Genomic DNA, 57,671 nt, shown 5'->3' with positions numbered 1-57,671 from the left:
CTTTTCGCAGCTTCATGCGTTAAGGGTTGCTGAAATTGCATGGCAGCAAATTTTAGGCTGTCAACAATCTGACCGACTGAATCAAATAAAGTGCCATCCCAATCGAAAATGACAAGTTCTACCGCTTTTTTCATGAATTAATCCAATATTTGATTCAATGCAAAACCTAGCATTTATCTTTAAATCTCTCGGCCTACCTCTTTACCCACGAAAGAGGAATAAAATTTTCAGAGAAAATTCAAAACAAATATCTGCTATGCAATGGCGGCATTCATGTCGCCATTGCATATCGTTTTCACATCATAAATTTTTTAATTGCTCTTGGGTAACGGGACTATTCATCGAATACTCCCGCTGCTTGAGAGAAGAAAATTCAGTCTTGGTCACGATCCGTTAAAACCGGTTCTTTATCTTTCTTCTGTGCACGTAACTGTGCCACCAGACTCTGCATGTCTTCAGGCAATGGCGCTTCAATGGTTTCATAACCCGGAATTTCCAGGCGCAGTGCATGCAAACATAAACGACGTGCTTTCGGACCTTTGTATGCAGTTTCATGACCATATTTTTCATCGCCAATTAAAGGATGGCCAATACTTAAACCATGTACACGAATCTGATGAGTACGACCTGAAAGCGGCGATGCATAGACAAGCGTTGCATGCATAAAGCGCTCAGCCACATTCCACTGCGTTTTAGACTCTTTACCTTCTTTAGAGACGCATACACGACGCTCGCCATTGGCAAGCTCATAACGGTGTAAAGGTGCATCAATCAGTTGACGATCGATCACGACATTGCCTTTCACAATCGCCGCATAGGTTTTTTTAATTTTGTGTTCACGCAGTAAATCTTGCAGGGTTTTTAAAGTGCTGCGTTTTTTACTGATCATCACCAGACCGGAAGTATCACGGTCAATACGATGGATCAGTTCCAGATATTTCTTGCCGGTTGCTGCGCGTAAGCCTTCAATCAGACCATAGGCCACGCCACTACCACCGTGCACGGCAATACCAGAAGGTTTATTCACCACCATCAGGCCTTCATCTTCATAAACCACACGGCTGAGCAGGCTTTGAGCCACTTTGTCCGATACCGGTACCGGTGTTTCATCTTTAGGCTCATAACGAATTGGCGCAACGCGAATTTGGTCGCCAATAGCCAGTTTCGTTTCCGCTTTGATACGCTTTTTATTGACTCGAACTTGTCCTTCACGCATCAAACGATAAATACGACTTTTAGGCACACCTTTAAGCCGGGAAAATAAAAAATTATCGATGCGTTGGCCTGATTGATGCTCGTCCACTTCAAACCAAGTGACACTTTGCCATTCTTGCGTAGAATTCATACAGTTACTATGACCCAAAAAAATACTAAAATTGATTAAAAACTGATCACTTAGGCTATGCTTTACACAAGAAACATAAGCTTAACCCATAGGCAGATGATGCAAGGTTTGATATAGTCAGCGCACGGATACCACCGTTAGTGTGAAAAAATTTAATCACTTCAATATTTTTGGAGCTAAATATTAAATTTCACCATTCACATTAAATACGGAAAGGTCCCTAAAGAATATGCCGACGCCGAAGGCTTATTATATCGGCAAAAAAGCAAACTGTTGCGTTTAATTGTACTTATGTACATAAATCAGTTTGCCCTAAAAAATATGTCGCCAACCTCAAGTTGGTTTTTAAACGTAAACTGATACACATCAGATTAGTCGCACCCTGAAATCGCATTCAGGCTACAACGTTGATGCATTGGATCTGCACATAAAGCAAAGATACGATGATAATTCCGTATCAAGACGCTCTATCTTAATGGAAGGGATGATCTTCAAGCTGCGTGACAGTGAAAGTTACTCACATCTAATGCACCGTTTGTCCGCCAGTGAAGCGTTCAGGTGACTTTAATCGTTTAAAGATTGAAGCCGTATTGCCATCATCAATATGTGAATCAAAAACCGAAGCCCCAAAAAAAGGCCGGTAAAAAAGCTCAGACCACAAGAGTTTATTTGAGATCTGGGTATTGATCCGTAATGTGTGATGTTCGCTACGTGAATAGCGATGTTTTGTTGTGTATCACTATTAGGTGTTACACCCATGAAACGTATGTTGATTAATGCAACACATGCCGAAGAGATTCGCGTTGCACTTGTCACTGGTCAGCGTCTTTACGATTTTGATTTAGAGAATCGTACCCGTGAACAAAAGAAATCCAATATCTATAAAGGTCACGTGACTCGCGTTGAACCTTCTTTAGAAGCTGTTTTTGTTGAGTATGGTGCAGGTCGTCAAGGCTTCCTCTCTATGCGTGAAATCGCAAACTCCTACTACAAGGCAGACCCTCGTCAAACTTCAAATATCCGCGAATTGATCACTGAAGGCACAGAACTTCTGGTTCAGGTGGAAAAAGAAGAACGTGGCAATAAAGGCGCTGCCCTTTCTACCTTTATCTCGCTTGCCGGTCGTTATTTGGTACTTATGCCAAACAACCCTAAAGGTGGCGGTATCAGTCGTCAAATTTCAGGTTCAGTTCGTGAAGAATTGAAAGAAATGTTGGCATCACTGAATATTCCTCGTGGCATGAGCGTAATTGTTCGTACTGCAGGTATTGGCCGTTCACAGGAAGAATTGCAACTTGACTTGCAACACCTTATGGACCTTTGGGCACAAATCCAAACCACAGCAAGTTCTGGTCCGTCACCAATGTTGGTGCATCAGGAAGCTGGCGTAGTCACACGTGCTATTCGTGACTATTTACGTGACGATGTTGCAGAAATTTTAATTGACTCTGAACAAGCGTATACCGAAGCCTATAACTTCGTAAAAGCCGTGATGCCGCGTCAGTTAGAAAAACTCAAAACCTATACTTTAAATGAGCCGTTATTTGCGCATTTTGCGATTGAAAGCCAAATTCAAACTGCCTATGAACGTGAAGTAAAACTTCCTTCTGGCGGTTCAATCGTGATCGACCAAACTGAAGCTTTGGTGTCTATCGACATTAACTCGGCGAAATCAACACGTGGTAGCGACGTTGAAGACACCGCGTTGAATACCAACCTGGAAGCGGCTGAAGAAATTGCACGTCAACTGCGTTTACGTGATATCGGTGGTTTGGTGGTGATCGATTTCATCGACATGACCAAAGACCGCAATCAACGTATGGTTGAAGCAAAACTTCGTGAAGCAACCCAAAGCGATCGTGCACGTATCCAGTTCGGTCAATTGTCTCGTTTTGGCTTAATGGAAATGAGCCGTCAACGCTTACGTCCATCGCTTGAAGAAGCAACCGGTTATGTATGCCCACGCTGTCATGGTACTGGCATGGTGCGTGACTTACGCTCTCTTTCGCTGTCGATCATGCGTAAAGTGGAAGAAATTGCACTGCGTGAACGTCATGGTGAAGTTCAGGTTGAAGTTCCAGTTGAAATTGCAGCATTCTTATTGAATGAAAAGCGTCACACGCTGGTTTATTTAGAACAAACTTCAAATGTACGTGTAACCGTGTTGCCACATCCGCACTTGGAAACACCGCATTACGAAATCACTTATAATGCTGAAGGTTTTGCACCAACCAGTTATGAACGTACCGAAGCAACCCGTTCAAGCGAAAAAGAGTTGGGTTATGAATCTTCTGAATGGCATTTGGAAGGCGAGCAACAAGCTCAAGCTGCCGCGCAAGCGCCTGCTCAGCAACAGGCTAAAAACCAAAACAACAAGCCACAACATCGTCCACAACAAGTGGCTCAAGAAGTACAGCAACAACAGCCAGCTCAAGTTGCGCCTGCTGCTCAAGCTTCAGCAAGCCCATGTGCATGGTTAGAAAACCTGTTTGTGCAAAAGCAAGCGAAAACAGTTGATCAAGCACGTACTGCAAACAATGCTGCTGCTGCCATTGAACAAATGGTAAATCAGGGTGCTGTGAGCCGTGGCCAATTCGGTCAGGTTGCCACATCTGCACCGGCTCCAAGCGCACCGGTTGCAACTGCAAGCAACAATGTCTACTTAACGCCAAATGCAGCTGTAGCTCCAAAACAGGAACAGCGTGAAGTTGCGGATAAGTATTCTGATAGAGAAGAAAAAGCGCAACGTCACAATAAAAAGCGTAACAAGCCTAAAGAGCAACGTGAACAAGTTCAGCACGACAATCAACAAAATCAAGTGCATGAAGAAATTGTTCAGGTTCCTCGTCACGAGCAGCGCCAAGAAGCACGTCAAGATCAGCGCTCAGAACCACGTCAAGATCAGCGCCAAGATCAACGTGACAACAAGCGCCCGACTCGACGTCAACACGTTGAACAACAAGCGTCTGAAACCCAAACAGAGCAAAATGCTGTTCCACGTCGTGACCGCAATAGCACGCAACGTCCAAACCGCCCAAATCGTCACCGCGATCAAAGCGTATTGAACGAACAGACTGCTCCACAGCAAGCCATTGCTGCTCCTGTAGTCAATGAACAACAACCTAAAGTCGAAGTAATTGATACGCCTCGTCAGGATGTTATTCCAACTGCATTGGTGCTGAATGTCGATCAGGCGAAAAGTGAAATTGTCGCGTTAAATGCAACAGCAGCTATTGTTGAAGCACCAATCGCTCAAACTGCAGCTGTCGCTGTTGCAGAAATCAAAGCGCCTGTCGTTGAGAAACCGGTCGTAGCGAAGGAAGAAAAACCAGCTGCAACGACTGAAACTCGCGAGCCACAGCAATCACGTCCTGCTGACAAACGTGCAAGCAACGATCCGCGTATGCGCCGTCGTCAAAAACGTGAAGCTCATGCAAAACAGGCTCAAGCTCCAAAATTGAACCCATCTCAGGTTCCAACTTTGGGTCAATATACAGTGGGCAGCTTAATTCGCCATGTTTATGGTGAAGATTGTTCGGTGCTGATTGAACAATTTGGTTTAATCCCAACCTTCAACCGTGCATTGGTGAAATTCACTGAGCAATATGCGGCGACTATGCTGTCTCAGGCAACTGAAGCGGAAGCACCAGCACAGCCGGTTACACGCGATGTTGCTGTAGTAACCAAAGCTGCACCTGAGGCTGAACCAGCGCCTGTGTTGGACTTAACCCCACCTCGTGCTGTTTCGGACAACCGTGTTGCCAACGATCCACGTGAACGTCGTCGTTTGGCAAAACTTGCTGCGGAACAAGCTTTAGAGCAAGCCAAGCAAGCACATAGCGAACCTGAAGCTGCAAAGAAAGTTGCTGAAACAACTACTGCTGCTGAAGTTGCTCCGGTTACAGAACCAGAAGCTGTGATCGAAGAAGCACCGGTGACGGAAACTCCTGAAGTTGCAGTCGAAGAAGCACCAGTAACGGAAGCTCCTGAAGTTGTAATCGCTCCAGAAGTGGTTGCTGAGCCGATCGAGGAAGCAGTTCAAGCAGCTCCTGTTGAAAAGGCAGTAAAGCCAAAACCGGTTCAATCTGAACTGCCGGTAGAGGTTGCTCAAGACGTACAAGCACTGGCTGAGCCAAAAGCTGATACGGATACCCCTGATGTTGACGATGACGCTGACAAACCTGTCCGCCCCCGTCGTCCTCGCGGTCGTCCACCGAAGAAAGTAACTCCTGCAAATGAGTCATAATTAGCTCTAATGCAGCGACTAAAAAAAACCTAGTCATTTCGGTGACTAGGTTTTTTTTGATACTTTTGTCAAATTAGGTTGATTGCACTAGGATTAAACGATTAAAAAGACAACTGTACAGATGACCGCAAACAAATAGATATATTGGATTATGAAAAATAAATAGGATTCTTATGAACCACAGCACACAGAGCGATCTTATTGGTATTGCTGATGTCGCAGCAAAATTACCCAAATTTATGAGCAAAGTCCCTCATCTATTGAGTGGTCTGAAGCAAGCCTATTTACGCACATCTAACACACCGGCAGGCTTAGGCATCGCCTTTGAAAAAGCCGTAAAACGCAATCCTCACGGTACAGCGTTATTATTCGAAGATCAAAAATTTAGTTATCAAGAACTGAATGAATGGGCCAACCAAATCGGACACTTTTATCTGTCCCTTGGCGCCTGTAAAGGCGATGTCATTGCCGTGATGGTGGAAAACCGCCCTGAACTGGTCGCGACCGTCGTTGCTTTAGCGAAAATTGGCGTGACTGCCGCTTTGGTCAATACCTCGCAAACCGGTAAGGCACTGACGCATAGCATTAACCTGGTGAAACCCATTGCAGTCATTGTTGGTGAAGAATGCCGTCATGCTGTGGAAGAAGTCCGTCAAGACTTAGCACTTGCAGCAGACCGTTTTCACTGGTTTGCAGATCAAGCCACTCGAATTGATGCAGGTACAGCACCAAAAGACTGGGTAAATCTTGCGGATAAAATTGATCATTTTCCCCAATTTAATACCCCGACCACGCATACCATTCAAGGTAAAGATGGTTTATTTTACATCTACACTTCGGGTACCACCGGTTTACCCAAAGCGGTTATTTTCACGCATAGCCGCTGGACTTTGGCCTATGGCACCTATGGGCATGTGTTAAACCTGAATAAAGATGACGTCATGTACGTGACTTTACCGCTCTACCATGCGACGGGGATCGTGGTTTGCTGGTGTGGTGTCATTGCAGGCAGTGCCACACTGGCATTAAGACGAAAATATTCAACCTCTGCTTTCTGGAAAGATGTGCAAAAATTTGATGTCTCAGCAATTGGCTATGTCGGTGAATTGTGCCGCTATCTGATGGATGCGCCTGTATCTGAACTTGAACACGGTCATCGTGTGAAAAAAATGATCGGTAATGGCATGCGCCCGAATATCTGGGACAAATTCAAGGCACGTTTTGGTATTGAAGAAATTCTTGAACTCTATGCTTCAAGCGAAGGTAATGTCGGTTTCAGTAACGTATTTAACTTTGACAACACCGTCGGCTTCTCCCCTACACCTTATGCCATTGTTGAGTTTGATAAAGAAAGCAATGCTCCGGTGAAAGATGCCAAAGGCTGGTGCAAGAAGGTCAAAAAAGGTGAAGTCGGTTTATTGATTGGCAAGATTACCCGTCGCTCACCCTTTGATGGCTATACTGACCCTGAAAAAAATAAATCCGTCATCATGAAAGATGTGTTTAAACATGGCGATGCATACTTCAATACGGGCGATCTGGTACGGGATATTGGCTTCCGTCATGCTCAATTTGTGGACCGTTTAGGCGACACATTCCGCTGGAAAGGTGAAAATGTATCTACCACTGAAGTGGAAAATGTAGTCAGCGAATATGAAAAAATTGCTGAAGCTGTCGTGTATGGGGTGGAAATCCCCAACACCAACGGTCGGGCTGGCATGGCGGCAATTACGCTGGCAGAGGGTACAGAATTAACCGCAGAAGATTTAAAGCAAATGGCAACCGAGTTTAAAAAATGCTTGCCTGCTTATGCTGTTCCGGTGTTCTTACGCGTTCAAACACAGGTGGAAACCACCGGTACTTTTAAATACCAAAAGAACAAGTTAAAAGAACAGGCTTTTGATCCCCATAAAACCGATGAACGCCTGTTGGTTTTACTGCCGAATGTTCCGGAATATTGTGATTTAACGGCAGAAATATTCAACAACATTCAAGCCTATCAATACCGTTTCTAATTCAAAACGTATGTTTTTTGACTAGATAAAGCAAATTTGTTGCATTTATAATCAAACATCAACAAGTTTGCTAATTTTTACTTGCGCTCGTTTAATAACTTGCTACAATACGCCCATCAAAACGAAGTGGTGTTTAGAAAATACTATATTTTCTTGCACTGTGCATCCAAGCAATGCTTGAATGTTGGTTTCGGGCCGTTAGCTCAGTTGGTAGAGCAGTGGACTTTTAATCCATTGGTCCCGCGTTCGAGTCGCGGACGGCCCACCACTTATTTTGATTATCTTGGGCCGTTAGCTCAGTTGGTAGAGCAGTGGACTTTTAATCCATTGGTCCCGCGTTCGAGTCGCGGACGGCCCACCAAGATTCTAAAGAGCTTCTCTATAGGGAAGCTTTTTTACTTCTCAGATATTTTCTCTGAAAATATGGGCCGTTAGCTCAGTTGGTAGAGCAGTGGACTTTTAATCCATTGGTCCCGCGTTCGAGTCGCGGACGGCCCACCATATCTTTCTTAAGGCTTCTTTCTGTACTCAAATAGAAACGAAACCTGCAAATATTCCGACCAAGACAAACCATACCCCTTCGGTAGATTCGCCACTCTCGAAATTTTGCTATATCGATGTTGCAAAATAAAGTGCTTTAATGCACCTTTAAAAATCATAGATTTTTTCTTGCACTCGGGTGAAACGTTGTTTCACTAATCCTCGTTCAGGGTTGTTAGCTCAGTTGGTAGAGCAGTAGACTCTTAATCTATTGGTCGAGGGTTCGAGCCCCTCACAACCCACCAAATTTAATCCTCATTATTCCAATAAATTTTAATTTTATGCAAAAAAAAAAATACTCCATATTGGGAGTATTTTTTTTGCTTAAATTTTAGGATTCACTGCTTTTCACTGGCGTACTTTCTTTGACTAAACGATATGCCTGTTGGGGAAATGGATGACCTTCAGCAAAATATTGTTTATTTTGTTCTGAAGCATTGGCAATTTTATCTAAATCCATTTGCAAGCTCTGATCTTGATTCACATTATAGAAAAACTTGACCCCATTTGATCGATGCAAAATCACTTGATGATGCTCTTCATCATAAGACCAAGAATCTTTATGATAATAAGAGTCCGAATCAAATGTAATTTGGCCTAAATGGATAATGCTGCTATGTGCGGTACCATCTGCTAATAAATTGATAATCAAATCTCCACTCCCCTCTTTGCATTTCATCAAAGGATCAGCACAGCTAATCGAACTCTGATAACGCCCCACATAGGGTTCAGCATTTTCTGGAATTTTTTTCTGGATAGCGGTTGTAGTATCTACAGGCATGGTGGCCTTTCCGGCTACCTCAGTCAGTTTTTTGCCTTGGGTATTGGCAGCAGCGGAATTAACCAGCTGATTTTCGGATTCAATTTTTTCAGCGATAGAATCTTCTAGTGGCTTATTACAGCCCACAAGACCCAATAAGACACTCACCAGGATACATCTACGATAATCTGCTTTTAGAAACATTTACTTACCCCGAAATCATAAATTTTCTTTAGCTGCGTATGGGTACATTCAATTATTTATTGGATAAGTGATCTTGATATTCATGCCATTGCATCATAATACAATTTATATATTTAGTTGATTTTTATTGATATAAATCAACTTTTTCAAGATAAACATATTTTACGTCGCAGTACAGAGATCAGACATAGCCAGTTACATAACTTAACTATTTTCTATGCTGTATCACTTTAAAAAGTTTTTTTGATCACCATTTTCTAATTATGAATGAGTTGTTTTAACTTCATATATTTTCTAATTTTAAGGAGACATAGATGGCCAATGTTGGTTTATATCGCTCTAACCGACAGAATATGATTGCAGGTGTGATGGGTGGTATTGCTGAACGATTTGGTTGGAATGCAAATTTACTCCGCATTATATTTGTACTTGTTTCTGTTATGAGCGCAGCATTTCCAGGAATTTTAGTCTATTTGGTTTTATGGCTCATCATGCCTAAAAAACAGTTTCAAATAGATGCTGGATCAGGCTATCAGAATCCGGTTCGGACGGTAAATCAGAACTCTAATCCTTACCGTTAATAGTTTACCGTTTTATGCTACGGCTCCTACCCCAATGAGTCGTAGCTTTTTTTTGCCTATTTTTTTAGATGTTAGCCGCCAAATTCAACTGTTGATTCAATGCTGCAATCATATCGGCACGGCTAATGATCCCGACCATTTTTTGGTTTTCTACCACCGCAATATAATTAAATGAACTTTCCACAAAATACGCTACCAAATCCTGAATCGGTTGCTCCGGTTTTACCGTAACCACTTGACGTACCATAATATCCTTAACCTGACGTTGCCATGTGGTTCTTAAGTCTGTTGCCCGTTTAAACCACTCTACCACTTCATATAAAGCCAGCGTGCCTACCAATTGCTGCTGGGCATCAACCACAGGCAAGCTCATTAAATTCATGTGCTTGAATTTATCAAGAGCCGAATGAATATCATCGTTTTCATCCAAGCTAATGACATCTTTGGTCATGATATCCTGACACTTGAACTGGCTCACTGCTCTCGCATTGGCTTTTTCCTGCGCCGCTAAAATAATTTTTTGTAAGTCATATTCACTGATATCCAACAGCTCAGTTTGTTGATCCAACGTTTCCTGAATATCATGTGGCTGAATCGTGACTTTTTGGGTGGGCGTTGGGTCTTTAGAACGCTGGTTGATTTGTGCGACTTGCGGATATTGCTTGCCTAGCATGCGATTAAATACAATCGCAATCATCATTAATAAAAGTGAATTCAATAAAACTGGATAAAAGATAAAGTTGTATCCAAGCTGGTGTACCGCTTCCCCACCCAATACCGCTGTAATCGCCACTGCACCACTAGGTGGATGCAAGGAATCTGTGGTCATCATCAGAAAAATGGACAATGCCACCGCCACACTAAAGGCTTCGGTCAAGTTGGGAATATACATCGCACAGGTCACACCAATTATGCCTGCAATGCTATTTCCGACCACCATATTCCACGGTTGAGCCAATGGACTGGCAGGTACGGCAAACAGCAACACGGAAGATGCCCCCATGGGCGCAATATACCAGGCGTTGATATCGCCTAACACCCACCAACTGATCAGCGATGAAAGTGCAAGTCCGATCAATGCGCCTATGCCACACAGTAGGCGGTCTTTTAGCGGAAGGACTTTGAAATTGGGTTTTAAGGTATTGAGCCATTCAAGTTGTGGATGAAACACAGCACGCCTTTTGTGGTTTTTAAGTTGAATATGCGGATTATAGAATGATGCTGCATAAAGGTGTATTTATTTTATATCTTTCCATTATCAATTTATTGATAGATTTTTAAACTAAAAAATATCCATCTTGTTGGTAGCGACCATGAGGATTTTGCAAAATTTATCATTCATGATCTACAGCGATTTAAACAAGATAACGATACACAGCGAACGCTCTACATTGCTTTAAAATATGTACTTAGCAGCACTTTTAGTCCTTTAAATGGCGGCTAGTTATCTGACTTCTGCGTAATAATCGGCTCAATTTTTATTAGCTCGATCTCGCCATAGAAGGTCGAAAATGCCACATCTCCAGCATCGACTCCAGTGCCAATTCGAATTAAATTTTCTACAGGTGCCAATCGGGTTGGATCAAACAACACCCATCCACCCTCCAAATACGCTTCAAAAATAGCATGAAAATCCGGTAGAAATTTTTCAATTTCCACATAACCGACCACCATGCGTGCCGGAACTCCCAAGGCACGGCACAGCGCAATGCCTAAATGGGCAAAATCACGACACACCCCAGCCCGATGGATGAGTACGTCTGTCGCTGTTGTAAATTGGTCAGAGCTGCCAGAAACATAAAAAATGTTGTTATAAATCCACTGCTCAATGGCTTTAACTCGGCTATAGCCCGGTATCATCCATCCAAAGGATCGGTTCGCCATTTCTACGAATAAATCTGAATTACAATAACGACTAGCCAGCAAATAAGGCAACACCTCATCGGGTAAATCTGGAATTGCCACTTCACTGAGTTTTTGCAGAAGATCTGCATTCTTTACAGGATGACGTTCAACTATCGCACTGTAGTTCACTTCAAAATTATCACAAGCTTCGGCATGCAACCTGATATAACGGTTTTGCTGGCTCGGATCGTGAAATTCACGCCATGCGACAGGCGAATTAAACGTCAGTTGTTCTTCAATAATGGTTTGATCAGGATGATGTGCAACATGCATCAGAAAAATGAATTCTGTGGCTTGGACAACCTTGTATTTTAAGTGGCACTGAATTTTACAAGTTGTCATGAACGTCCTTATTTTTTAAGCATTATTTTATTCTATGCAGATTAAACCAATTTCATCTAAATAAGCGGATGAGATTCGTTTATCTTTATCACCATTTCATTTAAATAATGCTATACATCTGATTTATTCTTGGTTTTTAGCTCAGCGTAAATCGGTCATCAAACACAAAATGACAGGATGCAAATAGATAACCGTTATCTTTCGAGGGCATTTTGATTTTTTTCAAAAAAGTGTCGGCGCATTAACCCTTTGCCACTCCTCTGGAAAATCCTTATAATTGAACACAATTTTTTTCTAATTTTAAGTGGATGACCATGAGTCGCGCCATATCGCATATTGATACCTTCCAAGGCTTAATTCTTGCCTTACAAACTTACTGGGCTGAACAAGGTTGTGTCATTTTACAACCTTACGATATGGAAATGGGCGCAGGCACATTCCACACTGCAACCTTCCTTCGTGCTTTAGGGCCTGAAACCTGGAATGCCGCTTACGTTCAGCCTTCACGCCGTCCGAAAGATGGCCGTTATGGCGAAAACCCGAACCGTTTGCAACACTACTACCAGTTCCAAGTCGTGCTTAAGCCAAACCCAGACAACATCCAGCAGCTCTACCTCGACTCGTTAAAAGCGATCGGGATTGACCCGCTGGTACACGACATTCGTTTCGTGGAAGACAACTGGGAATCTCCAACACTAGGCGCTTGGGGCTTAGGTTGGGAAGTTTGGCTTAACGGTATGGAAGTGACTCAGTTCACTTACTTCCAGCAAGTCGGTGGTGTTGAATGTTACCCGGTGACAGGCGAAATCACTTACGGTCTTGAACGTCTGGCAATGTACTTGCAAGGTGTAGACTCAGTTTACGATTTGGTTTGGACTAAAGGTCAGTTTGGTACAGTAACTTATGGCGATGTGTTCCATCAAAATGAAGTGGAACAATCGACCTATAACTTCGAATATGCAAACGTTGAAAAAATGTTTGAATTGTTCGACTTCTACGAAGCTGAAGCGACGCGTTTAATTGAAGCAGAACTTCCACTGCCTGCCTATGAACAAGTCATCAAAGCTTCTCATAGCTTTAACTTGCTTGATGCACGCGGCGCGATTTCTGTGACTGAACGTCAGCGTTATATTTTACGTGTCCGTACTTTGGCGCGTTCAATTGCAACAAGTTATGTGGCTGCACGTGCGAAACTTGGTTTCCCAATGGCAGAACCAGAACTTCGTGATGAAGTCTTGGCGCAGTTAAAAGCACAAGTTGAAGCAGAAGCAAAAGTTGAATCTAAGGAGAGCAAATAATGTCTAAACATACAGTATTGTTCGAATTAGGCTGTGAAGAACTTCCACCAAAAAGCTTAAAAAAATTACGCGATGCACTATCTGCTGAAACTGAAAAAGGCTTAAAAGGTGCCGGTCTTGCTTTTGATGCAATCGAAGCGTATGCAGCACCACGTCGTCTAGCACTTAAAATCGTGAATGTTGATGCTGCTCAAGCAGATACACAAAAACGTTTCGACGGCCCTGCAAAACAAGCAGCATTTGATGCTGATGGCAACCCAACGAAAGCCCTTGAAGGCTTTATGCGTGGTCAAGGCATCACCGTTGATCAAGTATCGACTTTCCAAGCAGGTAAAGTTGAAAAAATTTGCTACTTAAAAGACGTCAAAGGTCAAAGCCTTGATGTACTTTTACCGCAAATTTTACAAGCTGCGCTAGACAATCTTCCAATCGCAAAACGCATGCGTTCTGCAGCAAGCCGTACTGAATTCGTACGTCCGGTAAAATGGGTGGTGTTGTTAAAAGACAACGATGTGGTTGATGCAACCATTCAAGATCACAAAGCAGGTAACGTGACTTATGGTCACCGTTTCCACGCGCCTGAAGCGATCACACTTGCAAATGCAGATGCATACCTAGATGCACTTCGTAATGCTCACGTTGTGGCTTCTTTTGAAGAGCGTCAAGCGATCATCGACCAACAAGTGAAAGCTCTTGCTGATGAAGTAAATGCGATTGCGATTGTGCCAAGCGATTTACGTGACGAAGTAACTGCATTGGTTGAATGGCCTGTTGCGCTTCGTGCGAGCTTTGAAGAACGCTTCCTTGCTGTTCCTCAAGAAGCACTCATCACGACAATGCAAGACAACCAAAAGTACTTCTGTTTGGTAAATAGCGACAATAAACTGCAACCGTACTTCATTACTGTGTCAAACATCGAGTCGAAAGACCCGACACAAATCATTGAAGGTAACGAGAAAGTTGTTCGTCCACGTTTGTCTGATGCTGAATTCTTCTTCTTGCAAGATCAAAAGCAACCGCTTGCATCGCGTAAAGAGAAACTTGCGAACATGGTGTTCCAAGCAGAATTAGGTACGCTTTGGAACAAGTCTGAACGCATTGCGAAATTGGCTGTTGCGCTTGCGCCAATTACAGGTGCTAACGCTGCTGATGCTGAAAAAGCTGCCCTTCTTGCAAAATGCGACTTAACCTCTGAGCTTGTGGGTGAATTCCCTGAACTTCAAGGGATCGCGGGTACTTACTACGCACGTCTTGAAGGCGAAAATGCTGAAGTGGCAGAGTCTTTAGGTGAGCAATATCTTCCTAAGTTCGCTGGTGATGTTTTACCTAAGACTAAGACAGGTACAACTATTGCCCTTGCCGACCGTTTAGACACATTGACGGGTATTTTCGGGATCGGTCAAGCGCCTACAGGTTCTAAAGACCCATTTGCACTTCGTCGTTCTGCCATTGGTATTCTTCGTCTTGTGACTGAAAACGAGCTTAATGTGTCAATTGAAGACCTGATCAAACTAGCACTTGCTGCGTATGGCGATGTATTGAAAGATCACGAGAAGACTTTAAATGATGCTGTTGCATTCTTAGAAGGTCGTTACCGTGCGAAATACGAAGACCAAGGCGTTGCAGTTGATGTAATTCAAGCCGTTCAAGCGCTCTCACCAAAATCTCCGCTTGATTTTGACAAGCGTGTAAATGCGGTCAATCACTTCCGCGCATTGCCTGAAGCTGCTGCACTTGCTGCTGCGAACAAGCGTGTTGCGAACATTCTTGCGAAAGAAGCTACACCTGAAGGCGCTGTGGTTGAAGCGAACTTGGTTGAAGATGCTGAAAAAGCGTTATTCGCTGAACTTGCGAAAATCACACCTGTGGTTGAACCACTATTTGCTGCGAAAGACTACACTGCTGCGTTGTCTGCTTTAGCTGCACTTCGTGCACCTGTAGATGCGTTCTTTGACGGTGTCATGGTCATGGCAGATGATGCTGACTTAAAAGCAAACCGTTTACGTATGCTTGCGCAGCTTCGTGACTTGTTTACAGCTGTTGCTGATATTTCAGTGTTACAGCATTAAGCTTTAATTGGTTGTAAACTAAGAAGAACCCCGCTATAAATGAGTGGGGTTCTTCTTTGTATAAGACTATGAAATTATCACAACCACAAAAAGTCGCAGAATTTTTAAAAACTCATCCAAATCAAAAATTTAATTCTCGCGAAATAGCTGAAGCTATTATTCAAATTTACCCTGAAGATTATGAATCAAAAAGATTAAATAACCGATTTGAATCTGAAGCAGATTTTATCCAACAAATTGTTCGTGAAATTAGCAGTACGGCTAAAACAAATATTCAGAAAATTTCCCCTTATATTCACATTCGTGATCTACCAAGACCTAGAGTTTTTTAGTTCAATCCCCTAGAAATCTTTGAATCAGAATTCCACCTTAACAATTCACTCATTTCAGATGCAATAGAACCTAATGATGAATTATTAGTTAAAACTGATCGATTATCGGAACATGATCTCTACCCTATTTTAATAGAATTTTTAAATTCTGAACTTGGTCTGTATTGTCTTAGAATAGATGAAAAACGTTCAAGGAATTCACGAGGACAAAATGGCAATCAATGGCTACATCCTGACATTGTGGCAATGCAAGCATTAGACAATCGTTGGCACGATCTAATCAAAACTTGCGTAAAAAATAGTTCTGGTCAAAATGTAAAATTATGGTCATTTGAAGTTAAGAGAGAATTAAACAGTTCCAATATTCGAAGTAGTTTTTTCCAAGCTGTCAGTAATTCTAGTTGGGCTAATGAAGGCTATCTAGTCGCAACGTCAATTTCAACAAATGAAGTTGAAGAGGAACTCCGTATGCTTTCTGCACTTCATGGTATTGGTGTAATAATTTTAATCCCTGAGAACCCAACTGAAAGTGAAATCTTACTTCCTGCTCGTCGTAAACCTGAAGTCGATTGGCAATCAATTAATAGAATCGTGAATGAAAATTCAGATTTTAAAAATTTCATCGAACTAGTCTCTATTTATTATCAAACTGGACGTATTCGTTCTCAGGATTGGAATAGATAGTTTAGAGCTATAGGCATTTTTTCTCCAATTCCCTATACTCAAGCTAACAATACTCAACAAGAAAGAATCATATGAAATTTAAAACGCTTATTCTCTCTGGCTTCGCGTGCTTATCTCTTACTGCTTGTACTTCTGCTCCTAAAATCCCACAACTTGAAACTGGTGTATTACAAGAAGTTCAAAACCTGAAGGTCTATCCAGATACGGTCGATAACAAAGCCAAACTCACTAAATTTATTGATAAATGCGTGATTGAATTTACCGGCAACCTTGAAGCAGGAAAATCGATAGAGCACTGGTCATTTAAGGGCTTAACCCTTATTTCAGGTGGTTCTACAACATTCGCTCAAGACGGCTCAAGCACGGCAACAAATTTCGACCTGCATGCTCCAGACGTACAACACAATTTCCTTGCCTTACGCCACAACTTTCATAAAGACGCTTTAGCTCAATGTAACTAAGTGACCGAATACCTTACCCGATTCATTTAATCAATCCCCCATCTTTCACCTATAAAAGATGGGGGATTTTTTTTGTTTCTCATTTTTCTAAAATACACAGCAAATGTATATAGATGTTGTAACGCTGTATTAATTTCGCCACATTTCCACTTACTTAAAAAATTTACCATTACAATAAAAATAATGATGTAGAACCGAAACTACAGGCAAAAACAGGAATAAAACGCACAATGAAAAAGATGAAAACTGCATTAATTATGGGCGCAATTTTAGCTTCAACTCCGCTTTTTGCTCAAACCACAACAGCAACCGAAACGGTGACTCAAACACAAAGTCAAGCTGCGCCTTATGGTGACAACCCGAATATTTTTAAAGTGATTACCCACAAGGCTCAAGCCACGGTGCAAAACACCGCTGAAAAAGTCGATCATGCAGCGCAAAAAGGGATCGCGAAAGTAAAACCTAAAGTGCAAAATGCCTGGGAAGAAACCAAAGAGTTTGCCAGTGAAAAATCAGTGATTGCGATAGAAAAAACTCAAAACGCTGCAGTAAAAGTGAATAAAAAACTGAATGAAACCAAAGAGGGCCTGATTGGCAGTCCGAATGATCAGCCTGCACCTATTATTTCGCACCCTTTGAGTCAGTCATCCACAGGGATTGAGTCTGTACCCGCTCAACAAGCACCATCTACTCAAATACAGCCGCTACAAAATAATAGAACCACAAACTTATAATCAATCTGCCTTTCCCTTTTAACAGAGGGCTAAAGTGAGAGTGGTTTAATTCACCTGTCGAATCGGCTGTCCGGCTTTAAACGCTTCAACATTGTCTAGCATCTGCTGCACAATGCGTTGTCGTGCATCGACACTGCCCCACGCGCTATGTGGGGTAATGATTAAATTTGGAATATCATCTGCCAACAGCACATTGCCCTCATTCGGTGGTTCAACCGTAAGAACATCTGTTGCAGCCCCTGCAATTTTGCCTTGGCGCAAAGCATCTGCAAGTGCTTGTTCATTAACAATGCCACCACGGGCACAATTAATTAAAAATGCCGTCGGCTTCATCGCATCAAAAGCTTGCGCATCAAGCAAGTCTCGGGTAGGTTCGGTTAAAGGACAATGTAGGCTCAGAAAATCCACTTGCGGCAATAAATCCTCAAAAGCAACCCGACTGCTATCCGATGATGGGCGATTTGCTAAAGCTCCCACCAGTACGTTCATTCCAAACGCTTGCGCCAGTTTCGTAACTGCGTGTCCCAATTCCCCGTAACCGATAATCCCTAAGGTTTTGCCTTCCAGTTCAACAATTGGAAAATCCAACAGGCAGAATTGTGAGGCTTTATTCCATTGCCCTTGCTTTACTGCGCTGTCATATTTGAGTAATGAGGTCGCTAAAGCCAACATTAGGCTTAAAGTATGCTGTGCTACAGCAGCAGTGCCATAACCCTGACAATTACACACCACAATACCCTGTGCACGTGCTTGAATCAGGTCAATATTGTTGGTTCCCGTTGCGGAAATTAAAATCAGTTTCAAATTTGGACAGTGTTGAATCGTTGCTGCATCAACCAGCACTTTATTACTGATGATGACATCTACATGTTGTACACGTTCTAAAACCTGAGCTGGACTCGTGCTTGGAAAAAGGGTTAATTCATCAAAAGCCGCTTTGAGCGCACTAAAGTCCAAATCATTTTGATCGAGCGATTCATAATCTAAAAATACGGCTTTCATCAGGCGCTCCTTGACTGGTTCAGATGGGGATCTGAAAAATGACTGACCTTATATTAAAAGCCAAATTTGCGCGCTTTTTCAATTAAATTCAGGTAGCAGATATGAAAAAACCCACTATTTAGTGGGTTTTTTCATATCTGCTACCTGAATCGATTTGCGAATTTCAAAAAAGACATAGATTGCCAGGGCAAACACCAGCAACAATCCCCCGCCCATAATCATATAAGTCGGATCTGGACTCTCGGCAAATGCGTAAGAAGGTAGGGATATAGAAATTAGGGTTAAAAGCACAGCCGGTATAAAATTAACTTTCATCCTTAAGCACCTGATCTGTTTACGTGTTTATTTATTTTTCAATCTTCAGCAAATATTTAACTTGCCTTATATTTTCTATCTTAGACCGATTAAAATATAAAGCAAGTGGTCAAAAATCAGACCAAAGCCGAATTTCTATTAAACAGTAACAGCATTCTCGGTTGGGCTTAAGGAAGCTAAGGCTGGGGCACGAATTGGGCGGTTTCAGGACTATCTTCAATAAAATCATGACCTCCAAATTCATTATTGCTTAAATTTAAATGCTTATAACTGAGCAAATAAAAATCGCTATATTTTTTGATCACAATCGGATGCATTCCCACAGTTAAAGGCTCCTGCTCTTTAAACAGCTTCATGACCTGCCGATCATTCATTGCCACAATATAGCGTTGGTCATTTAAATTGATTTGCACCAAACCACTGCCTTTGGCAAAAATAGGAATCAGAAATTTATGATTTAAGGCAATTGCACCGGCGGCATAACTTTCAATTTTCTGGCTGATCACATTAAATACCAAGCCATGACCAAAACAGTCCATCAACAGGCTGCTGTTTTCTTGCGGCAGATTGACCTGTATACCCAGTTTCAGTAAGTCTTGCTGACTGACTTGCTTGTTGCTGAGCAATTCTCGCAACAAATTCTGTTTTAACTTGGAATCAAAAAACTGGTTATCCAACTGCAGGTCATTATTGATTAAAATCGAACCCAGAGCATTGCGGTGTCGCGGCAATAAGTTTTCAATGACTTTACGATAATAGAACTTGCTGCTCTTTTTGACCTGACGTATTTTTTTATAAAAATAGGGTTCATCAAATTCATGCAATAAAAAGTCATGCAGTAATTCTGAACTGGCCAGAACAGCAATCGCATCGTGCCCGGTAAAGGGCAATTTCAAAGTCTGAATTTTAGGCAAGACTTGTTCAAGTTTTAAATATTGTGCACGATCTTCGACACAGTACGGATCATAAACCACAATGTATTCACGCTCGGCGGAAACATCTTCAGGCTGCACCTGCATATTGGCATTTAATTCCGCATGGAAAAACATGTTATAGCGAGGGTCTTCCACATCTTCAGGATTAATTGAATACTGCGGCACCAATGCAACCACACGTTTTAAATCGAGCAAATTGGAATATTTGATTGCAGCATAACCGCCCATTGAGCCACCATAGCCAATGCGGGTTTTAAACGGCGCAATCAGTTCCTGAATTTCGGCAAACATCTGTCGCATTGAGCTTTCAGGAAACCACGATTTCTGCTTGGGCATAATGCCAATCACATTAAAATCATGTTTATGCAAGGATTTTTCGGCATTAATCGACAGCCCTTTGGCGCGGGTAATTAAATCGCCAAAAGAGAAAATCAGCTCATCCGATGAACCTTTTAGGAATATTGCACGAATTTGTTCGTCTTCAAAAATAATGTGTTTTTCCATTTCCACACCGAAGCAAATCGGCCCTTGTTTTTTACAGTCAATAAAACAAATAGACACCTTGCCTATTTACGAAAAGCGACTATGTTATTTTATAGATGCCAAGAATATTAGAAAGCGCAAAATATGACACAATCACTTCATCCTGCCGCTCAAAAAGGCTTCAGTTCTGCTGCAGAACTTTATCAGCAGGTGCGTCCGGGTTATCCTGCAGAGATCGTGAGTTGGCTGCAACATCAGCTGCAACTGGGCGCAAATTCACAGGTCATTGATCTGGGTTCTGGCACGGGCAAATTCTTACCCTACTTACAACAGATTACTTCGCATATTATCGCGATTGAACCGGTTCAGGAAATGCTGGCACAGTTGCAACATGCATTTCCCGATATTCAAACCCTACAAGCCTCCAGTGAACAGTTACCTGTGGCTGCACATAGTGTTGATACCGTGATCTGTGCTCAATCCTTCCACTGGTTTGCCAATCTTGAGACTTTACAGCAAATTCACCAAGTCTTGAAACCCTCCGGACATTTGGCACTGATCTGGAATCAACGGGATATAAACGTTGACTGGGTTAAGGCACTGGCCGATCTGATTGAACCTTTGGAGGGTAACACACCGCGTTATCATAGTGGAAAGTGGAAAAATGTATTTGAGCAGCAATCATTATTTCAGTTAGAAAATGTCCAGACTTTTCAGCAGCAGCATGTCGGTACAGTAGAAAATGTGGTGTCTAAACGTCTGCTTTCCACCAGTTTTATTGCCGCGCTGCCTGAGCAAGAACAACAGCAATTAAAAGCTTTATTTGAACAGATGGTCTTCAGCTACACTGGTAAATATCCACAAGATGAAATTACCTTCCCTTATATAACCTATGCCTATGATTTTAAAAAAATTGATTAGAAATAAGGAATCATCATGAAAAAACTTCAACTGAAACAACTTGGTTTGCCTGTTTTATTATGTTCAAGCGTATTCCTGACGGCCTGTGATAACAGCAAAAATACAGCCACTCAAAACGATAAAATTCAACCTGAAGATAAAGTCATGCAGGAGTTGATTACCGAACCAGTCAAGGCGTTTGAGAAAACGCCAGATGATCAACATGATATTGCCTTACTCACCGACTTCGATACGCGCTTCACCCAAATGAGTGATGACATGGAAGATGAGCTAACCAAAATGCACGAGGAGGGATCCTTAACCGATGAATTTGTGCATAATCGCAAACGTGACAATGTTCAGTCGGCATTGAACATGTTGAAAGAACTGGATTTAAAAACCCAGCAAGGCCGCTATATTCAAGGTTTAATTGCAGAATACTGGCAAACTCAAGCCAAATTGTATGATCAGCATAAAGATAAAAAAGTGGATGAAATGAAAAATTCAGGCGATCGAGTCAAAGGTTTAGGTAGTTTTTTACATGCCCAAGATCAGCTTGAACATTGGCAGTCACAATATCCGAAAATGGACTAAGCTGAAACAAAAAAAGCTGAAGCAGCTAAATCCGAGACAACTCAATCTAGCTACTAAAATCAGGTGCATAAAAAAGGGATCATTTGACTCCTTCATCTTTATTATAATGGCTTAGGGTTGCTTATCTATTGTGGCAGGCCATTACAAATGGTCTCTCATTCGACTTTGGAAGCAATGTTGTCAATCATTTCACCCTGAATTTCATAGCACAAACCGCCGCACAAACGACTTTCTGTAGATGGTGTGGCTTCTGATATAGGTATGCATTTTTATGATGACCGAGTGTGAAAATTAGCATGCTTAAAATTGCAGTCCAAAATCATCCCTGCTATATATTTTCAAGATAGTCATGTACACCTTCACCCGCAGCACGACCTGTGGCAAAACATGCAGTTAATAAATAACCGCCTGTCGGTGCATCCCAATCCAGCATTTCTCCGCAACAGAACACATGCGGATTTGACTTTAATTGCAGCTGTTCAGACAACACATCTCGTTTGATGCCACCGGCACAGCTAATGGCTTCTTCTATAGGACGAAAACCCTGTAAAGGAATAGGCAAATGTTTAATCTGCTGTGCCAAAGCTCGTGGATCATTCCACACATCTTTAGCCACCAATTCACGAACCAGATTGGCTTTGGCAGGATCTAAACCGGCTTTGCGCCAGACATTACTTAAAGACTGCTTTTTGCTCGGTTGTAATTTTTGCGCGAGTTGCTCAACCGTCTGCTCTGGAATTAAATCCAAATAGAGTTGCATGGCATGACCATTTTTAAGCTGCTGACGTAGCGCGCGACCCTGTTTATAGATCAGACCGCTCTCTAAACCATAATGGCTAATCACAATATCGCCCATAGTTTTGGCTTCACCTTCGACCCATGCTTCAACCCGCTTTAAAGGCTGACCAAACACCGGTTGCATAAACTTGGACCATGCTCGTTCCACCCCGGCATTACTGGCCTGAAAGGCTTCAATTTCATCCTCAGATAACCATTTCTGCCATGCCCCGTCGCTGCCGAGTCGTGACCATGACACTGCACCACATGCCATCACAATGGCATCAAACTGCTGTTCAGTAATCTGTTGGTTCAGCAAATTTTTAACTTTAAGTATTGAACCTTCTAAACCCAGACATTGATGACGATAATGAAAAATTACACCTTGTTCGACCAATCGTTTTAACCAGGCACGCAGCAATGGCGCAGCTTTCATTTCAACGGGAAATACCCGACCGGATGAACCGATATAGGATTCAATCCCTAAGCCCTTCATCCATTGCTGAATCCATTGGGCATCCCACTGTTTTACCCAAGGTGCAAGCCAGTCCACTTGATCATAGCGCTCTATAAATTGAGCTACAGGCTCGGCATGGGAAATATTTAAGCCGGTTTTTCCTGCCATTAAAAACTTACGTGCTGCCGAGGGTTTCTGTTCATAAACATGCACATCGTAACCGTACTGACTCAAGACTTCCACAGCCATGAGTCCAGCAGGACCTGCCCCAATAATTGCAACACGTTTTTTCATAGCCAACTTATTCAGCATCTTTTACATCAGCTTCTGATGCAGTTTCGATAACCGTATTTTGACCTTGCAGCGGCATAAAATCATCAAAACGGGTGGTATAGCCTTCTGGCTTGGTGATGATCAATTGCTGACACAATTCACCGCGTTCCAAATATTTAATTTCAAAATGGGTACGTGCTGATGTACCTGGAATCACTTCTTTAACAAAAGGTAATTTCCACACCTCAATCAACTGTTGCTGCGCTTCTTCTATATATTCAGGAATATTACTGGCCAAAGTCACTGTGCCACCGACCTGTAAACGTGACAGTAAAAATTCAAAAAATGGCATATTCAACCAACGCTGCGCTGGGTTATGCGGTTCAGGATTTGGATATAGAATAAAAAATTGCTGCACTTGCCCAGGATTCAAGGCATGAACGATCCATGGCATGGCATCGGCATGAATGACTTGTAAATTGGCTTGCCCTTCTAAAGCATGCTGTTTTTGCATCGCCACATATTTTTCAGGGGTGCGTTCAATGGCAATCAGTTTATTTTCGGGATGCTGACTCGAAAAAAGCAAGGCATGTTTACCTTTACCTGCACCAATTTCCACACAAATTGGCTCTGGGCTAATCATTTGAAAATCACGAGGCGCATGCATACGCTGTGCTTGAAATTGACGAATTGGCATAATCAGATCAAACTAACAAAAATCCGCTCAAGTCTAGCAAGAGCGACTGAGTTTGACTAATCGAATCATCATTTTTATCCGGAGAATAAGATGCCTCGCACTTTTCCTTGCCCGCGTTGTGGTAAACCTTCGACTTGGGAAGGCAACGAGTTCCGTCCTTTTTGTTCAGAACGCTGTAAAATGATTGATCTAGGCGCTTGGGCAAATGATGAATATAAACTGCCTACTCAAGATGCACCGCAAGCGGATGGCAGTCGTGAAGATGATGAATTTTAATTATTTCAAAAAATTGCACATATAAAAAAAGTCTGCAGATGCAGACTTTTTACTACCAAATTCCAAGTATCAACCCGCTTTGCCCGCAACAAAGGGATTATGCTGTTTTTCAAAACCAATGGTACTGATCGGGCCATGACCTGAAATAAATTGAGTTTCATCTGGCAGACTAAAACATTCACGCTGAATCGAATCGAGTAGTTGTTGATGATTTCCACGTGGAAAGTCGGTACGGCCGATCGAACCTTTAAACAGCACATCACCCGTCCATAATAGAGCATAATTTTTGTTATAGAACATCACGTGACCCGGAGTATGACCCGGGGCAAAACGGACTTCAAATTCTTCATCGCCCAGCTTTAACACTTCTCCGCCTTCAAGCCATTGGGTAACGTCCACTTTTTCTGGAATAGGAAAGCCATAACGCGCTGAAGCCTCCTGAATCATGTCCAGCCAAAAAGCATCTTCTTTATGCGGACCAATCACAGGAACATTCCACACTTTGGTTAATGCTCCCACTGCCCCCGCATGATCAAGATGGCCATGAGTCAACCATAAAGCTTTCACGGTCAAACCGAGTGCTTCAACTTCAGCTGCTAATTTTTCAGGCTCACCACCCGCATCAATCAAAACTGCTTCTTTAGTTTCTGAATCCCAAACAATTGAACAATTTTGCTGAAATGCCGTGACAGGAACAATTTTGACTTGCAACATAATGGCGAAACCTCGGTGAAATTAGTGGGAAAATGTCTGCGTTAATGCATCAAGATTAGCTTGAAGCAAAGTTGTGAGCAATGCTATATGATCTGCACGGGTATTTAATGCAGAAATATAAGCATATTGCTCCCCTCCCCCTGACTTAAAGGTTTCAGCATTTTGCAAAGCCAGTTCCTCTAGAGTCTCGAGACAATCCGCCGAAAATGCCGGACTTAGTACTTGTACTGATTTCACCCCTTGTTCTGCCCATTCTTTTAACAGCTGATCAGTATACGGTTTAATCCACTCTTGCTTACCAAAACGGGATTGGAAACTGACTGCCCACTGATCGTCCTGTAAACCCAAAGCCTGCGCCACAAGTTGCCCGGTAATACGACAACGGTCTGCATACGGATCACCCTTATCCGCATACGGCTGTGGTATACCATGGAATGACATCAACAGTTTTTCTGCAGCACCATGTTCAGCCTGATAATCCCGCACACTTTGCGCCAAAGCCTGAATATATAAAGGGTGCTGATAATAATCACGAATAATCGACAAGCCGGGTAAATTGCGCTGGGTCAGTATCCACTTGGCAACCGCATCATAGAGTGGAGCGGTAGAGGTTGCCGAATATTGAGGAAACAGGGGAAGTAAAATAATGTGATCTTGTGGATTTAAACTTAATTTTTGCAGCAATTCTTGAATACCCGGATTGCCATAACTCATGGCAGGGACAATATTTAATTCAAATTGCGGATAGTGCTCAATTAATTGCTGTTGAACCGCTTTAACTTGTTCCAAGACAATTTCACGCATCGGTGAATCTTGCCCCCAGACCATTGCATAAGCATGAGCCACACGCTTGGGACGAAACGGTAAAATAAACAGTCTTAAAATGATTTGCCAAACGGGTTTTGGAATTTCAATGACCCGCTGATCAGATAAAAACTGCTTCAGAAAACGACGGACTGCAGGAACAGTGGGTTCGTCTGGCGTACCCAAATTGGCTAAAATAATGGTGACTTTCGCTTTAGGTGCAGAAAACATCAAACCCTTTCCAATATATATGAACTGGTTTACTTTAACAGTTTTCTGCACTTTCTCTATATAGATTAATAGTTAGACTTAAATTGAAAAACACGATGATTATCCAGTAAATTACTTTCTAAAAGCTTTTGCCCTTTGGGCGTGATTTGCCATAACATACGCTGACGGTCATCACGTCCAGATTGGACAATCCAGTCATTTTGACGCATTTGCATTTTAATACTGTGCAAAGCACGAATATTAATTTGCGCACGTGCCACTGCATGGGCACGCGGCATCTCCGCACGTGCATCTTCCAGACCGGTGTCATTTAAATAGTCATTCATACATTTAGAAAAATATTCTTCTGGCGTCGGATTGACAAACATGCGGCCTAAAATATTCAGTAACTGTGCCCAAGTCAGTTTCTTTTGAATTTTCAGCTCTTTGAAATTGCCATCTTGATAGGCATGCATTCGATATTCAAAAGAAAATAATTCATGCATTGAAACTTTGGGTAAAGACAGGAAAGGATCGACTTCACGCTTGCCCACTTCAGTTTCAAGTTGCTCAATTTTAGCTTTGAGTTGATCAATTTCATCATGCAAGGATTGTGTATGCTGCGGTCGAACCCAACCTGAAACAGGATGGCGTTCAAGCATTTGCGGCATATTAAAGCGCACCGCCATTTCCAAATCACGAAGGCTACGGTAAGTAAAAATTTGATCCGCTTCTTGTTGTAATAATTTACGGAATTCTAGGAATTTTTCGCGAAGTTCCGGCTTTTGATCCTGTAAAGCCGAGTCCCGGGATGCCGGATCTTCATGCATAAAGACAATAATCGGCTTCTGTTTGGTGACAGCATAAATATATTCGAGGTGCATATACCCGACACCTGACACAGATTGCTCGCCATATTGACTACCCAAAAGAATCACCACATAGTCGCAGTCGTCAATTTGACGACGTGCAAAAGCCGTACTCAGGGGTGTCCGTTGTTCCAATCCCCAGGAAAAGAACCCCATTCCCACGAGAGTTTGAGCTAAAACGATACGTTCTGGTTGCATTTCACTGCCAGACGTAGATATAAAAACCTGATAACGCTTATCGAGCATTGGTTATCCTCTTCCAATTGCCTATTACATCCCCAACTGTAGCCATGCTGATCAGTTGAGCTGTAATCGACCACCCCAATCTAAAATTTATTTTTTTCTATATTTCAAAAGACTAGCTGCGTTTCTTTGCTTATTCAACACTAATGTTGCGAATATCCCAAGTTAAATTCTCTTGAATCAGGTACTGCAACACAGTTTTTAAATTTTCTGCGTTATTGCCACTGACATGACATTCAATTCGTAAGCCGTCTTTTTGATCTTGCTCAAATAATAACTCATTTTTAATCAAAATTCGGGCTGTTTGTCGCGCAACAGGTACACCAGAGTCAATTAATGTCAGTTTCTGACCAAAAATCGATTCAATCGCAGGTTTCAGGAAGGGATAATGAGTACATCCCAAGACCAAATAATCTGCGCCTTGATCCACCACAGGTTGTAATATTTCTTTTAAAGTCGCTAAACATTCCGCACTCATTTGTGAACCACTTTCCACAAAGGGCACTAAATCCAGACAGGTCACAGGAATGACATTCACATTGGCAGGCAATGCAAAACGTTGCATCACATCTTGAATCAGTTTGCCCCGAAAAGTTGCTGGCGTTGCAAGAACCGCGACTGTTTTTGATTTAGTTTGTAATACAGCAGGTTTTAATGCCGGCACTAAACCGATAATCGGAAAATCTTCACCATAATAATCACGCAAATAATCCAGACTAAAAGCAGAAGCGGTATTGCATGCCACCACTGCCACTTTACAGCCTTGACGATATAGCCATTCAATTGCATTGGCGGTTAGCTCACGAATATTTTGATCTTCACGCGGCCCATAAGGCACATTTGCAGTGTCTGCATAATAAAGGATGCGTTCTTTAGGTAAATAATTCGCAATTTCCTGCGCGATAGACAAACCACCTATTCCAGAGTCAAAAATCCCAATAGGTGCATCAGCTTGCGCCTTAGGCATTGGATTTATTAAAGGATCAATAGGATGAATGGCTGTCATAACTTCACTTTCAGCAGTTCAAAAGACGGGAGAACAAAGCTTAAACCTCAGGTGCCCAATTGCAAGTAAAAATCGCCACTTTGTAAGCTTAAGATGGTATCACCTTGAGCATTTTCAAGGAGCTGTCCCATTTCAATTAAGTGAAAAAAAGCAGAACGTTGAATTAAGGCATTGATGCCAAAACGAACATGCACATAAGGACGCAATTCACCTGAATATTCACGCATAAAAACAGAATGTGCCTGATCCACAATCACCACATCCTGCGTGGTGGTGGTGAGTTGAATATAGGTTTTACCCTCAATTTCGACCCGATCCACCTGATTGACAAATAGAGGTTCATCTTCAACTTCTATTTCAATTTGTTCTACGGGAGTCTTTAAGTAGAACTTACCGTCTTCTTTCCAGAGTACGGTCGAGAACAGCTCAATCAAGGCCTGTCGTTTGATCAATTGACCTTCGTGCCACCATTCTCCATTGGCTTTTACCTTTAAATCCATTGCGCCACAATGCTTTGGGTTAAATTGGTCCAATGGGGGGATTGACCTTTTGTGACCGGTCTGTGCATCTTTTAAGTATTGTGTAATACCCATTAAATTTTTATCATCAGGAATAGCGACATTTTTCGTCTGATTTGGTGAATTATTTTGATTAACCATACGGAATACCCCTGCTGACGGAAAAATAATATGATTCAGCCAATTGGCTAGATCAAGGTTTAAAACTATACTAGCCCACAATATAAAAGACACGATAATAAAATTGTGTCTGGGCATTAAGAACACTCATGGCAGCACCGAGTGAAATCATTACGGTTACCACCTTCAAATCATATGAGGAGTCCTACATGGAACACATCGAACGTGAATCGATGGAGTTTGACGTCGTTATCGTAGGCGCAGGCCCTGCGGGTCTTTCTGCGGCGATTAAAATTCGTCAACTTGCAATTGAAAACAACCTGAACGATCTGTCCGTTTGTGTGGTGGAAAAGGGCTCCGAAGTTGGTGCACACATTTTATCTGGTGCGGTGCTTGAACCGCGTGCCATAAATGAACTGTTCCCGAACTGGAAGGAAGAAGGTGCGCCTTTAAATGTTCCGGTGACAGAAGACAAAACCTATTTCTTATTGTCTGATGAAAAATCACAAGAAGCGCCACACTGGATGGTGCCAAAAACCATGCACAATGATGGCAACTATGTCATTTCGCTCGGCAACGTGGTTCGCTGGTTAGGTACAAAAGCGGAAGAACTGGAAGTTTCCATTTTCCCGGGCTTTGCGGCATCAGAAATTCTTTACCATGCAGATGGCACAGTCAAAGGCATTCAAACCGGTGACATGGGTATCGGCAAGGATGGCGAACCGACACATAACTTTACTCCGGGTTATGAACTGCATGCCAAATACACCATTTTTGCAGAAGGTTGCCGTGGTCACTTGGGTAAACGTCTGATTGCAAAATATAACTTAGACAAAGATGCTGATCCACAGCACTACGGTATTGGTATTAAAGAACTTTGGGAAATCGATCCGGCAAAACACAAACCTGGTTTGGTGATGCATGGTGCGGGTTGGCCTTTAAACGAAACTGGTTCTTCAGGCGGCTGGTGGCTGTACCACGCGGAAAACAATCAGGTGACTTTGGGCATGATCGTGGATCTATCCTACACCAACCCGCACATGTATCCGTTCATGGAAATGCAGCGCTGGAAAACTCATCCATTGATCAAACAGTATCTGGAAGGCGGCAAGCGTATTTCTTATGGCGCGCGTGCCGTGACCAAAGGCGGTTTTAACTCGCTACCGAAGTTCACCTTCCCGGGTGGCTCTTTAATTGGTGATGATGCAGGCTTCCTGAACTTTGCCAAAATCAAGGGCTCACATACTGCGATGAAATCCGGCATGCTCTGCGGTGAAGCAGTGTTTGAAGCGATTGCTGCCGGCGTGGAAAAAGGCGGTGATCTTGCGGTTGCTCGTGTTTTAGAAGGCGAAGACTTCTTTGTTAAAGAACTGACTTCTTACACCGACAAGTTCAACAACAGCTGGCTGAAAGAAGAGCTTTACAATTCACGTAACTTTGGTCCAGCGATGCACAAATTTGGTCAATGGATTGGTGGTGCGTTTAACTTTATTGATCAAAACGTGTTTAAAGTGCCTTTCACTTTGCATGATCTAGTCCTTGACTATACCGCACTGAAAACTCAGGCTGCCGAAACCTTCAAGCCAAACTATCCAAAACCGGATGGCAAGCTGACTTTTGACCGTTTGTCTTCGGTCTTTGTATCAAACACCGTGCATGAAGAAAATCAGCCGGCGCATTTAAAACTGACTGACGCTTCGATTCCAGTGAATGTGAATTTACCAAAATGGGATGAACCTGCGCAGCGTTATTGCCCTGCCGGTGTGTACGAAATTATGGAAGAAAATGACGGCTCGAAACGCTTCCAGATTAATGCAGCCAACTGTGTACACTGCAAGACCTGTGACATCAAGGATCCATCTCAGAACATCACTTGGGTAACACCTGAGGGTGGCGGTGGTCCAAATTACCCTAACATGTAATTTTTTAATAAAAAAAATCCCCTTTCGAGGGGATTTTTTATCTCTTCTTAAAATAAAGAAAAAATATTCTGAATTAACCTTTCTTGACTAAATAATGAAATTCTTTATTGCCCGCTTCATCCAGCACTTCTTCTTGTAATAATAATTCATGACCTAAATGCATACAGAATTTCGGAATGTCCCATGAAGTCGAATTATCTGTGGCAAACACTTCAACCACATCACCCGATTTTGATTTACGAATCGCTTGATGCAACATCATTACAGGTTCAGGACAACGTAGTCCTCGTGTATTCAGCTGAATAGTGGGATTAACAAGCGGTTCAGACATTCTTAAACTCGGTATTAAAAAATCATCGCCATTTTAACATAAACTTAAATGCTGTCTTTCGCTTTCAAAACAAGGATCCAAATGATAGAAAATGATGACTCATGCTTTCATGGATTACAGCGATTTTATAGATAGACATCTATATTTTCTCGAGTATGATAAAATTTGTTTTTTTTAGATATTAAGAGTCTTTAGGAAAGATCATGCACGAGGAATCAGGCCCGTCGTGGGGCATGCGCGGCTTACGTAAATGGTTAAGCACTGCACCCGAAACTCGCGACGAACTGCTAAAATTAGTACAAGATTCACGTCGTTTTTTAGAACCCGATACTGTTGCAATGCTTGAAGGCGTACTTGACCTTCCTGCAACAAAAGTCCGTGAGGTCATGACCCCACGGACATCGATGATTAGCCTACAAGAAGATGATCAGCTGTTAGACATCTTACACACCCTTGTAGAGTCTGCACATTCACGCTTCCCGGTCTTTTCATCCGATCAACCAGACAATGTGGTCGGCATTTTATTGGCCAAGGATTTACTGCCATTTTTGACAGAACCGAACAATAAGGTCGATATTCGTGCGCTTATGCGCCAGCCGATCTTTGTTCCGGAAAGTGCCCGATCTGACCAAGTGCTGCGTATGTTAAAAAATACGCAAACCCATATCGCTGTGGTGATTGATGAATATGGCACAACATCGGGATTGGTGACTTTAGAAGACATTTTAGAAGAAATTGTCGGTGAAATTGAAGACGAACACGATAAGGTCGATGAAGAGGCCCAATACATTATTCCGGATAATGATCCTCAAACGGCGAATACCTGGCTCGTTCAAGCACTTACACCAATTGAACACTTTAATAATGTTTTAGATGCTGATTTTTCAGATGATGAAGTAGAAACTGTCGGCGGTTTATTGCTTCAAGAAATTGGTTTAGTGAGCGATTTACAAGGTCAAGTGATTGAACTTGAAAATTGGGAATTCACCATTGTAGAAGCAGATGCACGTACTATTCATCTGATTCGAGCTGTCCGTAAATGAGAACATACTTTAATAAGCTGTTAAATCCATCTCAAGAAAAAAATCAGCTCCCCTTTATTTACCCTTTCTTAATTTCATTATTTTCAGGTGCCATGTTCAGTTTTGCGCTGGCACCTTATTATTACTGGTGGCTTGCACTGCTGTCCCCGGCCTTGCTCTATGCTTCACTGCGTAAACGTTCAGCACGCCAAGCCTTTGGCATTGGCTGGGCTTACGGCTTTGGCTTATGGTTTGTCGGAGCATTTTGGCTGTATACCTCAATCCATGTCTATGGGGATACCAGTGCCTTTTTAAGTGTACTGATGATTGCCTTTATGGCCTTGGTGATGGGACTATTTACAGCCCTGCAAACCTGGATCTATCGTCGATTCTTCCCGGAAACGCCACTGACTTTTGCACCGCTTTGGGTATTTTTTGAGTGGGCAAAAACCTGGGTATTCACTGGTTTTCCGTGGCTATTTGTCGGCTATGCCTTCACTGAACGCTTCTTGGATGGCTATGCGCCATTATTCGGGATCTTCGGTGTATCGTTTGTGGTGATTATACTGGCATGTGCGCTAGTTGAAATCTTGAATAAACGTGTGTTCTGGATTATCCCTTCCGCGATCTTATTGCTCGGTGCTTGGGGAGCTTCATATCTCAACTTTGTGGAACCAAAAGATGAGAAACCGCTTTCTGTTTCGCTGATTCAAGGCAATATTCCTCAAGACCTTAAATGGCTGACAGAGTATCAAGTGAAAACCTTGATGATCTATGCCAATTTAAGTCGTACGGAATGGGGACGTGACCTGATCGTGTGGCCAGAATCTTCCATTCCCATGTTCCAGACCGATATCGAACCCTTTTTGGATGCCATGAAAGTTCAGGCAGAAAAATCTGGAACGGCATGGGTCACCGGTCTTCCCTATTGGGATTTGAAAGAATCAAAAATCGAACAGCACCCGATGTACTACAACAGTATCATGGCTACGGGTGATGACACTGAAGGCTTATATAAAAAGCAACGTTTAGTCCCGTTTGGTGAATATATTCCTTTATCTGGCTGGCTGAGCTGGGTATTGCCCGCATTGCAGAATGACCCCTCGATGAGTGGTTTCTCTCGTGGTGCAGATGACCAAAAACCATTGAATGTGAAAAATCATGCGTTGGGTGCGGCTATTTGTTATGAAGTGGCTTATCCAAACCTGACCCGTCGTAATGCCAGTCAAAGCGATTACCTGGTTACCGTATCCAATGATGCCTGGTTTACCGGAACTGCAGGGCCTTGGCAACATTTACAAATGGTGCAAATGCGTGCCAAAGAAAATGGACGCTGGTTTATTCGTGCCACCAATACTGGTGTAACTGCCTTTATTGATCACAACGGACATATTGTGAAACAGGCACCGACAGATCAAACAGCCATCCTTCGTGGTGACGTTCCAGCAATGCAGGGTGAAACCTTGTATATGCGCCTCAGTGATTGGCCAATTCTGGGTTTCTCATTGTTGTTGTTGATTCTAGGCTGGATTTATCGTCCACGTAAGGTCGATGTTTCGTTTAAATCACGACGTTAAGCTTTAAGTGTTCCCTCTCCTCAATCCTCACCCTTTTTTAAAGGTGAGCAGTACACTGCGCAAGGAGAGGGATTAAATAATACATATGCTTAATAAAATAAAAAACCGAGCTCAATGCCTCGGTTTTTTTATTCAATTGATTTTAAAACTGGGTCACTAAATAAGACATCATTGCGGTTAAAAACAGCATCGGGATATAACGATAAACTTTCACCACACTTTGTTCTAAACTTGAAATCTGTTCTTGTTGTAATCTTAATACAGTCGCTTTTAATGCAGACCAAAAGCATAAGACGAATAATGCACTGAATAAACTGATGGCAAAAAAGCCCACCATAATCTGGCTACTTCCTTCCGTCGCATTCCATAAGGTTAAAATGCCCTGACTCATTGGAAGTAAGCTTAAAATTAAAAGAACAGACTTGAGCATTGCCCCATGAAATTGGTTAATTTCATCCGATATGATTAATGCTTTCACTCCACCCTCCTTGGCTAAAAAAGTGCCATCAAGGATATTATGCGCAGTTTTAATTAAATAAAAAGACTATATTTCTTAATATCTTACGATTATTGTAACCATCACATATGCTAATCATTATTATTATAAGTCTCAAACAGAGATTATTATCTAATTTCAATAAATCCAATGATTTAACATATATTTTATAATTAAGAGGTATTATCACTTCACTTAGTATTGCAGCACACCACTCAGTGAAGTGATCTGTTTTATACCCTTAAAATAGTTAAGGGTTTTTAATTAAGGCTGATAATAAATATCGGCATCTGTACCTTCGCCGCCTTCTTTACCATCGGCGCCAAAAGAATATAAGTCGAATGCACGACCTTCGGCACCGGGGATCACATATTGAATATCATTTTCCCAACTGTCTTTCGGATAGCCACCTTTCACATAACCACCCTGCATCCAGTTTTTTGCAGAAGCGGGCTGATTAACGAGTGCATCTAAACCACCGTCTTGCATGGATGGATATTTACCATTATCGAGTTTGTACTGATCTAAAGCACCCGCCACACCTTTTAGAGTAATTGCAGAGGTATCTACTTTGGCTTTTTCACCACGCCCCATTACATTAGGAACAATCAGTGCTGCCAATACACCCAAAATTACAATCACCACCATGACTTCAATCAGGGTAAAGCCAGTCTGCTTGGCTTGATATATTTTTCCGTGCATATCAATCTCTCATAAAATCATTATCTTTATAAAAATGGGTTAAATCATATTATTCATATTTACAATCGGCAGCATCACCGCAATCACAATCACCAAAACAATACTTGCCATCAATACCAACATTAGCGGCTCAAGCAGGGCAAGCAGAGTTGAAATCAGGGTGGTGACTTCCCGATCCTGCATGGTTGAGGCACGCTCCAGCATACGATCCAGCTCACCTGATGCTTCACCACTTTTGATCATTTGTACCATCATCGGTGGGAAATAACCACTGCGCTCCAGTTGCGTTGCAAGGTTACCGCCTTCAGTGACTTTCTCGGCTGCCAAATTGACTGAATCCCGAATCACCCAGTTATTACTCACCGCAGCACCAATTTTAAGTGCATCTACCAAAGGTACGCCAGACTGGGTCAAAATCGATAAAGTACTGGCAAAACGTGCCGCATTTATACCACGCGATAATTTACCAAATAATGGCAATTTGAGCGTTAAACGGTCAAAAGCATAATGCCCTGCAGCGGTTCTTAAAAAACGTGCCAAAGCAATAAAACCGACCACACTTGCCACCAGCAAAAATGGCCACGCCACCCGAATAAAATCGCTGGTTTTCATCAAGGCGACGGTAATCCAGGGCAATGCATCTTTATTTTGATCAAAAGTTTTTACAATGTCGGGAACCACATAGGTCATTAGTCCCATTACAATCGCAAACGACATCAGCATCAAAATAATCGGGTAAATCATGGCGCCCTGCACTTTTTTCTGCATGGCAAAGCGATTTTCAGTGTAATCTGCCAACTGATCCAGAATTAAATCTAGATGTCCCGAGCGTTCACCTGCGGCAATGGTGGCAATATATAAATCCGGTAAACGTCCGGCTTGCTGCAAGGCATGGGCCAGTGAATGTCCTTCCATGACTTTTGAGCGCACCGACATCAATAAGTTTTGTACATGGGCTTTTTCACTTTGCTTGCCCACAGCACGTAGCGCTTCTTCTAAAGGAATCCCTGCTGCAACCAAAACTGAAAGTTGACGGGTAAACAATGCCAAATCATAAGCGGTGATTTTTTTCTGAAACCAGCGTTCTGAGTTATGCTTATCTTTTTGCTCAACAGGATCAACGGTCACAGGAATGAGCTCTTTGTCTCTTAACTGTTGACGAATTTGACGTGCTGAATCCCCTTCTAACACGCCTTTTTGCTGCTTCCCTGAAGCATCAATGGCAGTAAATTGATATGCAGGCATTGTGATGCTCTAATTTTCCAAAATTTGCTTCAGCGCTGTTGCGTCTGACCACCAAAATCATTCATATTCTGAGATATAAATGATTTGCTCACTCTAACATAACTCGATCTTGAGCACGACGAAATTTGATCAGGACGCTTTGCCCCTTATTTATGCCAAATACATCCTCGATACCCGCCAACCTTTATCGCATTCGTGTTGCCGTACCGGTCTATATTTATGACTGTTTTGATTACACCTTAACGGCTGAACAATATCAGCAGGCAGAAGTAGGTGCGCGGGTTGCCGTATCATTCGGACGGCAAAATCTGGTCGGCATTATTGTTGAAAAATTAACAGCAGATACCCCGATTGATCCACGTTTTAAACTGAAAGCCATTACAGAACTGCTGGATGATCAGCCGATTTTAGACAGTAAGATTTTAAGTTTATTGACCTGGTCAGCTCAATATTATCAATTTCCGATTGGTGAAGTTTTCCAAAGTGCCTTACCGACCTTCTTGCGTCAGGGTAAACCGTATAATTTATTGGCCCGGATGTGGAAAGTTCTGGATTTAGCTGCTGAAGCAAAAGTAAAACGGTCTGAAAAACAGCAACAAGCTTATAAAGTCCTGAAATTGCATCCTCAGGGAACCACAGAAAATATTTTAAATTTGGCCGGCATTGAAACAGCAACACTGAAGGCTTTAGAAAAAAAAGACATTGTGGAGTGTGTGCTGGAAAATCAGGATTTTAGTCCGCAGCCGGTTACGTTGGCGCAAATGCCGCTCACGGCGAATGAAGATCAAAAGCATGCCATTCAACAGGCACTTAAAGCACAAAAAAAATATCAGGCTTTTTTACTGGATGGTTTAACCGGAAGCGGTAAAACCGAAGTCTATTTGCAAATCATGCAAGAGGTACTGAAACAAGGCAAACAGGTCTTGGTTTTAGTGCCTGAAATTGGGCTGACTCCGCAAACCATCAGCCGTTTCCAGTCACGTTTTCATGGCAATATTGTGCTGCTGCATTCTGGGCTGAATGACTCAAAACGTCTACAAGCCTGGCAAGCGGCGCAAACCGGTAAAGCTTCGATTATTCTTGGGACACGTTCTGCCATTTACACCCCACTGCCCAATCTGGGCTTGATCATTTTAGATGAAGAACACGACCTCTCTTTTAAACAACAGGAAGGCTTTCGCTATCATGCCCGTGATGTCGCGATGTATCGGGCTCATTTACAAAGCTGTCCCATTATTTTAGGTTCGGCTACACCGAGCATTGAAAGTTATGCACTGGCTGACTCAGGAAAAATGACCCGTTTAGAGCTGAATCAGCGTGCGGGTATTGCGCTGATGCCAAAGATTCATCTGATTGATCTGAAAATTGCGCAAAAGCAAAATGGCATTAGCCAAAGCCTGATTGAGGAAATTCAAAAGCGGCTAGATAAAAAAGAACAAGTGTTAGTGTTTTTGAACCGCCGTGGTTATGCACCGGTACTAATTTGTGAAAGCTGTGCCTGGCAGGCAAAATGTCCACATTGCGATGCCAACTTTACCGTGCACCGCCAACCTTATCAGCATTTGCATTGTCACCACTGTGGCAGTATTCACCGCATGCCCGAGCATTGTCCGCAGTGCAAACATACGGAACTGAAATCGATTGGCATGGGCACAGCCAAAGTGGAAGAACACCTGCAACAGCTTTTCCCCAATTTCGATGTGATTCGTGTCGATCGCGACACTACCAGTCGGGTCGGTAGCTGGCAAAAAATTTATGACAAAATCCAGAAAAGCGAACCGATTATTTTACTTGGCACGCAAATGCTGGCCAAAGGACACCATTTCCCCTATGTCACTTTAGTGGCTATTTTGGACATTGATTCAGGCTTACTCAGTGTCGATTTTCGTGCCACCGAACGCACGGCGCAATTGATTATCCAAGTTGCGGGTCGTGCCGGACGGGGTGAACGCAAAGGTGAAGTCTATTTACAAACCCTGAGACCGGATCATCCCCTGCTCAATACCTTAATTGAAAAAGATTATCGGCATTTTGCCAAGCAAACCTTAACAGAACGTCAAGCAGCACTGTTACCGCCTTTTCGTTATGCAGCATTGATTCGCTGTGAATCGAAAAGTCAGGAACAGAACCAGGAGTTTTTACAGCAGCATGCCCAGGCACTCAGACAAGTTTCTGAAAACCTGATTGATATCTGGGGACCGATTCCTGCCCCAATGGAACGTAAAGCTGGGCGTTATCAGGCGCATATGGTGCTGTTGTCGCAAGATCGTGCCCGATTACACTTTTATATTCGTGCCTGGTGGCAAAACATGTTGCATCAAAAACCCTCCAGCATGAAACTGACACTCGATATAGATCCTCAAGAATTAAGCTAAGTTAAATTTCATGTTTTACTTAATTTTTTTGAAATTAGAATAAATACCAGGACGAACTGATGTCGCTACTGTTACAAATTACGATTTTCCTTGGTGCTTCGCTACTCTTGGTGCCACTGGCCAAGCGCTTTGGAATCGCCACCGTACTCGGCTATTTGTTTACAGGAATTTTACTCGGTCCCAGTGCATTAAATCTGGCCAGTGACCCTGAATCAATTCAAGAACTGGCTGAATTTGGTGTTATTTTGTTGATGTTCATTATTGGTCTGGAGCTACGTCCACAACGCTTGTGGGAGATGCGCAAATCGATCTTTTTAATGGGCAGCTTACAGGTCGGCATTACCGGCATTATTCTGGCCATCCTTGTCTTTTTTGCCTTAAACCAAAGCCTTTCTGCCAGTTTTGTGATTGGAACTGCCTTGGCCTTATCCTCTACGGCCTTTGTCCTGCAACTGCTTGCTGAAAAACAACAACTCAACACTACCTTTGGGCAGCAATCTTTTTCGATCTTATTGTTTCAGGATATTGCCGCTATTCCGCTATTAGCGATTATTCCGCTACTCGCTGGTACTGAATCGACCCATCATGGCGTGGCCTATTTTGCCGCGATTATTGCGACCTTTAGCGGTTTGTTCCTGTTTAGCCGCTATATGATGCGTCCATTTTTCCGCTTTGTGGCAAAAAGTGGCGCACATGAACTGATTACTGCAGTCGGTTTATTTATTGTCTTGGGCGTGGTTGCGCTCATGGATGTGCTCGGGATCAGTACAACTTTGGGGGCATTCTTAACTGGCGTTCTACTGGCAGATTCTGAATTCCGTCATGAACTTGAAGCCAGTATTGCGCCCTTTAAAGGACTGTTACTGGGTCTATTCTTTATGACGGTCGGCATGACCACACAGTTATCCCTGCTGGTCAATATGCCTTGGCTGATTATTGGCGGTGCACTCATTTTAATGCTGGTCAAAAGCCTGACTCTCACGGCAATTGCCCGCTATTTAAAATATTCATGGCGCAACAGCTTGCTGCTTGCCACCTGCTTGGCTCAAGGCGGTGAATTTGCCTTTGTGGTGTTGAAAGTCGCGAGTAGTGAAAAAGTATTAACCCAGGCGATTCTTGAGCCTTTAACATTGATTGTTACACTTTCAATGGTACTGACCCCGATGCTGTACTGGCTGATTAACAGCTGGATTATTCCATTGATTGATAAAGAAAAAGCTCCTGTTTATGATGAAATTCCAGATACGCTTAACCCGATGATCATTGCAGGCTTTGGGCGTTTCGGACAGATCATTGCCCGTATCGCCCATTTACAGCATCAATCCTTTACCGCAATTGACAGCAATTTAGAAAAAGTCGATTTCGTACGAAAGTATGGCGGTACGGTATACTATGGTGATGCTACACAACCGGATATCTTACGTTCTGCAGGTGTTGAACACGCCAAAGTTTTTGTGCTGGCGATTGATGATATTGAAGACTCGATGAATGTCGCCCGTCATATTCGCTTAAACTATCCGAATCTGAAACTTTTGGTTCGTGCACGAGATCGCCATCATGTGCATTTACTGCGGGATTTAGGGGTAGAACATATCTGGCGTGAAACCTATTTGTCATCACTGGGTATGGCCTATCGTGCCTTGCGTGAATTGGATATCAGTGAAGAGGATGCTTATAAAAGCATTGAATTGTTTCGTGATTACGATGAAAAATTATTGATTCAGCAACAGCGGGTCTATACCGATGAACAAAAGATTTATGAAACTCATCGTAATGCATTGGCAGAGCTGGAACACTTATTTGAAAGTGATGCTCAAATTCGTCAAGAACCGACTGGCGTCAATTTACAACGCGGCTTAGCACATCAGCGTATTGATGTCACAAGAGATGATAGTAACTAGCTTGTGTTTTACAATGTAGACACCATTAACACGGGCTATTGGAGAAATTTATGTCTGAATTACGTCAACGCTTTTATATTGAAAATTGCCCGATTCGTGGTGAAGTGGTGCATCTTGAAAGTGTTTTGCAAACCATTCTTGCCCAACGTGACTATCCGCAAGCCATTCAGGTACTTTTAGGTGAAATGCTCAGTGCCACTGCCCTACTTGCAAGCACCCTTAAAATTAAAGGACGTATTAGCCTGCAAATTCAGGCAGCAGGTACCTTCAAATGGGCCATGGCGGAATGTAACCATTTAGGTGAATTACGTGCTTCAGCAGATTACGAAGAAGACCCGCGCTTCTTTCAAGCAGAAGACAGCAGCACGGTTTTCAGAGCGCTTGTCAGTCCGGTACTGTTTATTAATATTGAACCTGAATTTGGTGAACGCTATCAGGGCATCGTTCCAATTGAACATGACACCTTAGCCGGTTGTTTGATGCAGTATTATGATTTATCTGCACAAATTCCAACTAAAATCCGCTTGGCCAGTACTGCAGAACGTTCTGGCGGTTTACTGATTCAACTGTTACCGCGTATTAATGAAGAAGAGCAGCAACTTGTCGATGACGATCTCTGGCCACGCCTGACCATGTTGACTGACACCTTAAAGCCAGAAGAGTTAACTGAGCTTGAAGCCACAGAAATTCTCTATCGTTTGTACAATGAAGAAGATGTTCGCTTGCCAGAAGTCGAGCAATTAAGCTTTGGTTGTACCTGTTCTAAAGACCGTTGTGCCAATGCATTGATTCAAATTGGTGTTGAAGCGGTACGTGAAACCTTGGAGTTTCAAAATCCGATTACCATGGATTGCCAGTTCTGCAGTACCCGATACAGCTTTACAGCCGAAGAAGCCTTTGGATTATTTGGCAAACATCTGAGTTAATTCAACTCAAGTCGGTAAAAAAAGCAGCCATATGGTTGCTTTTTTTAATGCTAAATTTAACTTTCCTCCTGTCTATTTCCTGATTGAGATGCAAGTTTGTGACTTGTAATCTGGTTGTTTTTCAGTAAAATCCCATACCGAAATAAAGCAAAGAATGCCAATAAAGCTTTTATTTCTACTACATAAAAATAAATTAATGAGTGGAATATTTACATGAACACAAAAATAATTTTGAGTGGATTAGTACTTATTGCCAGTAGCATGATTCACGCAGAAACACCTGACTTAGCCGGCATATGGAAAACCATTGACGACAAAACAGGATATGCTCGTGCAGACGTTTTAATCACCAAACAAAAAAATGGAATTTACCTTGGAAAAATTATCAAAGTTCATGCCATTCCAAACCGCCCTGCTATTGATCATTGTGAAAAATGTAAAGGCGTATTAAAAAATGCACCCCTAATCGGTCTTCCTATCTTTTCCGGCTTTAAGCAGAACCCTAAAAATAAAGACGAATTTATTGAGGGTCATGTTCTAGACCCGCTTTCAGGTCATGTCTACCAGGGCAAAGGACGCCTTAATGTACGCGGAAATGTGCTTACACTACGCGGATTTATTGGCACAAGCCTGTTAGGTCGAACAGTGTCATGGATTAGGACTGAATAAAAATCATCTTCAGTCATCATAGGTTTTCATATCAAAACCTATGATTTTATTCAGCCCATTTCTTCATTCATTTTTATAACCTTATTCACATAATAACGTTGTTAATTTTTACTTATTTAACTGGTAATAACCGCTTAAATTCGTTATAAATAAAACCATAATTTTTTTATGCCTTTATTGTGTTAGGTATTTTTCTCTCATTTTACTTGGGGTTAAACGGTTTATGAACTCAAAATTACATACTTCTCTTTTTATGCTGTTGACTGGAACAATCAGCTTTTCTAGCTTTGCTTCTACCGATCCTTTAATTGGCAAATGGAAAACCATTGATGACCGAACGGGCTACTCATTATCGGATGTGATTATTCAAAAAGATAAGAATAATCATTATTCCGCTACAATTATTGATGTTCGCGCTGTACCCGGTGCTTATCAAAATACAGTTTGCGAAAAATGTATCGGTGCCAATAAAAATAAACCCCTTATTGGTATGACCATGCTTTCAGGTTTAACCCTGCATCCTGATAAGAATAATGAATTTATTGACGGTACTTTTTTAGATCCTGTTACAGGACAGCAATACCCTGCTCGTGCACGACTGGGCAATCATGGAAAACATTTGATTATTCGCGGATCTAAAGATGGTTCCGCTGTCGGTCGAAATATTACCTGGGTCAAAAATTAATCCTCTAAAAGCCCCGTTTGGGGCTTTTTTTAATATCAATTAATCTAAAAAAAATAAAGCAACAAACATAATTCATTGTTTATGTGAGACATTTGGCTTTTATTTGTTTGATTTTTCAAGTAATTATCGCTATAAATTAGGTGTTTTACTCTAAAACTAAAAACATTTCATTTTAAGGGGAGATTAATGAAGAAGTTATATAAAGGTATTTTCGCAGGGATAATTTTGGCAACACTTTCTTCATTAAGTTTTGCTGAAAGCGGAAATGATCCTTTAGTCGGCAAATGGAAAACAATTGATGACCGTACCGGTTATTCGCGTGCCGATGTTGAAATTAGCAAAAAACCCGATGGTACTTATGAAGGCATTATTGTCGCGACCCGCAACGTTCCGGGATCAGAAAAAATGGGGATCTGTTCCAATTGCCCGGGCAACTTAAAAAACAAACCCTTTCTCGGTTTACCTTTTATCTGGGGTTTTAAACAAAATCCGGATAACCCACGTGAATTTAATCATGGTCGAGTACTGGATCCTATTGGCGGCAAAGTCTACAAAGGTAAGGCACGTCTAAGTGCAAGTGGCAGGCATTTAAATCTTCGTGGTTATGTCGGAGTTTCAGTAATTGGACGTAGTGTAACCTGGATTAAATATTGATCTTATTCAAGATTTCTAAAGGCTCCTAAGAAGGAGCCTTTTTTTGTCATAACTTGAAACAATAAGGTACATATCTCTACACTATTTCAGTTTTATGAAAGGCACAATAATGATTAAAACATAACCAACTCTAGCTTAAGATTTTATGTCTAAAAGTCATTATGAAGTTCTTGGCATTCAGCGTAATGCCACACCCGATCAAATAAAGAAAGCCTATCGAAAATTGGCTCGAAAATATCATCCGGACGTAAGCAAGGAAGCGGATGCAGAAGAAAAAATGCAAGCGATCAACGTTGCTTATGACACTTTAAGCAATGAAGAGAAAAAAGCTGAATATGATTTTCAGCTTGATCATCCTGAAGCTTTTTATCAATCTGGGGCACAGACAGGTACAGGCGGTTTTGATAATAGCCGCTTCTACCGCCAAGGATTTGAGCAACAGGGTCATTCAGACTTTAGTGGCTTTGAAGATCTTTTCGGACGTTTCGGTTCTGGCTTTGGTGGAGGGAATTATCAATATCAAAAGCAACAAAGACAACAGCAGCGCAGTTATCAAGGTGAAGACCAACACGCCAGTATCGAAGTCGAGGTGGCGATTGCATATCACGGATCAACCCAACAGATCACCTTGCAAATTCCGACGTTAAATGCTTTTGGCGAAGCTGAAGTTCAGCGCAAAACATTACAGGTAAAAATCCCGAAAGGGATGAAAGAAGGTCAACACATCCGCCTTGCGGGACAAGGTCAAACAGGAGTCAATGGCGGAAAAAATGGCGATCTTTATATTGAAATTCACTATAAAGACACCGAGAAAATTCGAGTTGAAGGCGCAGACATTTACTACACCATCAATGTCGCACCATGGGAAGCAGCATTAGGGCAAAGTATTGAAACTTCAACGCCTGAAGGGACGAAAGTTCAGGTGAATCTGCCTAAAAATGCCAAGACAGGTCAACAACTTCGGCTAAAAGGCAAAGGGATACCCAGCAAAACACCAGGTCATTTATTCCTGGTCTTAAATATCGTGTATCCAGCTGCGCAAACTGAACATGAACAGCAGGCTTATCAAGCTTTTGCGAAAGCTTTTTCAGCATTTAAGCCTCGCAATGCTTAAGGAGAGAATCATGACCACTATTCATTATCGTGAAATTATATGTGATGGGTTTAATCATGCGGAAGTCATTGATGAGCATCATAGTTTTGATTTAAAGCATTTTGCTGATGCCTGTGGGCAAAGTCCGGAATGGGTTTTACAACTTCTTGAATACGATATTTTAGACACCCGCCCAGAAGAACGTATTCACCAGTTCTTTGGTGATGACGTTTCTCGTGCGCGTCGGGCTTACCGTTTACAACGCGACTTTGATGCCAGTCTTTCCGCGGTGGCGATGATGTTGGATTTAATCGACGAAGTACAACAATTACGCAAGCAAGTTAAACACATGAATGTAAAAGACTCTTGATTGAGCCTTTAAAACTGAATCGTACTGCTCTATAGGGACAAGTATGTAGGTGTTATTTTTATCCTAAAAACCCATTTTGTGAGAATAATTTAGGCTTATGAAAACCAAAGAATGCAATAAAAAAGTGAAAAAGATGTTTCCTGAACATCAGGAACTGATCCATAAACTACGTCATGATGACCCTCATTTTGCCAAGATATTTGAGAGTCATCAGGAGCTGGATAAAGAAATCGCTCAACTTGAACTCAATCCTGTCAATCTGATCAATGATGATATTGAGTCAATGAAGCGCAAAAAACTAAAAATAAAAGATGAGATTTATAAAATACTGACGCGAACTGCTCAAGTGGTTAATCTTTCTTAACTTTTAACCTTAATAAGAAAAGACAGATCATTCCACTTATCTGAGTTTAAGTTTAGGGCAACCTATCTGGTTGCGCTTAAAAACAGGATTGCTTTTTATAAAAGCGATTTATAAAAAGCAAACCCCTATTTTAACTTGGTCAGTTTTTCGACTTCTTTCATGGTTTCTTTAACCGATTGCTTAATCGGCTCATAATCCAGGAACCAGAATAGATTCACACGCTGATCTTTATGTTGTTGGGCGAGTAAATCAATCACGCTCTTTTCCCCTCGCCCAACCAAATGTCTGCGATAAAAATAATAGACTAGCAATACAGTGGTGATGAGCATGACGATCAACATGCTCCAAAATCCGGTGGGTGATTTCAAGCCTGGAATAAACTCAAAGTTCATCCCATACACGCCGGTCAATAAAGTGAGCGGTGCAAAAATGGCGGTAATAATCGCCAGGATACGCATATTTTCATTGGTTTGATTGGCGATGGCTGAAAAATGCAAGTCGATTGCAGCTTGAATAGAAGCGCGCAGACGAATGGTATGTTTTTGAATTCTTTCCACATGGCTGACTAAATCATTCATACGGACCAGCATGATATCCTGTCGTTCAAACTTCTTCTTGCCTTTTAAATGCGGGTAATTATCGACAATTTCATCACGCAGTTCTTGTAAAGCATCAATTTGTTCTTCACAGAGATTTTCTACTTGCTGAAAAGACATGCTTTCTTGCAACAACTGATTCCACTTGGTAAACCGGCGATGACCTTGTAACAATTCCTGCTGCCAAAACTCAACCCGTCGGGTCAGCGGCACACGTAAATCCAGATAGCCATCGACCATACTGTTCAGCAAGCGCAAAGATAAATCGAGTGGCGTAAGAGGAAGTTTTCGTGACTTATTTTGTTCTTGAGTGGAACGGATAAAATTGGTTTCAATACGGGAAATATAATTTTCTATCGCTTTATTACCTTGCTCACGCACCGTAATCAGCACTTGATGCGTCATGATAAAACTAATTGGTGTGGTGGCTAAACCAAACATGTTTTCATGTAGTTCAAGCGCCTGCTCACCCGTTTCTATTTCATCATCTGGGGTAATGAGTTTACGAAAAATAAGTAAATCATAGTCATCCATAGTATCAAATGCGCAGGGATGCTCTAAATTCAGAATATCTCTGACATGAAATTCGTTTAAGCACACAGGTGTATGCTGATATATTTCTTTTTGCCATGCCTCCGCACGAGTGACCACATCTCCCCGAGTGCAATCGATCCAGATAAATTCAGGTTCGGCTTCAGCATTTAGCTCTTTTTGTACAAAAATATGATGCTCTGTCGGATGTTGGTAGAAATAATAAACCTGCATTAAAACAATTCTCTATTCACAATTTTGCTTTTTTGTTGTTACTCGACAGAAACCTGAGCAATCCAATCTATCGGTCTTAAAATTATGAGCTGCGCTGAAAACTTAAGCAATCAAATAACACCTTATTTCCAAATCTCAATCTAAGTTAAATCCCAAAAAAAAGCCCTGAGCAAGCCAAAGTGATGACTTTGACGAAGCTCAAGGCTTTTCATAGATTTTCATTCACATGAGTTAACTCATGTGAATATTCAAGACATTAAACTTGTTCGATGTCTTTCATCGTCAATTTAATACGACCACGGTTATCAACGTCAGCAACTTGTACTCTAATTTCCTGACCTTCTGTCAATACGTCTGCAACATTGGCAATACGTTCGTTAGAAATTTGAGAAATATGAAGTAGGCCGTCAGTACCTGGCATGATGTTTACAAACGCACCAAATTCAACGATACGAATCACTTTACCCACGTAAATTGTACCTGGTTCGATTTCAGCAGTAAGCGCCTGGATTTTAGCAACCGCAGCAGCAGCAGCCGCTTTAGTTTCACCAAATACGCGAACTGTACCGTTATCTTCGATATCAATTGCAGCTTTAGTTTCTTCAGTAATCGCACGAATCGTCGCGCCGCCTTTACCGATTACATCACGGATTTTGTCCGGGTTGATGTTGATCACTTGGAATGTAGGCGCATGCATAGAAATTTCAGGACGAGCGCGTGAAATCACTTGGTTCATTGCGTTCAGGATGTGCATACGACCCGCATAAGCCTGGTTCAATGCAGCTTCCATGATTTCTTCAGTGATACCTTCGATCTTGATATCCATTTGAAGCGCAGTAATACCGTTTGCAGAACCGGCTACTTTAAAGTCCATGTCGCCTAAGTGATCTTCATCACCCAAGATGTCAGAAAGAACTGCGAAACGCTCGCCTTCTTTCACTAGACCCATTGCGATACCTGCAACTGGCGCTTTCAATGGAACACCTGCATCCATAAGTGATAATGAAGCACCACATACAGAAGCCATTGAAGATGAACCGTTAGATTCAGTGATGTCAGATACGATACGGATGACGTACGGGAAGCGGTCAGCTGGTGGAAGCACGGCTTGAACACCACGACGCGCCAAACGGCCATGACCGATTTCACGACGTTTAGGACCAGATTCACGACCCGTTTCACCTACAGAGTATGCAGGGAAGTTGTAGTGCAACATGAAGTTGTCAGTTTTAGTACCTGACAACGTGTCAACCATCAATGCATCACGTGTGTTACCCAAAGTTGTAGTAACTAATGCTTGAGTTTCACCACGTGTGAATAATGCTGAACCGTGTGCACGGTCAAGAACGCCCACTTGTACGTCTAAGCCACGAACAGTTTTCGTGTCACGGCCATCAATACGCGGTTTACCAGACAAGATATTGTCACGAACGGTACGGTATTTTAAGTCTTCGAATAATTCGTTCACTTCATCAGCAATACCCGTTTCGTCATTTTCTGGAACGAATTGAGCAATGGCTTCAGCATAAAGTGCATCAAGCGCCGCATAACGGTCTTGTTTTACTGCAATAGTGTACGCTTCAGAGATTTTCGCTTCGAATGCTTCTTTCAATTGAGCAAGAAGTGCTTCATTTTTAACTGGAGCAGTCCAAGTAGATTCAACCGCACCTGCAGCAGCAGCAAATTCTTTAATCGCTTGAATCGCGATTTGCATTTCGTCATGACCGAAAAGTACAGCACCCAACATTTGATCTTCTGAAAGCTCTTTCGCTTCAGATTCAACCATAAGCACTGCAGATTCAGTACCCGCAACAACAAGATCAAGATCAGATTCTTTCAATTGTTCGTAGTTCGGGTTAAGAATGTATTCGCCGTTAATTAAACCAACACGCGCACCCGCGATTGGACCACGGAAAGGCGTACCTGCAATTGACATTGCAGCTGAAGTACCGAGCATTGCAGCAATGTCAGCATCCATCGTTTTATCAGAAGAAATAACAGTTGCTGTTACCTGGATTTCGTTGAAGTAACCTTCTGGGAACAACGGACGAATTGGACGGTCGATTAAGCGTGAAATTAAAGTTTCAGCTTCAGACGCACGGCCTTCACGTTTACCATAACCACCTGGAATACGACCGGCAGCATATTGTTTTTCTTGATAGTTAACAGTAAGTGGGAAGAAGTCCTGACCTGCTTTTGCTTTTGGTTGAGCAACAACAGCAACAAGTACAGTTACACCGCCCATAGTGATTACAACTGTGTTTGCTTGACGTGCAACACGACCAGTTTCTAGTACAACCTGGTGTTGACCGAACTGGAATTCTTTACGAATAATATTAAACATCGACATGTATTTTTGTTTCCTGATTTTATTCTAGTGGAGACCCCTAAGGTTTGGCATTCACATTACTCAGCTGTAAGTATAAATGACAAAGCTTAGAAGCCGACCTCACCAGATTGTCAAAACACTAATTTAAGACACAAAGAAGGAGCGAAACAATCGCCCCTTCCCAATACCTGGCCGAAGCCAGGTAGACTTTCTTTTTCAGTCTGACAGCATTCAAAATGCAATAGTCCGAAAAATAAGTTTAATCGAATTAACGACGTAAACCTAAAGCAGTGATCAAAGCGCCGTAACGAGTAGTGTCTTTACCTTTAAGGTAGTCAAGAAGCTTACGACGTTGGTTAACCATACGGATAAGACCGCGACGGCTATGGTGGTCGTGTTTGTGTTCTTTAAAGTGACCTTGCAAATCATTGATTTGTGCAGTCAACAAAGCTACTTGTACTTCAGGTGAACCAGTGTCGTTTTCAGCGCGAGCATATTTAGCAACGATCTCTGCGCGATCTGCGTTTGTTAAAGCCATTCGATTTCTCCGAGATGCTTAAAAAATTACATATGATAGGAATCAATTGATCACTCAATTGACTGCCGTGCATCACTACAGCAAGTGCGCTATTTTAAGGGAAAAGTCAGGTGATTGCAAAAATAGAAACATGTTTTCATCTTTTTATTTCAATTCGCTGATCAGCTACAGTTTTTATTTTTCTATCTTTAAATTTAGCTTAGCAATCCAGCAATGAAATCACGTCCTCCAGATCGGTTTTTCATTCTTTTTTATATGTTGGGAAGCGTCATCCTAAGCATTCGCATCCATTGCATACATCATCCCCATACAGGATAAAAAAAAGCCCAAGCTAGGCTTGGGCTTTTTTTGCGCTGTAGTTTCTTATGTTTTAATAATTATTATTTTATTTATAGTAATAATGTTCGCTGTTTCGCGGTTATTATTATAAACAATCCCTGTGTAACTAGTACTTCCCTGTGTGATCGATTTTGCCATAAAGCTTTATGTAAAGAAGTCGCCTTTTGCGTATCTATTTGTAAGCTTTTACGTACATTAATTATTTTTTTATTACCCAATTAATGTGACCCACCTAACAATAGTATTTAAATACAATAACTAATCGTTAATTTAATATCTATCGAATACAAACCCTGACATTTGAACCCACTTTAAAAATAAACCCACTGATATTTTTAGTGTCCATGACAGATTAAGCAAATCATTTTGTGAAAAGTGATATTTTTTACATATAAAAAAGCCCTGTAGTCTCTCCCAAAACTACAAGGCTTAGCGGCTGTAAGTTTCCTCTTTTACTTACTTCACTGTAAGTTCGCTGTCTCTCGACATTATTATTATATTTTATGGCGATTTTACCCAACTTTCCGTGTTGAGCTTTTTATGTGCAGCCATCATCTCAAAAACATTCATAAAGCTCTATGCGGCAATTTCTCGAATCGCTGTAAGCAATTTCGTACAAAAGCAAAGTTTATTTATTTATAGTTAACAATTTAGTCAATAACTTAGAAATTATTAATCTTCTCTAATAACCCGCTTTTTCTCATAGTTTTAACGGTTAAAGATTGTACTAAAGCGTCTTGATCTGCCAAAAGACTCACCACCTTTTTGGCACGGGTAATGGCGGTATACAGTAATTCTTTACTTAATAAATCCTTTGCCGTTTCATCTAAAACCACTGCGGTATGGGTAAATTCTGAACCTTGCGATTTATGAATCGTCAGCACAAATGCCGTTTCAATACTTTTCGGTAAGCGGGTAGCAGGTACCCATTTTTCCAAACTTGGGAAATAGACCTCAAACTGTGATTGTCCATCTCGACTGCGTTTAAAACAGATCCCGATATCACCATTCGACAAGCCCAGTTGATAATCGTTATACGTCATCATCACTGGACGACCGACATACCAATCCCCTTGCTTGCTCATCTGTAGTGATAAAGCATCGAGTAAGCGTTGTTCGATGTGTAGATTCAGCTGGGTCAAACCCAAAGCACCATGTCGAATGGCAGCCAAAATTCGGTAATCATCAAAAACTTTGACTACTTGTGGTACCCAAAGTTCCGGTTCATCGGCAGTTAAATAACTTTTCAAGACTTCAATATAAGGTTGATACCCCAACATCAGTTTGTCGTAATAGGGGGTTCGGTCAAATTGCTTGGACATATGCTGTGGCAGATATTCCAGCTGAATTTGATCCTCCATGTCAGATTGAAGGGATACAGATTTTATCTCACTCGGATGAACCACTTGCTCGGCAAACTTCCCTAACAATGCTACGCCATTTTGAGTGGGTTGTTGCTCTTGAATAAATTTCGCCATTTGCCCAATCAATGCACCCTCTTTAAAACGGCGACTGGTGACCAAATTCACCCGATTCTCGGCTAAAGCGGGGACTTGCTGTAAATCTGCCAGCACTGAACCGACATCGACTGCTGCCAACTGATCCGCATCGCCCAATAAAATTAACCGTGCCTGATCAGGCACCGCAGACAACAACATATTGGCCAAACTTAGGTCCAGCATCGAGGCTTCATCGACCACAATCACGTCATACGGCAAAGGTTGTTTGGCATGAAAACGTGGCTGATAGTTAGTTCCCAAACCCAATAATCGGTGAATGGTAATCGGATTGAGTTGTTTTAAATCATCACTGACCAAATCCTGCAACTTTTCGTCATTCAGCGAGTTTTGCAGCGCCTCTTTCATACGCTGTGCCGCTTTACCCGTCGGTGCTGCCATGGCAATACGGATATTCGGCAGCGCCTGATTCAGCACGGCAATAATACGTGCCAGCGTGTAGGTTTTCCCTGTCCCCGGTCCACCGGTAATAATATTCAGTGCTTGCTTCGCCACCATACTTAAGGCTTGAATTTGGTGTTCATCTGTTAATAAATCGGGATAAGCCGAAATATCAACGGCTTCGATATTTTGCTGTTTTAAACGTGCCACTTGTTGAGCCAAAGACTGTTCCAATGCCCAATAGCGATATAAATACAAACGATTGTCTTCATAAACAAAGGGGGCAATCTGCTGCTGAATATTGGATACTGAAACCACTAAATCATTCAGGGTATCGGCTTGTGCTTGAGTTGCAGAAATACAACTATCGCCTTGTTGAATCGCTTCCAGAACTTGCTCGATAATATCGCTGCTATTTTCCTGCTGTGATGCATGACTAAAAGGTTTCTGGCGAATAAACTGACTCCAAGTGCTGATCCATTCAGCGCTTTGACCCTCTTTATATTGTTTATTTTCCACACATTTACCCTCAAGGTTATCCACAGCTTAATTTATTGTTTACAATCTACTAATTTCGATAAATTAAGCGATTTTGCTGCTTTTATCTTCAGCAAAGTAGCCCAAAATAGCATCAAGACGCAGGACAAATTCGGCATCCGGTTTCCAGTGATAAAAACCGTGTTCAGCTTGTCCATTCATGCCGCGCAAATACAAATAACTTGCACCGCCCAAATGCGTCTCAATGTCATAGTTCTGCATTTGAACCGTTAAATAACGATGCAACGCCACCAGATACAGGCCTGCCTGCAACCAGTAACTGGCTTGCGACATACTTTGCCTGATTGCCGTTCCGGCATAATGCGATTGATCGGTGCCTAAAAAGTTACTTTTATAATCGGCAATGTGATATTGCTGACCATCAAAATAAACCAGATCAATTGAACCGGTTAAATAACGTGCAGAATTAGCTTGGTTAAAATCCAGCATCTCTATGCCATATTCTGCGTACAGTTGATGAATACGTTGAATCGCCAAGACATGATCGGACAGAGACAAATAAAATGGAAATTCAGCCAGATGTTCATGTTCGGTCAGTTGATTCAGCTGAAAATCCTGATGCAAAGGTGTGACTAAAACCTGTTGCAACCATTCCCCCATCCAGGTAATCAGCTGTTCTTCATCCTGCTGCTGAAATTCCTGTTCATATTTAGCACAGAGTTCTAACCATAAACCTGGATAGTCATTTTTAAAACGGCGGCGAATCTCCAAAGGCCAATCCTGTTGATCTTTGAAATCGATATGTTCAAAAATTTCATGCAGGAAGGTTCCCGCCACAGTGCCCATCGGAAAGTTACGCTTGATCCATGACAAGGGTTGGTTCGAAACGGTTTCAAGCGGTTCAATCACGTGAATTTCATCCGCTGCACTGAGCATTGGTTCGGTATTGACCGCCAAAGCATCCATCGCTTGTTTACGGCTTAAATGCTGTGCCAGTGCACTGAAACTGGTTTTGGAACGTGGATAAAAACGCTGCGTGGGAAATTCCAAAGCCTGTAAAGGTAAAACTTCTTGCTGCTGTTTGGGCTGTAACTTGATCGGCTTCTCATTCAGCAAAGCTTCATCTGCACTCCCCGGATGAGCAAAAGTTTGTGGTGCTTGCCCACGCCAGAATGCCAAACCATGATTTGATTTACCGTCCTGATCCTGCAACATGGCGTAGACACGATGGCTGGCTCGGGTCAGTGCCACATACCAGAGTCGATGTTGCTCCGCCACAGCACGTGCATTGTGCTGATCAATTGCAGCTTGTTGCAGCAAGTTCTTGTCATTCACCGCAACCACACGCTGTACTTCAACTTTACCTGTCACCGGATGGACATGATCTACGGTGGAAAAATTCAGGGTTTTGTTCATTTCCTTGAAGTCTTTATCAGCCCCCAATAAAAAGACAATTTTAAACTCCAGCCCTTTGGACTGATGAATGGTCATCAATTGCACTCCTGCCTCATTCGACAGTTTACGCTCCAGTTCCCACTCCCTTTCCGCCGGAGATTGCAGTTGTTTTAAATACCAGTGATAGAGCTTTTGTGCGCCTTGGTATTGTTCACTGTGCTGACTGAGTAATTCGGTCAGATGGCGCAAATTCACTACCGTGCGTTCATTATCCCGGCTTTGGCTCGCTACCAAGTTTTTCCAAACTTGAAATAGGTTTAGACAATACTGCCAAGCCGTTAAAAAACCTTTTTCCAGCCACATTTCACGAATGCAGTCAAAATCGTAAATGAACTGGCTTAAACCATCCGCCTGCGCTTCAAGTTGAATCAGCTGCTGTAAATTAAAACCCAATAATCGGCTGAGTAAAGCACGCTTAATTTTGCCTTCATCATAAGGATGCATAATGGCAGCCAGCACTGCACCAACATCTTTGGCAACCTGATGATCAAACACGCTGCGTTTCGATGGGCGATTGACCCGAATACCTAAACGCTCCAATTCATATTGGACTTTGTCCAGACCATCATGGTTTTTCGATAAAATCGCGATGTCATTTTCAATCAGATATTTCGGTCCAGTTTTTTCTGCCAGATAGAGTTTTTCTTCTATGCCCTGATTGAGTAAATCCCGAATTTTCCATGCGACCTGAATCGGCTCTGCTTTTTTATCACTCAATTGTACCCAGCGTAAGGGTTGGTGATTTTCACCTTGTCCATCAATCAGCGGTGGATGGGGACGAACACCGACTTCAACTGGACTGTAAAACACCTCTTCACCAAAATCCATCTGGCGCTGGAATAAAGCATCGACAGCTTCTACTAACGCTTTAACTGAACGATGGTTGTGTCGCAAACTGTATTCCTGACCTTGTTTGGACAGCACATCAGCACGAGCCTTGTTATAGGTCAGCATGTCGCCACCGCGAAAGCCGTAAATCGCCTGTTTCGGGTCACCGACCATGATCATGCAGCCTTGCATATAACGCTTCTGATCACGCCAGATCTGCGACAGCATATCGTCCTGATCCTGGTTGGTATCCTGAAATTCATCCACCAAAATCAAGGGATAATGTGCCTGCACAAACTTGGCAAAACGCAAACCTTGCTCGCCTTGCAGTGCTTCCGACAATGTCCGAATCTGCTGGGCAAAGGTGGTTTCACTTTTCTGCTGCAGCACTTGCGGTAAACGCTTTTTCACTTCGCGGCTTAAATAAAATTTCAAATAGGCATCCAGTAAATCCAGATCCATATTCAGTTTGGACAAAGCCTCACAAAAACTTTTCAGCGATTGAATCACCCCATGCTGCTCGAACTGATTCAGCACATCTTCAGCACATTTATTCAGGACTTTTTTAGTGGCGAGATCGGTCAGGTTTTTCAGGGTCTTTTCAAAATGCGGTGCAAATAAAGCATAGCTGCGCTGTTCAGCCAAAGCCTGAATAAAAGCCGGTAAATCATCACATAGCGTGCGTTGCATCAAGCCATCGCTACGCCATTTTTTACCAATCACCGAATGATATTGTCCATCAGCCGAATAGTATTCGCTCAAGGTGGGAATCAGGCTTAAATCCAGCTGAATAAAGTTATCCACCAGCTGTTCAAACTGGTTTAAATCCAGTTCTGGCGCAGTGACTTCCTGAAACTGTGCCGAAGCAAAGTTCAGGGTATTTTCCACCACAGGGACATAAGCGTCCTGCGATTTTAACTTTTGATTAAGCAGTAGATAATTGACCACATTTTGCGGTTGCAACTGAATCCATTCACGTAATACATCATGAATCAGCTGATGGGTATAATTCTTGGCATCATCGGTGATATCGGCACGTTCAATTTTGCCACTTTCAAATGAAAACTCACGCAACAGCTTTTGACTGAAACTGTCCAGTGTCCCCACGAACAGTTCATCCAGCTGATCAAGCACCAGTTTTAAACGTTCACGGGCAAAATCCACGCGTGTTGCATAATCGGTCAGGACTTTTTGAAATAAGGGATCGGTTTCAGAGGCAATTTTGGCTTGAATTTCAGCATCAGTTAATTTTTGGCAGCTTTCAAAATAACGTAAGGTTTCAACCAAACGCAGTCGAATCCGGTTTTTCAGTTCTGCTGCAGCTTTACGGGTAAAAGTGGTGGCAATCACCTGATTCGGCAGATACTGATTCAGTAAAATCCGCACCATCAAACTGGACAGGGTAAAGGTTTTCCCTGTACCGGCCGAAGCCTCAATCCAGTGCAAGCCTTTGAATTGCATATCCACAATCGGGTTAAAGGAAATCTTTCTTAAACTTTGAGGATGATTCATTTATTGTTATTCCTCAATCACTTGTTGATGCCAGAACACGGGCTGATAAAGCTGATAGGAAAATTGCGCGCAGGCATCTTCAAGCAATGCAGTCGCATCCTGTTCCTGTAAAATAAACTGCCAGTCACGGTGCATTTTGGTGGCTTCATTATCTGCGACAGAAAAACCGCTGAACTTGCCATCTTCATGCCAGTCTTTATAGATCACATCCATATCATCAATGCACATCTGGTTCTGTTCATTCGGTTGCCAGTCATGCTGTTTGTCTTTTTCAGCAATTTTAAGCAGCAATGCCGCAGGCAAAACCAGCGGTTGGCTTTGCCCGTATTTCCAGGCCGCCAGCCAGTGATCCAGCCACTCGCGTGCTTTATTCGAGGTGACGCCATGACATAAAATGGTTCGGTCACTGAACACCACAATCCGTGCCAGTTTTTCGCCACCCTCACCCATGTTCAGATAAGCCAGCCAAAGCAGATATTCCAGCCAGACTTTGGCGCGACGTTTGGCACGTGCACTCGATGCTTCCAGACTGACCCATTTTTCAGCACTATTTTTCGGCAGGTTGATGTTCATATAAACATGATCATTGACCTTCCACACTTGCTGCGTGGTCGGCGTGACTTCAGGAGCATATTTCAACAATCGTGCTTTTAAACGTTCTTGCTCCACCACGCTCATCTGCCAGCTACTCTGTTGCAGCTTGCCAATCGGCAATTGATCCATCAGTAATTCAGGTTGCGCGGCACCCTCCTGCTTTTGCAAGAACTGGCGCACGGCATAACGTCCTAAACCATCCAGTAACAAAGGTTCTTGCACCGCGGGTAAATCTTCAGGATGCAAATTTTCCACACCGAGCGTTTTTAAATATAAGCGTGCCGGGAAGGTCACATCCTGAATCCATTGATGACTGTCCAGCACCTGAACATCTTGCTGCAGATTTTGATAGGGCGTATTCACCCAAGACAAGCGCTGTCCCGTGGCATGCCGCAGTTGCCCCGCCACACAGAACCATTGATCCTGATAACGCACTGGCCGAGCCGATTCAAATCCCGCCGGATCAAAGGGTAATAAAGGATGCACATGATAAAGTGACTGCAGTTGTTCAGGCACCTCCACCCCATTGATCTCCACGGTTGCATCCGCTTCTGTATCGGGCTGTTTGGTCTGAACAATAAAGGCCAGATGCTGAATCAGTTCCTGTAACACGGTCGACGGATCACGTACTTCACCATCATTAATATCGAAGCCGTTATAAAACAGCCACAGGTTATCCTGTGCCAACAGCAGATTATCTAAAAATGCCCCCTGATCATCTTCCAGGCGGGAACGATCGCCCAACTGGGGTTTCAGTAAATCCATCAAATCGAAGGGTAAATGTTGGGTTCGATTCGGAAACTTGCCGCTGTCGAGTCCAAGCATCACAATCAATTTATACGGCACAGGACGGATCTGCCCGATCTGGCTAAAGGTAATCTGTCCAGTCGGTTCAGCATGTTCCAGCTGTGCTTCCAAAGTAGTGTTAATTTCCGCCAGCAAATAAGGCAACGGCAAACTTAGGCTGCGCAAGGCATGATGATCATGCTCATCATAGAAACTCGCCAGTGTCAGCATTCGTTCCTGTTTTTTAATAATTTTATAAACAGCCGTTAAGGATTCAACACCGGCCTGTTCAAACTCGGCAATGTCCTGCATCAGGCGTTTGAGCCATTGCTCTACAGCTACAGTCTGACCTTGCTCATGCGCAATCATCCAGTCACGGCGGGCATCAAAATCCTGATAAATCTGAATCAACTTGGCAATCAGCTCAAAGTCGCTTGGCAATACTTTGGCAAAACTCAGCGTGCCTTGAAACAAGGTATGTTCGGGAATGGC

The 57,671-nt window shown here is 42.4% G+C and carries 49 protein-coding genes and 4 tRNA genes (2 of these 53 cut by a window edge); 28 read left to right on the top strand and 25 right to left on the bottom strand.

Features of this window, described 5'->3' with window-relative positions; genetic code table 11:
- Window positions 1-134 carry the 5' end (the start) of an HAD-IA family hydrolase gene (locus HLH18_RS06580; protein ID WP_171528387.1) on the bottom strand. 535 nt of this gene lie to the left of the window's left edge, so the window shows 134 of its 669 coding nt (coding positions 1-134); it begins with the start codon at window positions 132-134; the stop codon falls past the left edge of the window.
- Between the two features lie 239 nt (window positions 135-373).
- Window positions 374-1,345, bottom strand: coding sequence for an RluA family pseudouridine synthase (locus tag HLH18_RS06570; RefSeq protein WP_131287678.1), 972 nt, complete (start codon window positions 1,343-1,345; stop codon window positions 374-376).
- 757 nt (window positions 1,346-2,102) lie between these two features.
- Between HLH18_RS06570 and HLH18_RS06565 the strand changes: the two genes are divergently transcribed.
- The 6 genes from HLH18_RS06565 (at window position 2,103) to HLH18_RS06540 (ending at window position 8,391) form a co-directional block, all read left to right on the top strand.
- Complete coding sequence (locus HLH18_RS06565; RefSeq protein ID WP_171546227.1) at window positions 2,103-5,591, top strand: Rne/Rng family ribonuclease; 3,489 nt, start codon at window positions 2,103-2,105, stop codon at window positions 5,589-5,591.
- A gap of 173 nt (window positions 5,592-5,764) precedes the next feature.
- The gene (locus HLH18_RS06560; RefSeq protein WP_171546226.1) at window positions 5,765-7,606 is read left to right on the top strand and encodes a long-chain-acyl-CoA synthetase; all 1,842 of its coding nucleotides are present in this window, start codon (window positions 5,765-5,767) and stop codon (window positions 7,604-7,606) included.
- Between the two features lie 192 nt (window positions 7,607-7,798).
- Window positions 7,799-7,874: transfer RNA gene (locus HLH18_RS06555), tRNA-Lys, on the top strand.
- Window positions 7,875-7,891: 17 nt separating this feature from the next.
- A tRNA-Lys gene (locus HLH18_RS06550) sits at window positions 7,892-7,967 on the top strand.
- Between the two features lie 64 nt (window positions 7,968-8,031).
- Window positions 8,032-8,107: transfer RNA gene (locus HLH18_RS06545), tRNA-Lys, on the top strand.
- 208 nt (window positions 8,108-8,315) lie between these two features.
- A tRNA-Lys gene (locus tag HLH18_RS06540) sits at window positions 8,316-8,391 on the top strand.
- A gap of 86 nt (window positions 8,392-8,477) precedes the next feature.
- Here the strand turns inward: HLH18_RS06540 and HLH18_RS06535 are convergent.
- Complete coding sequence (locus tag HLH18_RS06535) at window positions 8,478-9,110, bottom strand: hypothetical protein (RefSeq protein ID WP_214647286.1); 633 nt, start codon at window positions 9,108-9,110, stop codon at window positions 8,478-8,480.
- A gap of 314 nt (window positions 9,111-9,424) precedes the next feature.
- Between HLH18_RS06535 and HLH18_RS06530 the strand changes: the two genes are divergently transcribed.
- Window positions 9,425-9,691, top strand: a complete 267-nt coding sequence (locus HLH18_RS06530) for a PspC domain-containing protein (protein ID WP_171546225.1) — start codon at window positions 9,425-9,427, stop codon at window positions 9,689-9,691.
- Window positions 9,692-9,755: 64 nt separating this feature from the next.
- Here the strand turns inward: HLH18_RS06530 and HLH18_RS06525 are convergent, their stop codons facing one another.
- Both HLH18_RS06525 and HLH18_RS06520 read right to left on the bottom strand, forming a co-directional pair.
- The gene (locus HLH18_RS06525) at window positions 9,756-10,862 is read right to left on the bottom strand and encodes an HPP family protein (RefSeq protein ID WP_171546224.1); all 1,107 of its coding nucleotides are present in this window, start codon (window positions 10,860-10,862) and stop codon (window positions 9,756-9,758) included.
- 269 nt (window positions 10,863-11,131) lie between these two features.
- Window positions 11,132-11,938 (bottom strand): transglutaminase-like domain-containing protein, encoded by an 807-nt coding sequence (locus HLH18_RS06520; RefSeq protein ID WP_171546223.1) that lies wholly within the window; start codon window positions 11,936-11,938, stop codon window positions 11,132-11,134.
- Between the two features lie 314 nt (window positions 11,939-12,252).
- Here HLH18_RS06520 and glyQ point away from each other — a divergent pair, with 314 nt between their 5' ends.
- The 6 genes from glyQ to HLH18_RS06495 all read left to right on the top strand — a co-directional run bounded on the left by glyQ (window position 12,253) and on the right by HLH18_RS06495 (window position 17,516).
- On the top strand, window positions 12,253-13,236 hold the full coding sequence (glyQ, locus tag HLH18_RS06515) for a glycine--tRNA ligase subunit alpha (RefSeq protein WP_171546222.1): 984 nt from the start codon (window positions 12,253-12,255) through the stop codon (window positions 13,234-13,236).
- Window positions 13,236-15,305 (top strand): glycine--tRNA ligase subunit beta, encoded by a 2,070-nt coding sequence (gene glyS, locus HLH18_RS06510; protein WP_171546221.1) that lies wholly within the window; start codon window positions 13,236-13,238, stop codon window positions 15,303-15,305. The genes glyQ and glyS overlap by 1 nt, the downstream gene beginning before the upstream one ends.
- 68 nt (window positions 15,306-15,373) lie before the next feature.
- Window positions 15,374-15,637: a hypothetical protein gene (locus HLH18_RS15995; protein WP_250852381.1), complete on the top strand. Its 264-nt coding sequence runs from the start codon at window positions 15,374-15,376 to the stop codon at window positions 15,635-15,637.
- A gap of 246 nt (window positions 15,638-15,883) precedes the next feature.
- Complete coding sequence (locus HLH18_RS15990) at window positions 15,884-16,321, top strand: hypothetical protein (protein ID WP_250852380.1); 438 nt, start codon at window positions 15,884-15,886, stop codon at window positions 16,319-16,321.
- 71 nt (window positions 16,322-16,392) lie between these two features.
- Window positions 16,393-16,782, top strand: coding sequence for a hypothetical protein (locus tag HLH18_RS06500; protein WP_171546220.1), 390 nt, complete (start codon window positions 16,393-16,395; stop codon window positions 16,780-16,782).
- A gap of 230 nt (window positions 16,783-17,012) precedes the next feature.
- Complete coding sequence (locus HLH18_RS06495) at window positions 17,013-17,516, top strand: hypothetical protein (protein ID WP_171546219.1); 504 nt, start codon at window positions 17,013-17,015, stop codon at window positions 17,514-17,516.
- A gap of 45 nt (window positions 17,517-17,561) precedes the next feature.
- On the opposite strand, the gene HLH18_RS06490 is transcribed toward HLH18_RS06495, so the two are convergent.
- The 3 genes from HLH18_RS06490 to HLH18_RS06480 all read right to left on the bottom strand — a co-directional run bounded on the left by HLH18_RS06490 (window position 17,562) and on the right by HLH18_RS06480 (window position 20,272).
- The gene (locus HLH18_RS06490) at window positions 17,562-18,518 is read right to left on the bottom strand and encodes a 2-hydroxyacid dehydrogenase (RefSeq protein WP_171546218.1); all 957 of its coding nucleotides are present in this window, start codon (window positions 18,516-18,518) and stop codon (window positions 17,562-17,564) included.
- 114 nt (window positions 18,519-18,632) lie between these two features.
- The gene (locus tag HLH18_RS06485; protein WP_171546217.1) at window positions 18,633-18,833 is read right to left on the bottom strand and encodes a hypothetical protein; all 201 of its coding nucleotides are present in this window, start codon (window positions 18,831-18,833) and stop codon (window positions 18,633-18,635) included.
- A gap of 176 nt (window positions 18,834-19,009) precedes the next feature.
- Window positions 19,010-20,272, bottom strand: a complete 1,263-nt coding sequence (locus HLH18_RS06480; protein WP_171546216.1) for a hypothetical protein — start codon at window positions 20,270-20,272, stop codon at window positions 19,010-19,012.
- A 123-nt stretch (window positions 20,273-20,395) separates the two neighbouring features.
- On the opposite strand from HLH18_RS06480, the gene HLH18_RS06475 reads away from it, so the two are divergent.
- Window positions 20,396-21,172 (top strand): class I SAM-dependent methyltransferase, encoded by a 777-nt coding sequence (locus HLH18_RS06475; RefSeq protein WP_171546215.1) that lies wholly within the window; start codon window positions 20,396-20,398, stop codon window positions 21,170-21,172.
- Window positions 21,173-21,187: 15 nt separating this feature from the next.
- Window positions 21,188-21,745 carry a hypothetical protein gene (locus tag HLH18_RS06470; RefSeq protein WP_171546214.1) on the top strand — a complete coding sequence of 186 codons (558 nt, stop codon included), beginning with the start codon at window positions 21,188-21,190 and terminating at the stop codon, window positions 21,743-21,745.
- Window positions 21,746-22,073: 328 nt separating this feature from the next.
- Here the strand turns inward: HLH18_RS06470 and HLH18_RS06465 are convergent, their stop codons facing one another.
- Both HLH18_RS06465 and HLH18_RS06460 read right to left on the bottom strand, forming a co-directional pair.
- Window positions 22,074-23,273 (bottom strand): TIGR03862 family flavoprotein, encoded by a 1,200-nt coding sequence (locus HLH18_RS06465; protein WP_171546213.1) that lies wholly within the window; start codon window positions 23,271-23,273, stop codon window positions 22,074-22,076.
- 7 nt (window positions 23,274-23,280) lie between these two features.
- A complete protein-coding gene (locus tag HLH18_RS06460) occupies window positions 23,281-23,955 on the bottom strand; it encodes a class I SAM-dependent methyltransferase (protein WP_171546343.1) in 675 nt (224 codons plus the stop codon).
- Between the two features lie 84 nt (window positions 23,956-24,039).
- Here HLH18_RS06460 and HLH18_RS06455 point away from each other — a divergent pair, with 84 nt between their 5' ends.
- The gene (locus tag HLH18_RS06455; RefSeq protein ID WP_131287726.1) at window positions 24,040-24,225 is read left to right on the top strand and encodes a DNA gyrase inhibitor YacG; all 186 of its coding nucleotides are present in this window, start codon (window positions 24,040-24,042) and stop codon (window positions 24,223-24,225) included.
- A gap of 69 nt (window positions 24,226-24,294) precedes the next feature.
- Here the strand turns inward: HLH18_RS06455 and HLH18_RS06450 are convergent, their stop codons facing one another.
- The 5 genes from HLH18_RS06450 to HLH18_RS06430 all read right to left on the bottom strand — a co-directional run bounded on the left by HLH18_RS06450 (window position 24,295) and on the right by HLH18_RS06430 (window position 28,730).
- Window positions 24,295-24,939, bottom strand: coding sequence for an MBL fold metallo-hydrolase (locus HLH18_RS06450; RefSeq protein WP_171546212.1), 645 nt, complete (start codon window positions 24,937-24,939; stop codon window positions 24,295-24,297).
- Window positions 24,940-24,960: 21 nt separating this feature from the next.
- Entirely contained in the window at window positions 24,961-25,974 is a 1,014-nt protein-coding gene (hemH, locus tag HLH18_RS06445; RefSeq protein WP_171546211.1) for a ferrochelatase, read from the bottom strand.
- A 65-nt stretch (window positions 25,975-26,039) separates the two neighbouring features.
- Window positions 26,040-27,068, bottom strand: a complete 1,029-nt coding sequence (locus HLH18_RS06440) for a DUF4062 domain-containing protein (RefSeq protein ID WP_171546210.1) — start codon at window positions 27,066-27,068, stop codon at window positions 26,040-26,042.
- Window positions 27,069-27,198: 130 nt separating this feature from the next.
- The gene (gene murI, locus HLH18_RS06435) at window positions 27,199-28,071 is read right to left on the bottom strand and encodes a glutamate racemase (protein ID WP_171546209.1); all 873 of its coding nucleotides are present in this window, start codon (window positions 28,069-28,071) and stop codon (window positions 27,199-27,201) included.
- Window positions 28,072-28,118: 47 nt separating this feature from the next.
- Window positions 28,119-28,730 carry a DUF1285 domain-containing protein gene (locus HLH18_RS06430; RefSeq protein ID WP_171546208.1) on the bottom strand — a complete coding sequence of 204 codons (612 nt, stop codon included), beginning with the start codon at window positions 28,728-28,730 and terminating at the stop codon, window positions 28,119-28,121.
- Between the two features lie 188 nt (window positions 28,731-28,918).
- Between HLH18_RS06430 and HLH18_RS06425 the strand changes: the two genes are divergently transcribed.
- On the top strand, window positions 28,919-30,631 hold the full coding sequence (locus HLH18_RS06425; protein ID WP_171546207.1) for an electron transfer flavoprotein-ubiquinone oxidoreductase: 1,713 nt from the start codon (window positions 28,919-28,921) through the stop codon (window positions 30,629-30,631).
- A gap of 73 nt (window positions 30,632-30,704) precedes the next feature.
- Here the strand turns inward: HLH18_RS06425 and tusA are convergent, their stop codons facing one another.
- Window positions 30,705-30,962, bottom strand: coding sequence for a sulfurtransferase TusA (gene tusA / locus HLH18_RS06420; protein ID WP_171546206.1), 258 nt, complete (start codon window positions 30,960-30,962; stop codon window positions 30,705-30,707).
- Window positions 30,963-31,165: 203 nt separating this feature from the next.
- Here tusA and HLH18_RS06415 point away from each other — a divergent pair, with 203 nt between their 5' ends.
- Window positions 31,166-32,005, top strand: a complete 840-nt coding sequence (locus HLH18_RS06415) for a CorC family transporter (RefSeq protein WP_131287747.1) — start codon at window positions 31,166-31,168, stop codon at window positions 32,003-32,005.
- Window positions 32,002-33,561 (top strand): apolipoprotein N-acyltransferase, encoded by a 1,560-nt coding sequence (gene lnt, locus HLH18_RS06410; RefSeq protein WP_171546205.1) that lies wholly within the window; start codon window positions 32,002-32,004, stop codon window positions 33,559-33,561. The genes HLH18_RS06415 and lnt overlap by 4 nt, the downstream gene beginning before the upstream one ends.
- A 142-nt stretch (window positions 33,562-33,703) precedes the next feature.
- Here the strand turns inward: lnt and HLH18_RS06405 are convergent, their stop codons facing one another.
- From HLH18_RS06405 to gspF, 3 genes are all read right to left on the bottom strand, one after another.
- Complete coding sequence (locus tag HLH18_RS06405) at window positions 33,704-34,039, bottom strand: hypothetical protein (protein WP_171546204.1); 336 nt, start codon at window positions 34,037-34,039, stop codon at window positions 33,704-33,706.
- Between the two features lie 282 nt (window positions 34,040-34,321).
- Window positions 34,322-34,759 carry a type II secretion system major pseudopilin GspG gene (gene gspG / locus HLH18_RS06400; RefSeq protein ID WP_171546203.1) on the bottom strand — a complete coding sequence of 146 codons (438 nt, stop codon included), beginning with the start codon at window positions 34,757-34,759 and terminating at the stop codon, window positions 34,322-34,324.
- 39 nt (window positions 34,760-34,798) lie between these two features.
- The gene (gene gspF, locus HLH18_RS06395) at window positions 34,799-36,004 is read right to left on the bottom strand and encodes a type II secretion system inner membrane protein GspF (RefSeq protein ID WP_171546202.1); all 1,206 of its coding nucleotides are present in this window, start codon (window positions 36,002-36,004) and stop codon (window positions 34,799-34,801) included.
- Window positions 36,005-36,156: 152 nt separating this feature from the next.
- On the opposite strand from gspF, the gene HLH18_RS06390 reads away from it, so the two are divergent.
- The 9 genes from HLH18_RS06390 (at window position 36,157) to HLH18_RS06350 (ending at window position 45,041) form a co-directional block, all read left to right on the top strand.
- Complete coding sequence (locus HLH18_RS06390; protein WP_171546201.1) at window positions 36,157-38,379, top strand: primosomal protein N'; 2,223 nt, start codon at window positions 36,157-36,159, stop codon at window positions 38,377-38,379.
- A gap of 59 nt (window positions 38,380-38,438) precedes the next feature.
- A complete protein-coding gene (locus tag HLH18_RS06385) occupies window positions 38,439-40,280 on the top strand; it encodes a monovalent cation:proton antiporter-2 (CPA2) family protein (RefSeq protein WP_171546200.1) in 1,842 nt (613 codons plus the stop codon).
- A 50-nt stretch (window positions 40,281-40,330) separates the two neighbouring features.
- Window positions 40,331-41,206, top strand: a complete 876-nt coding sequence (gene hslO / locus HLH18_RS06380; protein WP_131287765.1) for an Hsp33 family molecular chaperone HslO — start codon at window positions 40,331-40,333, stop codon at window positions 41,204-41,206.
- A gap of 213 nt (window positions 41,207-41,419) precedes the next feature.
- On the top strand, window positions 41,420-41,875 hold the full coding sequence (locus HLH18_RS06375; RefSeq protein ID WP_250852379.1) for a DUF2147 domain-containing protein: 456 nt from the start codon (window positions 41,420-41,422) through the stop codon (window positions 41,873-41,875).
- Between the two features lie 223 nt (window positions 41,876-42,098).
- Entirely contained in the window at window positions 42,099-42,560 is a 462-nt protein-coding gene (locus tag HLH18_RS06370) for a DUF2147 domain-containing protein (RefSeq protein WP_171546199.1), read from the top strand.
- Between the two features lie 186 nt (window positions 42,561-42,746).
- Complete coding sequence (locus HLH18_RS06365; protein WP_171528414.1) at window positions 42,747-43,214, top strand: DUF2147 domain-containing protein; 468 nt, start codon at window positions 42,747-42,749, stop codon at window positions 43,212-43,214.
- Window positions 43,215-43,359: 145 nt separating this feature from the next.
- A complete protein-coding gene (locus tag HLH18_RS06360) occupies window positions 43,360-44,328 on the top strand; it encodes a DnaJ C-terminal domain-containing protein (RefSeq protein WP_171546198.1) in 969 nt (322 codons plus the stop codon).
- 10 nt (window positions 44,329-44,338) lie between these two features.
- Window positions 44,339-44,677 carry a chaperone modulator CbpM gene (locus HLH18_RS06355; protein WP_131287777.1) on the top strand — a complete coding sequence of 113 codons (339 nt, stop codon included), beginning with the start codon at window positions 44,339-44,341 and terminating at the stop codon, window positions 44,675-44,677.
- Between the two features lie 97 nt (window positions 44,678-44,774).
- A complete protein-coding gene (locus HLH18_RS06350; RefSeq protein WP_131287780.1) occupies window positions 44,775-45,041 on the top strand; it encodes an HP1242/YdcH family protein in 267 nt (88 codons plus the stop codon).
- Window positions 45,042-45,166: 125 nt separating this feature from the next.
- Here the strand turns inward: HLH18_RS06350 and HLH18_RS06345 are convergent, their stop codons facing one another.
- The 6 genes from HLH18_RS06345 to HLH18_RS06320 form a co-directional block, all read right to left on the bottom strand.
- Window positions 45,167-46,402, bottom strand: a complete 1,236-nt coding sequence (locus HLH18_RS06345) for a magnesium transporter CorA family protein (RefSeq protein ID WP_171546197.1) — start codon at window positions 46,400-46,402, stop codon at window positions 45,167-45,169.
- Between the two features lie 256 nt (window positions 46,403-46,658).
- Window positions 46,659-48,746, bottom strand: coding sequence for a polyribonucleotide nucleotidyltransferase (gene pnp, locus HLH18_RS06340; protein ID WP_171546341.1), 2,088 nt, complete (start codon window positions 48,744-48,746; stop codon window positions 46,659-46,661).
- 253 nt (window positions 48,747-48,999) lie between these two features.
- Entirely contained in the window at window positions 49,000-49,269 is a 270-nt protein-coding gene (rpsO, locus tag HLH18_RS06335) for a 30S ribosomal protein S15 (RefSeq protein WP_131287789.1), read from the bottom strand.
- Between the two features lie 1,001 nt (window positions 49,270-50,270).
- The gene (recD, locus tag HLH18_RS06330; protein ID WP_171546196.1) at window positions 50,271-52,025 is read right to left on the bottom strand and encodes an exodeoxyribonuclease V subunit alpha; all 1,755 of its coding nucleotides are present in this window, start codon (window positions 52,023-52,025) and stop codon (window positions 50,271-50,273) included.
- Between the two features lie 63 nt (window positions 52,026-52,088).
- The gene (locus HLH18_RS06325; RefSeq protein WP_171546195.1) at window positions 52,089-55,799 is read right to left on the bottom strand and encodes a UvrD-helicase domain-containing protein; all 3,711 of its coding nucleotides are present in this window, start codon (window positions 55,797-55,799) and stop codon (window positions 52,089-52,091) included.
- Window positions 55,800-55,805: 6 nt separating this feature from the next.
- A protein-coding gene (locus tag HLH18_RS06320) for an exodeoxyribonuclease V subunit gamma (protein ID WP_171546194.1) crosses the window boundary here: on the bottom strand, window positions 55,806-57,671 show its 3' portion. It continues 1,827 nt past the right edge of the window; the window shows 1,866 of its 3,693 coding nt (coding positions 1,828-3,693); its start codon lies off the right edge, out of view; it ends in the stop codon at window positions 55,806-55,808.

It is taken from the genome of Acinetobacter sp. ANC 5414 (assembly GCF_013004295.1).
GTDB lineage: Bacteria > Pseudomonadota > Gammaproteobacteria > Pseudomonadales > Moraxellaceae > Acinetobacter.
Note: the sequence above shows the minus strand (reverse complement) of the source record. Positions and strands in the feature narration are given on the sequence as shown.

What these genes read in the sequence shown, in the direction of transcription:
- HLH18_RS06570 (WP_131287678.1), bottom strand. Translation starts at nt 1,345, where the DNA reads ATGAATTCTACGCAAGAATGGCAAAGTGTCACTTGGTTTGAAGTGGAC.
- HLH18_RS06565 (WP_171546227.1), top strand. Translation starts at nt 2,103, where the DNA reads ATGAAACGTATGTTGATTAATGCAACACATGCCGAAGAGATTCGCGTT.
- HLH18_RS06560 (WP_171546226.1), top strand. Translation starts at nt 5,765, where the DNA reads ATGAACCACAGCACACAGAGCGATCTTATTGGTATTGCTGATGTCGCA.
- HLH18_RS06535 (WP_214647286.1), bottom strand. Translation starts at nt 9,110, where the DNA reads ATGTTTCTAAAAGCAGATTATCGTAGATGTATCCTGGTGAGTGTCTTA.
- HLH18_RS06530 (WP_171546225.1), top strand. Translation starts at nt 9,425, where the DNA reads ATGGCCAATGTTGGTTTATATCGCTCTAACCGACAGAATATGATTGCA.
- HLH18_RS06520 (WP_171546223.1), bottom strand. Translation starts at nt 11,938, where the DNA reads ATGACAACTTGTAAAATTCAGTGCCACTTAAAATACAAGGTTGTCCAA.
- glyQ (WP_171546222.1), top strand. Translation starts at nt 12,253, where the DNA reads ATGAGTCGCGCCATATCGCATATTGATACCTTCCAAGGCTTAATTCTT.
- glyS (WP_171546221.1), top strand. Translation starts at nt 13,236, where the DNA reads ATGTCTAAACATACAGTATTGTTCGAATTAGGCTGTGAAGAACTTCCA.
- HLH18_RS15995 (WP_250852381.1), top strand. Translation starts at nt 15,374, where the DNA reads ATGAAATTATCACAACCACAAAAAGTCGCAGAATTTTTAAAAACTCAT.
- HLH18_RS15990 (WP_250852380.1), top strand. Translation starts at nt 15,884, where the DNA reads ATGCAAGCATTAGACAATCGTTGGCACGATCTAATCAAAACTTGCGTA.
- HLH18_RS06500 (WP_171546220.1), top strand. Translation starts at nt 16,393, where the DNA reads ATGAAATTTAAAACGCTTATTCTCTCTGGCTTCGCGTGCTTATCTCTT.
- HLH18_RS06495 (WP_171546219.1), top strand. Translation starts at nt 17,013, where the DNA reads ATGAAAAAGATGAAAACTGCATTAATTATGGGCGCAATTTTAGCTTCA.
- HLH18_RS06490 (WP_171546218.1), bottom strand. Translation starts at nt 18,518, where the DNA reads ATGAAAGCCGTATTTTTAGATTATGAATCGCTCGATCAAAATGATTTG.
- HLH18_RS06485 (WP_171546217.1), bottom strand. Translation starts at nt 18,833, where the DNA reads ATGAAAGTTAATTTTATACCGGCTGTGCTTTTAACCCTAATTTCTATA.
- HLH18_RS06480 (WP_171546216.1), bottom strand. Translation starts at nt 20,272, where the DNA reads ATGGAAAAACACATTATTTTTGAAGACGAACAAATTCGTGCAATATTC.
- HLH18_RS06475 (WP_171546215.1), top strand. Translation starts at nt 20,396, where the DNA reads ATGACACAATCACTTCATCCTGCCGCTCAAAAAGGCTTCAGTTCTGCT.
- HLH18_RS06470 (WP_171546214.1), top strand. Translation starts at nt 21,188, where the DNA reads ATGAAAAAACTTCAACTGAAACAACTTGGTTTGCCTGTTTTATTATGT.
- HLH18_RS06465 (WP_171546213.1), bottom strand. Translation starts at nt 23,273, where the DNA reads ATGAAAAAACGTGTTGCAATTATTGGGGCAGGTCCTGCTGGACTCATG.
- HLH18_RS06455 (WP_131287726.1), top strand. Translation starts at nt 24,040, where the DNA reads ATGCCTCGCACTTTTCCTTGCCCGCGTTGTGGTAAACCTTCGACTTGG.
- HLH18_RS06450 (WP_171546212.1), bottom strand. Translation starts at nt 24,939, where the DNA reads ATGTTGCAAGTCAAAATTGTTCCTGTCACGGCATTTCAGCAAAATTGT.
- hemH (WP_171546211.1), bottom strand. Translation starts at nt 25,974, where the DNA reads ATGTTTTCTGCACCTAAAGCGAAAGTCACCATTATTTTAGCCAATTTG.
- HLH18_RS06440 (WP_171546210.1), bottom strand. Translation starts at nt 27,068, where the DNA reads ATGCTCGATAAGCGTTATCAGGTTTTTATATCTACGTCTGGCAGTGAA.
- murI (WP_171546209.1), bottom strand. Translation starts at nt 28,071, where the DNA reads ATGACAGCCATTCATCCTATTGATCCTTTAATAAATCCAATGCCTAAG.
- HLH18_RS06430 (WP_171546208.1), bottom strand. Translation starts at nt 28,730, where the DNA reads ATGGTTAATCAAAATAATTCACCAAATCAGACGAAAAATGTCGCTATT.
- HLH18_RS06425 (WP_171546207.1), top strand. Translation starts at nt 28,919, where the DNA reads ATGGAACACATCGAACGTGAATCGATGGAGTTTGACGTCGTTATCGTA.
- tusA (WP_171546206.1), bottom strand. Translation starts at nt 30,962, where the DNA reads ATGTCTGAACCGCTTGTTAATCCCACTATTCAGCTGAATACACGAGGA.
- HLH18_RS06415 (WP_131287747.1), top strand. Translation starts at nt 31,166, where the DNA reads ATGCACGAGGAATCAGGCCCGTCGTGGGGCATGCGCGGCTTACGTAAA.
- lnt (WP_171546205.1), top strand. Translation starts at nt 32,002, where the DNA reads ATGAGAACATACTTTAATAAGCTGTTAAATCCATCTCAAGAAAAAAAT.
- gspG (WP_171546203.1), bottom strand. Translation starts at nt 34,759, where the DNA reads ATGCACGGAAAAATATATCAAGCCAAGCAGACTGGCTTTACCCTGATT.
- gspF (WP_171546202.1), bottom strand. Translation starts at nt 36,004, where the DNA reads ATGCCTGCATATCAATTTACTGCCATTGATGCTTCAGGGAAGCAGCAA.
- HLH18_RS06390 (WP_171546201.1), top strand. Translation starts at nt 36,157, where the DNA reads ATGCCAAATACATCCTCGATACCCGCCAACCTTTATCGCATTCGTGTT.
- HLH18_RS06385 (WP_171546200.1), top strand. Translation starts at nt 38,439, where the DNA reads ATGTCGCTACTGTTACAAATTACGATTTTCCTTGGTGCTTCGCTACTC.
- hslO (WP_131287765.1), top strand. Translation starts at nt 40,331, where the DNA reads ATGTCTGAATTACGTCAACGCTTTTATATTGAAAATTGCCCGATTCGT.
- HLH18_RS06375 (WP_250852379.1), top strand. Translation starts at nt 41,420, where the DNA reads ATGAACACAAAAATAATTTTGAGTGGATTAGTACTTATTGCCAGTAGC.
- HLH18_RS06370 (WP_171546199.1), top strand. Translation starts at nt 42,099, where the DNA reads ATGAACTCAAAATTACATACTTCTCTTTTTATGCTGTTGACTGGAACA.
- HLH18_RS06365 (WP_171528414.1), top strand. Translation starts at nt 42,747, where the DNA reads ATGAAGAAGTTATATAAAGGTATTTTCGCAGGGATAATTTTGGCAACA.
- HLH18_RS06360 (WP_171546198.1), top strand. Translation starts at nt 43,360, where the DNA reads ATGTCTAAAAGTCATTATGAAGTTCTTGGCATTCAGCGTAATGCCACA.
- HLH18_RS06355 (WP_131287777.1), top strand. Translation starts at nt 44,339, where the DNA reads ATGACCACTATTCATTATCGTGAAATTATATGTGATGGGTTTAATCAT.
- HLH18_RS06350 (WP_131287780.1), top strand. Translation starts at nt 44,775, where the DNA reads ATGAAAACCAAAGAATGCAATAAAAAAGTGAAAAAGATGTTTCCTGAA.
- HLH18_RS06345 (WP_171546197.1), bottom strand. Translation starts at nt 46,402, where the DNA reads ATGCAGGTTTATTATTTCTACCAACATCCGACAGAGCATCATATTTTT.
- pnp (WP_171546341.1), bottom strand. Translation starts at nt 48,746, where the DNA reads ATGTTTAATATTATTCGTAAAGAATTCCAGTTCGGTCAACACCAGGTT.
- rpsO (WP_131287789.1), bottom strand. Translation starts at nt 49,269, where the DNA reads ATGGCTTTAACAAACGCAGATCGCGCAGAGATCGTTGCTAAATATGCT.
- HLH18_RS06325 (WP_171546195.1), bottom strand. Translation starts at nt 55,799, where the DNA reads ATGAATCATCCTCAAAGTTTAAGAAAGATTTCCTTTAACCCGATTGTG.